Here is a 54,927-nt window from a genome sequence, read left to right as displayed (position 1 = left end):
CTAGTGCGCGGCCCCGACCGGCCGGTCCGCGGCGCGGGCCACGCCGTCGAGGGTGTAGCGGCGTTGCAGCAGCACCGCGACCAGCATCGCGGCGGCGGGCAGCAACCCGAAGCCCCAGCGGATCGCGGCCAGCGCCGAGTCGGGCTGGACGACGCTCTCACCGGCGGCGGACGCGACGAACCCGCCGGCGGCCAGGCACAGCGCGTACGCCCACGGGCCCAGCGCCGCGCCGGTGGCCTCGGTGGCCGTCCACACCCCGGTGTAGGTGCCGGCGGCGCCGGTGCCGGCGCGGATCACGTCCGGGACCATCGCGAACGGCAGCAGTTGCATGCCGGCGAACGCGACGCCGAGCACCGCCACCGCGGCGATGAGCACCGCCAGCCCGGCCGGACGCCCCACCGCGAGGACCAGCGAACCGACGGCGAACGCGCCCTGCGCGGTGAGCAGGGCCCGCTGCTTGCCGACCCGGCGGGCCACGGCCAGCCAGCCGGGGGTGACCAGCAGGGCGGGGGCGACGAACGCGGCCACCAGCACGGTGGTCAGCCCGGGGCGGCCCAGCTCGTACTCGGCGTAGTAGGGCACTCCGGCCAGCACCAGGTGGGTGGTGGTCGACATCGCCAGGTAGGCGGCGACCAGCCAGCGGAACTGCCGGTCGCGCAGGGTCGCCGCCAGCGCCCGCCAGCCACCGGTGTGCCCGGCGGCCGGCGCGGCGGCGCTGCGCCGCAGCCGGGCGATGCCGGCGACGCCGACCAGCATGGCGGCGAGCATGCCGACGGCCAGCAGCATCCCCATCCGCTGGTAGCCGGCGCGGGTGGCGGTGTCACCGCCGGTCAGCAGCGGCGCCAGCAGCCCGGAGACGAGGATGCCGAGGGTCAGCACCACCATCCGGAAGGCCATCAGCCGGGTCCGCTCGTCGTAACCGATCCGCAGGTCGGCGGGGGTGGCGAGGTAGGGGACCTGGTAGGCGGCGAAGAGCAGGTTGCCGGCGACGAAGGCCACCGCCACCCAGGCCGCCGCCGGGGCGCCGGTCAGCCCGCCGGGTACGGCGAACAGCGCGGCGAAGGCGACCGGCAGCACGCAGCCGAGCAGCAGCAGCCGCCGCCGGTCGCCCCGGCGGGCCTGCTCGACGTCGCAGCGGTGCCCGATCCACGGGTGCAGCAGCACGTCGGCGACCTTGGGCAGCAGCAGCGCCAGGCCGGCCAGCCACGGGGTGACGGCCAGCACGTCGGTGAGGAAGTACAGCAGCAGCAGGCCGGGCACGGTGACCCAGACGCCCATGCCGAGCGAGCCGGTGGCGAACCCGAGCAACGGTCCACGGGGCAGGGCGGCCGCCTGCTGGTCGGGCCCGCTCATCGCCGCCTCCTGTCCCGGGCGCGTCGCCCGCCAATCCAACGGATGCTGGATTGTAGGGGCAGAATGGTCGCCATGACCATGCCCCGCCGCCGACCGGGCCGGCCCCGCCGCGACCAGAGCCGCGACACCCGCGAGGCGGTGCTCGCCGCCGCGACCTCTCTGTTCGCGCAGCGGGGCTTCGACGCGGTCGGGCTGCGGGAGGTCGCCGCCGCCGCCGGCGTCGACGTGGCCACCGTCTCGCACCACACCGGTACGAAGGCGCAGCTCTACGACGCCTGCTTCGCCCGGGTCTTCGCCGCCGAGCGGCAGGCCCTGGAGGCGGCGGCCGGCAACGCCCGGGCGGCACTGGACGCCGGGCCGGCCGAGGCGCTGCGGGCCCTGCACGATCTGGTGGACGTGTTCGTGGACTTCCTGGAGGACCGGCCGGAGACCACCGCGTTGTGGCTGCGGCGCTGGTTGGAGCCGCACCGGCACGCCGAGCTGGACCAGCGCTACGCCGCGCCGCTGTACCGTCTGGTCACCGAGCTGCTCACCGCGGCGGCGGCCGGCGGCGCGCTGGTCGAGCCGACCCCGCACGTGACGGTACGCAGCCTGGTGTGGGCGGTGCACGGGCATGTGGTGGCCCTGGCCGCCTCGGACGGTTCGCCGGCGCGGGAGCGGCGGGAGTTCCGCGCCTTCGTGCACCGCTTCCTCGACGGGCTGTACGCACCGGCGGGCTCTTGACGCGCCGCCGCACCCCGGCCATTATCCGACAGTCGTTGGATTACGGGGGAGGGGAGTGGCGATGAACGCACAGCCGGTCGTGGCGGTCATCGGGGCGGGCGCCGCCGGGCTGGCCACCCTCAAGGCGCTCGCCGACGCACGCGTGCCGGCGGTCTGCTTCGAGGCCGGCGACTCCGTCGGAGGGCTGTGGGTCTTCGGGGCGGCCGGCTCGCCGGCCTACCGCACGCTGCACCTGAACACCAGCAAGACCCGCACCCAGTTCGCCGACCACCCGATGCCGGCGCACTGGCCCGACTACCCCGACCACACCCGCGTCGCCGGCTGGCTCGGCGACTACGCCGACCGCTTCGGGCTGCGCGAGGCGATCCGGCTGCGTCACGTCGTCGACCGGGTGGTCCCCGAGGCCGGCGGCCGCTGGCACGTGCACGCCGACACCCCCGACGGCCCGGTACGCGTCACCGTCGACGCCGTCGTCGTCGCCAACGGGCACAACCGGGTCCCGAAGACACCCGGGGTGCCCACCGGCACGGTGCGGCAGATGCACAGCCACGCCTACCGGGGCCCGGAGCAGCTCGCCGGCCGGCGCGTGCTCGTCGTCGGCGGCGGCAACTCCGCCATGGACATCGCCGTGGACGCCTCGTACGCCGCCGCCCGCACCCTGCTGTCGCTGCGCCGGGGCGTCTGGGTGGTGCCGAAGTACCTGCTCGGACGCCCGTCGGACACCCTCAACGGGGCCCTGGCCCGCCGGCTGCCGTGGCGGCTGCGCCAGCGGATCAGCCAGCGGATGCTCGCCGCCACCGTCGGCCCACCGCAGCGCTACGGCCTGCCCGCCCCCACCCACGGGTTCCTGCAGGACCATCCCACCCTCTCCGACGCTCTGCTGTCCCGGCTCACCCACGGCGAGATCGAGGTCCGCCCCGGCGTCACCGGCTTCGACGGCGACACCGTCACCTTCACCGACGGACGCAGCGACGAGATCGACCTGGTGATCTGGTGCACCGGCTACCGGGTGGAGGTGCCGTTCCTCGACCCGGCGCTGCTCGGCGACGGCGCGGACACCCTGCCGCTGTACCGGCACGTCTTCCACCCCGACGTGCCCGGCCTGGCGTTCGTCGGGCTGATGCAGTCCACCGGCGCCGCATTCCCGCTGCTCGAGGCGCAGGCCCGGCTGGTCGCCGCGCACCTGGCCGGCACGTACGCGCTGCCCGACCCGGCTCGCCAGCACGCCGACATCCGCGCCGAACTGCGCGCCGCCGTCGACCGTTGGGGCGAGCGCCGGCCCGCCATGCGGGTCGACTTCGACGCGTACCTGGCGCTGCTGGGCCGGGAACTCACCGAAGGCGTCCGCCGCGCCACCCGGGGCGAGGGCGTGCGCTTCACCGGTGCGCAGGTGCGCCCGTGACCGGCCTGCGGGGCCGCCGGGTGCTCGTCACCGGCGCCCAGGGGACCTTCGGCCGGCACCTGTGCGCCGCGCTGCACACCGCCGGGGCCGAGGTCGTCGGCCTGGACAAGCACCCGGACCCCACCGCCCGGACGCCGGTACTCGGCTGCGACCTGACCGACCCGGCCGCCGTGCCGCCGGCGGTACGCGCCGCCGTCGAGCGCCTCGGCGGACTGGACCTGCTGGTCAACAACGCCGGGGTCGGCGGGCCCGCCCCGGCGGAGCTGCCTCCCGACGAGGCGGTGCGGACGCAACTGGAGGTGAACCTGCTCGCCGCCTGGCGGACCACCGCCGCCGCCCTGCCCGACCTCGTCGCCGGCCGAGGGCGGGTGATCTTCGTGGCCAGCCGGATGGCCGTGCTGCCGCTGCCGCTGGCCGCGGCGTACGGGGTGAGCAAGCGGGCCCTCGTCGCGTACGCCGACGCGCTGCGTCTGGAGGTCGGCACCCACGTCGGCGTCAGCGTGGTCTACCCCAGCATGGTCGCCTCGCCGATCCACGACAGCACCGCCCGGGCCGGACTGTCCCTGAGCGGGGTGTCCCGGCTGGAACCGGTGCAGGGGGTCGTCGCGGCGATCCTGCGGGCGGCCACCGCCCGGCGGGCGCCCCGCGACGTCGCCACCACCCGGCGGGGACGCCTGGAGATGGCCCTGGCCCGGCACGCCCCGGCGCTGGCCGACCGGCTCGTGCGGCGTACCGTCGCTGCCCGGATCGCCGCCGGTGACCTGGACGACGCGTCGCTGGCGGCCGGCATGGTGCGGCGGCACCGCGACCCGGACCGGTAGCCGGCGGCTCACGTGCCGTCCTGGTCGACCCGTACCGGCACACCGGCGGTCATCCGCACCGCCGCCGCGCCGTACGGCGTGTGCACCACGACACTCCGGGTGAGCGCCGACACCAGGTGCGCGGTGAGGCGGCCCGGCTGCCAGGACAGCTCCCGCACGGTGATCCGCCCGGGCAGCGTCACCCCGCGCAGCGTCCCGCGTTCCAGCCCCGGCGGCACCGCCGGCAGCAGCCGCACCACACCCGGCCGGGCGTGCGCCAGCGACTCGATCAGCACCGCCGGCAGGGTGTGCGCGGCGTCGGCGTTGTAGGTGACCAGCCGCGGGTTGTGGGAGCTCATCAACGACCGGAAGAACATGTCGTTGCCGAGGATCTTGCACAGGTTCGCGCCGACCAGGGCGCCGTCGCGCAGCCGGGCAGCGGCCAGGGCCCGGTGCAGGCTGCCGTGCGCGGACAGGTTCTCGTCGCCGCGCAGGGTGAGCGCCCGGTGCGCGGCGACGGCCAGGTCCGGGGTGTCGTCGGGGTCGATCTCGCCCAGCGGCCACACCGGGTAGAGGTGGCTGACGTGGCGGTGCTCCTCGTCGGCGGGCGGGCCCGGCCAGGCCCACTCCGCGAGGGCCCCCCGCTCGTCGATGCGGTACGCCGGCAGCCGGGCGCGCAGCTCGTCCCACCGGTGCGCACCGGTCACCTCGGCGGCGACCCGCAGCGCGTGCCGGGCGGCGGCGACGTCCATGGTGGCGTTGACGGACACCGGGGCGGGCCGCCCGTCGGCGTCCGGCGGCCCCGTCTCCGGCGAGTACGACGGCACGACGACGACCGTGTCGGTGTCGTCGGTGACGGTGAGGACGTCGGTGAAGAAGTCGGCCGCCTCGGCCAGCCAGCCGGCCACCTCGCCGAGCGGTTCCCCGGTCACCAGGTGGTGCTCGTAGAGCGGGAACAGCAGCCAGTCCGCGCCGGCCAGCCACGCCGTGAACGGCCAGTCGGGGTGCACGTGGAACAGGTGCCCGTGCTCACCGTCGGTGCGACTGGGCGCGAGCAGCCCCCGCGCCCCGTACACGGCGCGGGCGTTGCGCCGCCAGTCGTCGACCTGACCCGCCACCAACCGGGCGTGCGCGGCGGTGACCTCCGGCAGCGCGCCGACGTTCGCGCCGGCCAGTTGCAGGTTGACGTTGGCGTCGGTGGTGAAGTCACCCGCCCACGCGGCGTCCCACGAGCCGAGCCACAGCCCGGTCAGCCGGGGCGGCAGCTCCCCGCTGGCGCTGAGCAGCAGGTACCGCCCGGCGTGGAAGAGCCGCTCCACCAGCGCCGGCAGCGGCGTGTGCGGGGTGGCCCGCTGCCGGGCCAGCAGCTCACCGACCGGCAGCTCCCGCTGCGCCGCCGGCACCCCCAGGTCCAGGCTCACCCGCCGGTACGGCGCCGCGTGCCGCGGCAGGTGACGGGCCAGCAGGGTGTCGTAGTCGCCGTCGGCGGCGGCCAGCCGGTCCGCCAGCTCCCCGGTGCGCCAGCGCGGGTCGCCCACGCGGTCGAGCACCGTGGTCAGCAGCGCCGGTCCGCGTACCGCCACCCGGTCGCCGTCGAGGGTCACGTCGCCGCGCAGCAGGGTCACCCCCTCGAAGCCGTACGCGCCGCCGACGGGCGGGTAGTGCCCCCGCACCCGCAGCAGGACCAGATCCCCCCGGCGGTACGCGGCGTACGTGTAGCGCACGTCGGCGGGGCGGCCGGGCAGCTCACCGGTGACCCCGACGGTGCAGTCGCCCATGTCCAGCTCGGTGACGATCATCGCGTCGGCTCGGGAGACGAACGAGCGGCGTCGCCCGCCCGCCCACTCGACCACGACCTGCCCGGTGTCGAACTCGGTCCAGCGCCGGTAGTCGGCCACCGGGGCCGGACGCGCCGCGTCGACCGTCAACGCGAAGCCGGGGTGGTACGACTGCGTCCACTGCAGGTCCCGGCCGCCGGTGAGCAGGCGGGCCGCCTCCGTACGCCGGCCGGCGAGCACCAGCTCCCGGATGCGGGGCAGCTGCCCGGCCAGCTCCGGTGGGCGGGCGTCGTGGGTGCCGTTGGGCAGCACGAAGCGGTGGTGGTTGACGATGATGCGTTCCGCGTGCGGGTCACCGCACACCATGATCCCGTACTCGCCGTTGCCGGCGAGGAACGCGTCCTGCCAGCTCGCGGCGGGCACGGGATCCCAGATGCGGTGGGCCGACGCGGGCAGGCTGTCCGTCATCGACGGTCCTCCCCGAGGATCAGTGGCCGTCGACGGCGTGCGCCGCCGGGGCGGCGGCGGTGCTGTCGCGCACGGTCAGCCGCGGTTGCAGCAGCGTCGCCTCCGGCACCTGCTCGTCGCGCAGCTTGCTCATCAGCAGCGTCACCGCCTGCCGGCCGACCTCCTCGGCGGGCACCGGCACGCTGGTGAGCATCGGGCCGCTCTGCTCGGCGAACTGGTCCGGGCAGATGGCCACCACCGACACGTCGCGCGGCACCTGCCGGCCCAGCGTGGGCAGGGTGGCCAGCACCGGCCCGACCGCGGCCTCGTTCTGCACCACCAGCGCGGAGACGTCCGGGTGCTCGGCCAGCAACGCGGTCAGGGTCCGCCGCACGTCGGCGGCGCCCTCCTCGCAGGGCAGGGTCACCACCCGCACGCCGTGCCGCTCGGCGGCCTCCACCACCCCGGAGCGGGTGCGGTGGGCGAAGCCGGTGCCGCGCTCGTACACCGCCGCGGGCGCGCCCAGCAGGGCGACGCGGCGGTGGCCCAACCCGGCCAGGTGCGCCACGCACGCCGCCCCGGCGCGGTGGAAGTCCAGGTCCACACAGGTCAGCCCGGTGGCCTCGGCGGGGAAACCGATCAGCACGCTGGGCAGGGCCAGGTCCCGCAGCAGCGGCACCCGCGCGTCGTCGAGTTCCACGTCCATCAGCAGCACCCCGTCGACCAGGGCGCTGGCGGCGATGCGGCGCAGCCCGGCCGGGCCCTCGTCGGAGGTGACCAGCAGGACGTCGTGGTCGTAGCGGCGGGCGGTGGTGACCACCGCCGTGGCGAACTGCATCACCACCGGCACCTGCATGCCCGAGCGCAGCGGCAGCACCAGCGCGATCACGTTGGCCCGGCGGCTGGCCAGGGCACGCGCCCCGGCGTTCGGGTGGTAGCCGAGCAGCCGGATGCTGGCCAGCACCCGGGCCCGGGTCACCTCGCTGATGGCCCGTTTGCCGCTGAGCACGTACGACACGGTGCTCGCCGCCACCCCGGCGTGCCTGGCGACGTCGGCGATGGTGACCTGGCCGGGCGACGGACGCCCCGGTGACCCGGTCACGGCCGCCGTCCCGCGACCGCCGGGGCCCGGTGGCCGTCGGCGGGTTCCCCGCCGCGCACGGTCAGCGTGCCGAGCAGCCGCACGTCGCGGGCGGAGCGGCCGACCATCAGGGTGTGCGTGGCGTCCTCCACCACGTACCCGCCGCGGGTCTCGTCCCACCAGCGCAGCTCGTCGGTGCGCAGCCGCAGGGTGACCGTACGCCGCTCGCCGGGGGCGAGGCTGATCCGGGCGAAGTCGCGTAACTGCCGCAGGGGCTGCTTGACCCGGGAGCGGCGTTGCCGGGTGTAGAGCTGCACGACCTCCTCGCCGGCGCGCTCGCCGGCGTTGGTGACCTCGCAGCGCACCTCGACCTCCTCGCCGGCGGTCACCGCCGTCGCGCTCAACCGGAGCCCAGCGTAGTCGAAACGGGTGTAGCCGAGCCCGTGCCCGAACGGGTACAGCGGGTCGCCCCGGTGGTACAGGTAGGTGGCGTCGGCGCCGATGATGTCGTAGTCGAGCAGGTCGGGCAGTTCGGCCGCGTCGGCGTACCAGGTCTGGGTGAGCCGGCCGCCCGGCTCGGCCTCGCCGAGCAGGACCGCGCCGAGCGCCGCGCCGTGCTCCTGTCCGCCGTGCGCCGACCACAGCACCGCCGCCAAGCCCTCCTGCGCCGCGCCGATCGCGTACGGGTAGCTGCTGGTCACCACCAGCACGGTGCGGGGGTTCGCGGCGTGCACGGCGCGCAGCAGCGTCTCCTGGGCGGCCGGCAGGGCCAGGTCGAGGCGGTCCTCGGTCTCGCGTCCGTTGACCATCGGGTGGTTGCCCAGCGTCACCACCGCCACGTCCGCCGCGGCGGCCAGCGTGGCGGCCTCGGCGGCACCGTCGGCGAGCAGTTCGACGGTGAAGCCGGTGGCGGCCTGCGGGCCGGGCGCGTCGGCGCGCAGCCGGCCGTCGGCGTCGACGGTGACGTACCGGTCGGTGGCGAGGTGGTGCAGCAGGGTCGTGCCGTCGGGTCCGGGCCGGAAACGGAAGGTCTCCCGGACCACCCATCCGCCCGGGCCGGGACGGTCGTTGGCGAGCGCGCCGTCGTCGTCGGCGCCGACGTGCCGGCCGTTGCCGGCCGCCCGCAGGGCCAGGATGTCGCGGCCCCAGTCGAACACGTCGAAACCGGTGGCCTCGGCGTCGAGGGTGAGCGGGCCGCCCTCGGGCGTGTCCGGGCAGCGCACGTAGCGGTCCCCGACCCGCAGCGCGATCCGGTCGGCCCCGTCGTGGGTGGTGACCGTCGGCAGCCGCCCGGCCAGCCCCTGGTACGCGCTGACCGCGTACGGCAGGGTGCCGCTGTACCAGTCCTCGTACACGACGTCGGCCAGCGGCCCGAGCACCGCGACGCGCAGCTGCGGGGTGGGGGTCAGGGGCAACAGTCCGTCGTTGCGCAGCAGCACGATCGACTGACGGGCGGCCTCCCGGGCAAGTTCCCGGTGCGCCGGGCAGTCGAGCACGTCGGGGGAGACGCCGGCGAACGGGTCCTCGTGCGGCGGGTCGAGGTCGCCCAGGCGGATCCGGACGCTGAGGATCCGTCGTACCGCGCGGTCCACGTCGGACTCGGTGAGCAGGCCGCGGCGCAGCGCCTCGGTGAGCCGGTCGACGGTGGGCGCCGGGTCGGCGTCGTCCTCGGTGAAGTTGTCGACGCCGGCGCGCAGGGCGGCGGCGAAGCCCTCGACGTGGTCGGGCAGGTACGCCTGCACGCCGGCGATGTTGCCGACCGCCCCGGCGTCGCCGACCACCATCACCTCGTCGTCGGCCCATCCGCGCAGTTCCCCGCAGATCAGTGGGCTCAGGTGCGCCGGCACCCCGTCGACCAGGTTGTACGACGCCATCACGGCCACCGCCGCGCCGGCCTCCAGCGGGGCCCGGTACGCCGGCAGTTCGTACTCGCGCAGCACCCGCGGCGGCAGGTCGCTGGAGGTGGTGGCCCGGTCGGTCTCGTTGTTGTAGCCGAGGAAGTGCTTGACGGTGGGCGCGGTACGCAGCCGCTCGGGGTGCTCGCCGCGCAGCCCCCGGGCGTACGCGGTGGCGAGCCGGCCGGTCAGCCACGGGTCCTCCGACCAGCCCTCCTCGTTGCGTCCCCACCGGGGGTCGCGCAGCGGGTTCACCACCGGCGCCCACACGTTCAGGCCGACCCGCTGCGGGTCGGCCTGGTGCTTGACGCGCACCTCGTCGCCGACGGCCGCGCCGACCGCCCGGACCAGGTCCGGGTTCCAGCTGCTGGCCAGCCCCACCGCCTGGGGGAAGACGGTGGCCTCGCCGAGCCAGGCCACCCCGTGCAGCGCCTCGGTGCCGGTGCGGAACCCGGGCAGGCCGAGGCGGGGGACCGGGGCCTGCCACTGGTGCAGCAGGCCGATCTTCTCCGGCAGGGTCAGCCGGGCCAGCAGGTCGTCGATTCGGGGGGACGGGGCGGGGCTGTCGGTCATGGTGGTCGTACCTTCCGTGGGCTGGCCCCGCGTACGGCGCGACGGTCATCGGTCGAAGCGCTTCGACGAACGTCGTGGCAGCGTGCCGCATCGCGGTGGAGGGTGGTGGCGGTCGCCGGCCCGGAAGCGGCGAAGCGCTTCGACGACTGCGGGAGACATGCCGCCCCGGGGTGCCCGAACGACGAGGCGGCCGTTCGAGGTTGGCACCACGGGACCGGTCCGGTCAAGAGGCCGTCGCGCCTCCGCCCGGGCGATCCGGGGCGCGACGGCCGTTCCGAAGGGACACCCGGCGCGGGCTCAGGGCACGGGCAGGCGTCCCGCCTCGACGGAGGCGAGCGCGGCCGTGGCCCCGCCGAGCGCGGTGGCCGTCGGCCCGAGCGTGCTGGCGTCGAGGTGGCAGCCACCGGCCTCGGGGGCGAGCGTGCGGGCGGCCAGTTCGGCCCGGGCTGCCGGCAGCAGCCATGGCCCCAGGGTCGCGAAGTGCCCGCCCACCACCACCGCCTCGGGGTTGAGCAGGTTGGCCAGCACGGACACCCCGTGCCCGAGGTGTCGGCCGATCTCGGCGAGTCCGCCGAGGACGGCGGGATCGGACTGCCGGGCCAGGGTCAGCACGCGCTCCATCTCCGGCAGCCAGTCGAGCACCGGGCCGTCGTCCTCGGCGTCGGGCAGCAGGCGGCGGATCACCGCGGGCAGGCTGGTCAGCGCCGCCAGGCAGCCGCGTCGCCCGCAGCTGCACTCCGGGCCGGCGGGATCCAGCGGCACGTGCCCGATCTCGCCGGCGAAGCCCCGGCTGCCGCGCAGCAGCCGACCACCGGCGAGCACCCCGGCGCCGACCGCGACGCCGCCGGTGAGGTGGATCAGGTCGGCCGTGCCGGCGTACGCGCCGTGGCGCTGTTCGGCGAGGACGGCGAGGTTGGCGTCGGTGTCGACGGACACGGTGAAGTCGGGGTCGCGCAGCGCGGTGCGCAGCTCGCTGGTGATCGCGACGTCGTGCCAGCCCAGCGCGGCCGCCAGCGGCACCGCTCCGGCGGTGTCGACCAGGCCGGGCACGCCGACGGTGAGGCCGAGCACGGTGCGTCCCTGGCCGGTGATCCGACCGACCGCCCGGCGGGCCAGCCCGGCCAGCGCGCGGATCGTCTCGGTGGGGGAGGCCGACGGTGCGGCGAAGGCGCGCCGCCAGGTCAGCAGGCGGTTGCCGCCGAGGTCGACGGCGACCACCACCAGCTCGTCGGCGCCGATCTCCATGCCCAGCGCGGCGTACGGCTCGCCGTCGAGGACGAGCATGGTCGCCGGCCGGCCCACCCGGTTCTCGGTCAGCCCGGTCTCGCGCAGCAGCCGGCGGTCGATCAGCTCGGTCACCAGGCTGGAGACGGTGGCCTTGTTGAGGCCGGTGTGCGCGGCGATGTCGGCGCGCGAGCAGGGCGCGTGCCGGCGGACGTGCCGCAGGACCACCGCCCGGTTGGTGACCCGCACGTCGCCGAGGTCGCTCGGCTGCGGTTCGGTGTGGATGCTGATCACGATCTGCCCGCTTCCTGCGCCGCCGGTGCGCGGTCCCCGAGGTGCCGCGCGTCCATCATCGCGCATCGCCGCGTCCGGGCCTGTCCACCCGGTCGCGGCATGGTCACCGCTGTCTTGTGGGACGGATCACCGTCGATTAGTTTGTTCGGCTAGAACCCCAACTAACTCTAGCCGAGCCTCCGACGCTCGGAAACCCGACACACACGATGAAGGGAGTGCGCCGTGAAGCCGTCCCTGCCGGGCGCATCCACTGACCGCCGGACCCTGCTGCGGATGATCGGACTCGGCGCCGCCGTCACCGTGGGCGGTTCCACCCTCGCCGGTTGCAGCAAGGAGGCGGGCAGCAAGGGCACCGCCACCAAGGGCGACGCGATCCGTGAGGTCCTGCCGACGCACAAGCCCGCCGAGCTGCTCAAGGCCGACATCCCCGGCGAAGGGCCCATCCCCGAGGGCTACCTGAGCTACCCGCGGCAACTCATCGACGCGGTCACCGAGCAGCCCGGCAAGGGCGGCGGGCCGATCCGCACCATGAGCCCCTGGTGGGGCCCCACCCCGCCGACGCTGGGCAGCAACTCCTACCTCGCGGCGGTCAACACCAAGCTCGGCGTGGAGATCAACCCGAGCCTGCAGGACGGCAACACGTACGCCGACAAGCTCAACGCGATGCTCGGCGCCCGCGACGTGCCCGATCTGCTCATGGTGCCGAACTGGGAGATCGACAAGGTCGCCCGGTTCTCCGACGCGGTCAAGGCGCTCTTCGCCGACCTCACCGAGCACCTCAAGGGCGACGCCGCCGCGAAGTACCCCTACCTCGCCGCGCTGCCCACCGGCGCCTGGGAGTACTCGGTCTGGGGCGGCCGGCTCTACGCGGTGCCGTATCCGACCGACGGGCCGTTCGCCTGGGCCCTGTTCCACCGCAAGGACCTGCTCGACAAGGCCGGCCTGGCCGCCCCGACCTCGCCCGAGCAGCTCTACGAGCTGGGCAAGAAGGTCACCGACCCGGCCAAGGGGGTCTGGGCCTTCGGCAGCATCTTCGACATGGTCCAGCAGTTCTACGGTTGCCAGCAGACCTGGCGCAAGAAGCCCGACGGCGGCCTGGAGCACAAGTTCGAGAACCCGGCCTTCAAGGCCGCCCTGGAGTTCACCGCGAAGCTGTTCGCCGACGGGCTGGTCCACCCCGACACGGTGGCCAGCAAGGGCGCCGACGAGAAGCAGCTGTTCAAGGCCGGCAAGATCCTGATGTTCCAGGACGGGCTCGGCGCCTGGCAGGGCCTGCAGGGCGAGCAGTCCAAGGTGCTGCCCAGCTTCGACATGCAGCCGCTGCCGGTGTTCGGGGTGAACGGCGGCCAGCCGGTCATCTGGGGCAGCGAGAAGCCGGTCTTCTTCACCTTCCTCAAGAAGGGAGCCGACGCGAACCGGGTCGACGAGCTGCTGCGGGTGCTCAACTGGTGCGCCGCCCCGTTCGGCAGCCGCGAGTTCGAGCTGCGCGAGTACGGCGCGGAGGGCAGGCACTTCACCCGCGGCGGCGACGGCAGTCCGGTCCCCAGCGACCTGGGCCGCAAGGAGCTGGGCGGGCAGTACAACTTCTGCCGCCCCGCGGTGAAGGTCGCCAGCGCCGACACCCCGAACTACGTCCAGGACTACCTGGGCTACTACCAGAAGAACATCGCCCTGATGGAGAAGGACCTCTTCGCCGGGATCAAGCTGGAGCTGCCGGCCAACTGGTCGAAGGTGCTGCAGCCGACCGACGACAAGATCCGCGACATCCTGCGGGGCCGCCGCCCGATCAGCGACCTCGACCAGGTGACGAAGGAGTTCCTCGCCACCGGCGGCGAGGAAGGGCGCGCGTTCTTCGCGAAGGCGCTCGCCGACAACGGCCGATGAGCGCCCCGGGCGCCCCCGGCGCGCTCGACGCGCCGGAGGCGGCCGGCCAGGCGTCCCCGGCCGGGCGGGACCCCCGCCCGGCCGGGCGCCGCCGGCCCAGGAGGCAGAGCCTGCGCTCGCGGCTGCGCCGGGACTGGCCGCTGCTGGTGATGACCGCGCCGGCCGCCGCGCTGCTGCTGGTCTTCCACTACCTGCCGACCCTCGGCAACGTCATCGCCTTCCAGGACTACAACCCGTTCGTCGGCGACGATCCGCTCGAGGCGTTCCTCTACAGCGAGTGGATCGGCTTCGGCAACTTCGAGGCACTCTTCTCCGACCCGCTGTTCTGGGACGCGGTCCGCAACACCCTCACCATCACCGCGTTCCAGCTGGTGTTCTTCTTCCCGCTACCGATCATGCTGGCGATCCTGCTCAACAGCCTGGTCTCCGGGCGGGTGCGCGGCTTCGTGCAGAGCGTCGTCTACCTGCCGCACTTCTTCAGCTGGGTGCTGGTGGTCACCTTCTTCGTGCAGATGCTCGGCGGCGCGGGCCTGCTGGCCCAGGAGATGCGCGAGGCCGGCCTGCAACCGTGGAACGTGATGACCAACCCGGACACCTTCATCGTGCTGGTCACGGCCGAGGCGGTGTGGAAGGACCTCGGCTGGGGCGCGATCGTCTTCCTCGCCGCGCTGGCAGCCATCGATCAGAACCTGTACGAGGCGGCGGCTGCCGACGGCGCCGGGCGGTGGCGGCGACTGTGGCACATCACGCTGCCCGGGCTGCGGCCGGTGATCGTCCTGCTGTTGATCATGCGGCTGGGCGACGCGCTGTCGGTCGGCTTCGAGCAGTTCATCCTCCAGCGGGAGGCGGTCGGCCGGGACGCGGCCGAGGTGCTCGACACCTTCGTCTACTACCAGGCCATCGCCACCCAGCAGTGGGGCCTGGGCGCGGCGGCCGGCCTGTTCAAGGCCGTGGTGGGCCTGATCCTCATCGTCGTCGCCAACAGGGTGGCACACCGACTCGGCGAGCAGGGGGTGTACTCCCGGTCATGACCGTGAACCTCAAGGACGCCGCCGTGGCGTCGGCGACGGGCGGCCCGCAGCCGCGAGGGCGGCGCAGCCGGCGGCCACCGTGGGAGGAACCGCCCACGCCGCTCGGGCTGTTCGGCAAGGGCGTCGTGCTCGTCCTGCTGGTGGCAGCGGTGCTCGTACCCCTGTGGGCGGTGCTGGTGACCAGTCTCGCCTCGCGGGAGACCATCGACGCGGCCGGCGGGATGGTGATGGTGCCCCGCGAGGTCGACCCGTCGGCGTACGTCACCATCTTCAACGGCGGGCAGATCACCCGGGCGGTCGGGATCAGCACCCTGGTCACGGTGCTCGGCACCACGCTCAGCCTGACGCTCACGGTGCTGGCCGCGTACGGGCTGACCCGGCCGGGGTCGGTGGCCCACCGCGGCCTGCTCTTCTTCTTCCTGCTGACCTTCCTGATCTTCCCCGGCCTGGTGCCCAGCTACCTGGTGGTGACCGGCCTGGGACTCAAGGACAGCATCTGGTCGCTGATCCTGCCCAGCGCGATCAGCGTGTTCAACCTCGTGGTCATCCGGGCGTTCTTCATGGGCGTCCCCGGTGAGCTGCTCGACAGCGCCCGCATCGACGGCGCCGGCGAGTTCCGCATCCTGACCCGGATCATGCTGCCGCTGTCGAAGGCGGTGATCGCGGTGGTCGGCCTGTTCTACGCCGTCGGCTACTGGAACGCCTACTTCAACTCGGTGCTCTACATCGACGACAACGACAAGTTCCCGATCCAGCGGGTGTTGCAGAGCTACATCCTGGCCGGGCAGTCGCCGAACGTCTCGGGGGCCTCGGTCAGCCTGCCCGGGGTCACCGCGTACCCGCCGACGCTGGCCGTGAAGATGGCCGTGGTGGTGGTGACCGTCGTTCCGGCGGTGATCGTGTACCCGTTCGTGCAGCGGCACTTCACCAAGGGTGTGATCACCGGAGCGGTGAAGGGCTGAGCGACGGCGCCCGACCCGGTGCCCGGGTCGGGCGCCGTCGTCGCTCACGCCGCGAACCACGCCTCGAACGGCGCCGGGGTCACCGCCTCGCCGTCGAGCAGCACCCGGCGCACGCTGTCGTCACCGACCACGCTCACCCGCCCGACCCGCAGCGGGCCGTCGGTGCGTACCCGCAGGGTGTCGCCGTCGCGCGTCGCCTCGATGACGGTGTCGCCGTCGACGTCGTGGATCACCGTCCGCGCGTCCACCCCGCCCCAGCTGAGCAGGGTCACGTCGTGGAACGGCCCGTCCCAGATCCGGTCGGCCGGCGCGACCACGGGGATCAGCGCGCCGTGGCGGACGTACAGCGGCAGCCGGTGCAGCGGCACGGTGACCCGCAGGTGCCGTCCGCCGGGGTGCCGCTCGCCGGTGACCGCGTCCACCCACTCGTCACCGGCCGGCAGGTAGAGCCGGCGCTGCCCGGACGGGTCGGTGACCGGGGCGACGAGCAGGTCGGTGCCGAGGCGGTACTGCAGGTCGCTGGTCCACGCGGTCGGGTCGTCCGGGGTGTCGACCAGCAGCGCGCGCATCATCGGCGCGCCGGTACGGGCCGCCTCCACCGCCGCCGAGTACAGGTACGGCAGCAGCCGGTAGCGCAGCCGCAGTGCGGCCACCGCGTCCCGCTCGGTCTCGGCGGGGAAGTCCCAGGGCAGTCGGCTGGTGGTGCCGTGCAGCCGCACCAGCGGCGAGAGCGCCCCGAACTGGGTCCAGCGGACGTAGAGCTCCGGCTCGGGGGTGCCGTGGAAGCCGCCGGTGTCGTGGCTCCAGAACGGCACCCCGGACAGCCCGTGCGACAGCCCGCCGCGCAGGGTGCTGGCCAGCGCGGGCCAGGTGGCGTTGACGTCCCCGCTCCACTGGGCGCTGTGCCGCTGCCCACCCAGGTACGACGAGCGGGCCCAGACCGTACGGTGGCCGGTGATCTCCTCGGTGACGTCGGCGACCACGTCGTTGAACATCAGCGCGTACACGTTGTGCAGCTCGACCCCGGTCATCCCGTTGTGGGCGACGGCGTCGGCGGGCACCCCCTCGGCGAAGTCGGTCTTGAACACCGCCGCGCCCTGTTCCAGCAGCGGCCGCAGCAGCCCGCTGAACCAGCGCACCGCCGCCGGGTTGGTCAGGTCCACGATGGCGCAGGCCGGATAGCTGCCGTGCCAGACGTCGGCGACGTAGGTGGAGCCGTCGGCGCGGCGCAGGAAGTAGCCGGCCTCGGCCGCCTCGGCGTACAGCGGGCTGCCGGTCATCAGGTACGGGTTCATCCACAGGCACACCCGGAAGCCCTGGTCGGCGAGGGTCTTGAGCATCCCGGTCGGGTCGGGGAACGCCTCGTCGTCCCAGCGCAGCTCCGACCAGCGGCCGGCGACCTGCCAGTAGCAGTCCAGGTGCAGCACGTCGCAGGGGATGCCGCGCTCGCGGATCAGCCGGGCCCGCTCCAGCACCCGCTGCTGGCTGTCGGGGAAGAAGCCCGAGGAGATCCAGGCGCCGAACGCCCACTTCGGCGGCAGGTACGGCCGGCTGGTCAGGGCGTCGAAGCGGTCCAGCACCTCGGCCGGGGTGGGGCCGGCGAGCACGTAGTAGTCGAGCAGGTCGTCGGGGACGAGGATCTGCACACTGCTGTGGGTGGACTGGCAGACGTCGAACTGCACCGGCAGGCCGCTGTCGACGAGCACGCCGTAGCCACGGTCGGAGAGGTAGAGCGGCACGTTCTTGTGCGAGCGGTCGGACTCGCCGCCGAAGGCGTCGAAGTTCCACATCAGGGCCCGCTGGCCGCGCTTGTCCAGCGGGGTGAACTTCTCGCCGAAGCCGACGAAACGTTCGTCGCCGGGAGCGACGAAGCTCTCGTGCCAGGCGACGGGAACGCCGTCGGCGTGGGAGCGGCCGAACGGCAGGGTCCGCCGCCGGCCGCTGATGTCCCGGGTGCCCGCATCCTGTTCGACGAGGAGCCGGCCGTCGGCGCTGCGGAAGCGCAGCCGCCACGGGTCGAGGCGGATCTCGGCGACCACCGCGCCGGCATCGACGGTGACCAGGGTCGATGTGACGGTGACCTCGGCCGGATGGGCGCTCGGGTGGACCAGCGGCAGGGCCCGGGCGGAGCGGCTGCGGGCGGCGAGGTCGTCGGCGAGGCGTACCCGGATCACGCCGTCGCCGGCGGCCTCCACCCGCGCCACCAGCGTGTCCCCGTCGGAGGTGGTGGCGGTGAAGGTGACGCCGTGCGGGTCGGTCCCGCCGACCTCGGCCCGGGTGACGACGGCTGCCCCGTGCTCGCCGGGGGCCCGCACGGGCAGGTCGGGCGGGTCGGCCACGAAGGTCTCGTACGGGACCAGTGGCGGGCGGTAGGGCATGGGGTCTCCTCTGCGGGTGGTGCGTCCGGCGGTCCCGCCAGTTTCTTTGGCTTCCCAACAAACTGTCAACGACCTCTGATCTGGGTTGTCCGCACGCTCGCCATTGACATGCGCAAACGTTGTTCATAATTTGGACGCCTACTCAACAAAGTGGACGGGGCGTGGGTGCATGTGGGGCGACGGCCGGCTCTGCTACGGCGGCGACTGGAACCCGGAGCAGTGGTCGCCGCAGGTGTGGCGCGAGGACGTCGCGCTGATGCGCCAGGCCCGGGTCAACCTGGTCAGCGTCGGCGTGTTCGCCTGGTCCCGGCTGGAACCGGCCCCCGGCCGGTACACCTTCGACTGGCTCGACGAGGTCCTCGACCTGCTGCACGACGGTGGCATCCGGGTCGCGCTGGCCACCCCCACCGCGTCGCCCCCGCCCTGGTTCTCCCTGGCCCACCCCGGCGCGCTGCCGGTCACCGCCGACGGGGTACGGCTGCACCACGGCAGCCGGGACACCTACTGCGCCGCCGCGCCCGCGTACCGCACCGCCGCCCGCCGCATCACCGAGGTGCTGGCCGACCGGTACGCCACGCACCCCGCGCTGGCCATGTGGCACGTGCACAACGAGTACGGCACCACCTGCCACTGCGAGCACGCCGCGACGGCCTTCCGCAGCTGGCTGGCGCAGCGCCACGGTGACCTCGACGCGCTCAACGCCGCCTGGGTGACCAGCTTCTGGAGCCAGCACTACTCCGACTGGGCGCAGATCAGCACCCCGCGCGCCACCCAGTACCTGGCCAACCCCGGCCAACTGCTCGACTTCCGCCGCTTCTGGTCGGACACCCTGCTCGCCGCGTACGTCGAACAGCGCGACCTGCTGCGCGCGGCCAACCCCCGGGTGCCGGTCACCACCAACTACGTCCTGGGCGGCTGGGTGCCGGTCGACCACGCCCGCTGGGCGCGGGAGGTGGACCTCGTCGCCATCGACCACTACCCGTCGGCCGTCGACGGCGGCGCGGAGGAACAGACCGCGCTCGCCGCCGACCTCGCCCGGGGCTGGGCCCGGCACGGCGCCGGCGACGGCACGGCGCCGGCCTGGCTGCTGATGGAGAGCGCCCCGAACCACATCTACACCCCGGGGCGGATGCACACCAAGGAGCCCGGGCGGATGGCCCGGCACAGCCTGTCGCACATCGCCCGCGGCTCCCGCGGGGCGATGTTCTTCCAGTGGCGCGCCCCGGCCGGCGGAGCCGAACGCTTCCACTCCGCCCTGGTCCCGCACGCCGGCCCGGACAGCCGGGTGTTCCGCGAGGCGGTGCGGCTCGGCGGGATCCTCGACCGGATCGCCGAGGTCGACCCCGGTGTGGTCGAGGCGTCCGTCGCGATCGTCTGGGACGCCGCCAGCGGCTGGGCGTTGCAGCATCCCGGCCTGCCCTCGGCGTCGCTCGACCACCACGCCGAGGTGTCCGCCGCGCACCGGGCGCTCTGGCGGGCCGGGTACGCCTGCGACGTCGTCGTCCCCGGCGATGCGGTCGAGGCGTACCGGCTGCTGGTGCTCCCGGCGCTCTACCTCACCTGCGACGCCACCGCCGACTGGGTACGCCGGCACGTGCGCCACGGCGGACACGTGCTGGTCACCTGGCTCAGCGGCGTCGCCGACGAACACGCCCGGGTACGCCTCGGCGGCTACCCCGGCGCCCTGCGCGACCTGCTCGGCCTGCGGGTGGAGGAGTTCCACCCGCTGGCCGAGGGGGAGCAGGTGCTGCTGTCGCGGGGCGGGACCGGGCGGGTGTGGTCCGAGACGGTGCGCCCCGCCGGCGCGGAGACGGTCACCGCGTACGTCGGTGGGGTGCTGGACGGGCTGCCGGCGGTGACCCGGCACCGCTACGGCGCCGGCACCGCCTGGTACGTCTCCACCCGCCCGGACGACGAGACGTACCGTCGGTTGATGGTCGAGGCGGCCCGCGCGGCCGGCGTCGGCCCGGTCTGCCCGGCCGCGCCGCCCGGCGTGGAGGCGGTACGCCGCCGCGCCGGCGAGGCGAGCTGGCTGTTCCTGGTCAACCACACCGACCGGCCGCAGCGGATCCCGGCCGACGGGGTGGACCTGCTCACCGACACGCCGGTCGACGGCGAGGTGGTGGTGCCGGCCGGTGGCGCCGCCGTGGTCCGCGAGGCACCCGACTGACCGCCGCTGCCCGCACCGCCCACGGCTGCGGGACTGCCCGCGCGCGCCGTGCTCCACGATCGGCCCGGCGGGACACCACCCGGGGGCGGTCAGGGCGTCGCGACGGCGGCGCGGGAGCGGTCGGCGGCGATCCGTACCGCCAGGGCGGCCAGCACGGTGCCCATGACGTAGCGCTGCGCCCGCGCCCAGCCCGGCCGGCGGACGAGGAACGTCGACACCGACCCGGCGGTGAGCACGATCAGCGCGTTGACCGTCAGGGCGATCACGATCTGGGTGAGGCCGAGCAGCAGGCTCTGCACGGCCACCTGCCCGCGCGCCGGATCGACGAACTGCGGCAGCAGCGACACGTACAGGATGGCGATCTTCGGGTTGAGCAGGTTGGTGACCAGGCCCATGGTGAACAGCCGCCGGGGCCGGTCCGGCGGCAGCGGCGCGGGGGTGAACGCCGAGCGCCCACCGGGGCGCAGCGTCCGCCAGGCCAGCCATCCCAGGTACGCCGCACCGGCCAGCTTCACCGCCGTGTACAGCGGCGGCACCAGCACGAACACGGTGGCGATGCCGGCCACGGCGGCGGCCAGGTAGACCAGGAATCCGGCGGCGACCCCGAGCAGCGACACCAGCCCGGCGCGCCGCCCCTGGGTCACCGACCGCGACACCAGGTAGACCATGTTCGGCCCGGGCGTGAGCACCAGACCCAACGCCACCAGCCCGATCCCCACCACCGCACCCACCGTGACCATCGGCGCCCCCGCATCCGTCGTTCCCGGCCCGACCCTACGGCCGTGGCCGCCGCCGCCGCAGCGGCCAATTCGGGGCTGCCGGCATCGACGGTGACCGGCCACACTGCACACATGTCCATGACGCTGCGCGCCCCGGCCACCGCGGACGCCCCCGCGCTCGTCCTGCGCCCGTGGCGCGACGACGACGTCGACGCGCTACTGCGGGCGCACCGGGATCCGACCCTGCGGGCACGGGTGCGCGAGCCGCTGACCACGCCGGCGCAGGCCCGCCGGTGGGTGGCCCGCAGCCGGCAGGGCTGGGCCGCCGATCGACGGTTCTGCTTCGCGGTGTGCGAGGTCGCCGGCGACGCCGAGCGGCTGGTCGGCACCATTCTGCTCAAGGAGGTCGTGCCCGGCCGGTCGACGGCGGAGGTGGGCTACTGGACGGTTGCCGAAGCCCGCGGGCGCGGCGTGGCCCCCCGCGCGTTGGAGGCGGTCACCGGGTGGGCCTTCCACCGCTTCGCCGCGGCCGGGCTGACCTGCCTGGAACTGCTGCACCAGGTCGACAACCCGGCCTCCTGCCGGGTGGCGGAGAAGACCGGGTACGACTTCGTCGAGGTGCTGCCGGCCCGGCCGCCGTTCCCACTCGACGGGCACCGGCACGTACGCCGGCACGCCCACTGACCGCCCTCGACCTCACCGTGGCGGCGCGTCGGCCCGCCCGCCCGCCGGGCCGAGCAGGCGCTGCAGCAGCCGGGGCTCGCCGGGCCACGCGGCGAGCAGCACCTCGCGGGGCACCTGCCGGCCGGCGTAGCGCAGGGCCAGGGCCACCACCACGATGTCGTCGAGGGGGCCGATGACCGGCAGGAACTCCGGGATGAGGTCGATCGGGCTGGCCACCCAGAGCCCGGCCAGGACGACGGCCACCTTCGCCCGGCGGGGCACCCGGTCGTCGGCGCGCAGCCGGCGCACCGTGGTGAGGCAGTCGGGGATGAACGCCGCCAGATCCCGCAGGACGCCCGGGGGCAGCCGGCGGGCGAGCAGCACCAGCAGCCCCCAACTGGCGACCAGACAGGCGACCGCCACGCCGAGCCCCACCAGCCAGTCCCGCACCGCTGCCTCCTCCACCGCCTGCCCGGAATGTACGCCGTCGCGGCGGGCCGGGGAATGTCCGCCTGCTCGGCGGCGCTGAACCATGCCGACGTGGTGGCTACCGTGGGGGCGGAGGTGTGGGTGATGGTCGACGGTTGGGAAGCGGCGGTCGAGGCGCAGATCCGCTCCGCGCAGCAGCGCGGCGAGTTCGACAACCTGCCCGGGGCGGGCAGGCCGATCCCCGGCCGGGGCCTGCCGTACGACGAGTCGTGGTGGATCAAGAGCTTCCTGGAGCGCGAGGCGCTCCCCACCGACCTGCTCCTGCCCACGCCCCTGCAACTGCGCCGCAAGGTCGAACAGGTGCCCGACGAGGTCCGCGACCTGCCCACCGAACAGGCGGTGCGGGCCTTCGTCGCCGTGCTCAACGCGGAGATCATCGCCTGGCTGCGTAATCCGTCCGGGCCCCGGGTGGTCGTCCGCCCGGTCGACGCCGACACCGTGGTATGGCGGTGGCGGGAGGACCGGCAGCGCGTGGCGCAGGAGCGGGCCGCCTCGGCGAGTCGTGAGGACGTGGCGCCCAGCGTGCAGGTCCGCCGCCGACGGTGGCTGCCCTGGCGCCGGCGTTGAGCTGACGCCGGCCTCGATCGGCCCGTCGCCGCGGACCGCCTCGGGTGCGCGGTCGTGGCGAACCTGATCGCCTCCGCCGGCCGGGGCAGTTCCGGGGTCGAGGAAGATCGGGACAGCGGTTAGCGGTAGAAACAATCTTGGTGGGAGGCCTGCCGCAGCGGAGTGAATCGACGTACGTCGTTGCGCTGTTCCCGTTGAGCTCCTGTCTGATGGTCAGGTGGCCGCGTACGAGCGGTTCGTCGGTGAGCTGAGCCGTTCAGAGGGCGAAGGCCGGCACATTCACGTGAGCCGCCGCACGCTGGGCCGGCCCGCCGACCGCGACAGCCGGCGGGCCGGATGGTACGGGCCGCCCCACGGCGCAGGTCATCGCGCCGTGGGGTGGCACCTTATGCCCGCTCGGGTGACAGCGGTGCGGCGGTGACGACAAGGAAGGTGAAGTCCTCGCGGGCCTTGGCGTCGATGGGCAGGGGCAGGCGGATGCGCCCGGAGTCGACCATGCCTCGCACGGCGGGACGGCTCAGGCCGAACCCGGCGGTGAGCAGCTTCTCGACCCGGACGGGTGCCGGAAGCTCGAACCTGATGATGACCTCGAGCGGCGCGGCATCCTCGCGCTGGAGGTCGTAGAACGGTACGTCGGTGTCCAACTGCCAGGTGCCGGTCCAGTCGAGCTGGTAGGCGGCCTTGTGGGCGAGCGACGCGTCCATGGTCAGCTGTCGCACCATGGCCGGATCGTTGTTCTCGAACCTCAGTAGCCGCTCGTTGTCCAGCGCCCGCACGTTGACGCGCTCGTGGACGGGGATCTTCGACGTGCGGCCGCACAGGTCGCAGCAGATCAGCAGCCACACGTCGAGCAGCTTGTGGTTCGCGTTGACCCGGATCTTCCCGGTGGGACGGTGACGAGTGGACCTGCACGACACGCAGGCTTTGACGATGGTCGGCAGTCCGACCTCGCTGACCACCCACAGCGCTTTGCGGTCGATGCCGGGTCCGCGACCGTCGGCCGGCACGCGGACATGGCGGGAACTATTCATGGCTTCGGCGATTCCAGGGTCTAGGCAGGAGGCGCCCGGCAGCGCGATGGCGCGCCGGGGTGCCTCCCGGATCCAGTGGCGGGCAGCCGGTGTCTCGGCGCGGAGCACGCCGGCTGGCGCGACGTCGCAGATCACGTCGCGTGAAGGAAGCCCGCACCGGTCACCCGGTGCGGGCTTCGAGCGGCACGGCGGAACGAGACGGGGAGGTGACTCGAACCCGCCTCGATCGCGCACGTGCGCCACTGGTCACTGATCCATGCGCGTCAGCATGGTCAACCCGCGGGCCGCCGGGCAACGGATTTCCGCGTGGCCCCGCCGCCGGGGGGCGGGAAAACCCGCTGTCGGTTGTGGAACCGGGTGGTACAAAGCCGCGGTGGAAGAGACTCTGGAGTTCGCCGACCTGTTGCGGCTGATGGACGAACGATCGGCCGCTTTCCGGGCGGCGGTCGCCGCGGCACCCAGCCTCGACGTGCGGGTGCCGACCTGCCCAGAGTGGACGTTGTTCGACCTGGTGCAGCACCTGGGCGAGGGGCGCCGCAAGTGGGCCGCCATCGTGGCCGCAGGGCCCGCCGACGTTCCTCCGGCGATGTCCGCCCCGGTGGCGCCCCGGGAGCGCGAGGCCCTGCTGGCCTGGTTCGCCGCGTCGACGGGGGAGCTGCTGGACGCGTTGCGGGAGGCCGGCCCGGATCGTGGTTGCTGGACGTGGTGGGGTCCGTCGCAGTCGCCGCAGACCACTGGAGCCGTCGCCCGGCACCAGCTCCAGCAGGTCGCCGTGCACACCTACGACGCCCAGGTCGCCGTGGGCGCCCCGCAGCCGCTGCCGGACGAGGTGGCCCTCGACGGTGTCGACGAGTTCCTGACCACCTGCGTCGCGACGACGGCCGCGTGGCCGCACAAGCCCGCGGTCATCGACTACCACGCCACCGAGGGCCGTTCCTGGCGGCTCTGGCTCTCCGCCGACGGCGCCCGGACCGCCCGCCTCCCCACGCCCGCCGCCGGCGAGGGCCCGGAGGTGGCCGATGTCTGCGCCCGGGGCACGGCCAATGAGCTGGTCATGTTCTGCTACGGCCGCATTCCGATGGACTCGCTGCGGCTCGACGGCGACCGGCGCGTCTTCGACCATCTGATCGCCTGGGAGCCGGAGGACTAGGACGCGACGACGGACCCACCGCCCTGCGCCGGCCTCGGCCTCAGCGCACGGCGGCGGGTCCGCGGCCCGTCACTCGTAGCGGTATTTCAGCGAGTCCGCCTCCACCTGTCAGCGCTAACCGCTGTACCGCCCTTCCTCAACCCCCAGTTCCTTGCGGGTGCCTGCTATCGCCGACGCGTCCGCAGCACGCAGGTCAGCATCGGGAGGGTGAAGTCGCCGGCCGCCGTCTCCGGCCGGTCGGCGAGGAAGGCGCGGATGCGCCCGAGCGTGACCTGCCGTTCCTGCTCGGGCATGACCAGCGTTCCCGCCCTGGTGGCGAGGGTCGCCACCAGCGAATCGGCGGTGCGGCGCTGCCCGTGCGGGAATTCGGTCTGCTCCGGTGAGCCGAACCGGGCCGCCCCGCCGGCCTCCGGTAGGTGCAGCCGTGCCGTCTCGACGCGCCAGCTGGCGGGCGTGTCACGAGGACCGATGACCGCGCTCCCGCTGACCCGCACCAGTCCGGCGACCCAGTCGACCCGGTCGTCCATGACGTTCCACAGGCCGGCCAGGACGCCGCCGGGTGCCAGGACCCTGGCGATCTCGGGTCCCGCGACGGCCATGTCGAACCAGTGCATGGCGTTGCCCGCCAGCACGGCATCGACGGACGCGTCCGGCAGCGGCATGGCCTCGGCGCTACCCGGCAGTGCACGGACCTCGGGCAGTGCCCGGCGCAGCTCGGTCAGCATCGCCGGGTCAGGCTCGACCGCGGTGACCTCGGCGCCCACCGCGACCAGCGTGGCGGTGAGCTTGCCGGTTCCGGCGCCGAGATCGAGCACCCGCAGGCCGGGTGCGGGTTCGAGCGCCCAGCGCACCGCGGCGGGCGCGTAGTCCGGGCGGTGCTCGGCGTACGCGGTCGCCGCCGCACCGAACGACGAGGCGTGGCGGAGCCGCTCGGTCTGTTCCACGCGCTCACCCTATTGCGGCCACGCAACCTTGCGCCGAGGCGTGGGGCGATCTCCCAGTCCGACCAACCGAGCCGATTATCAGATTGCCGGTAATGATATTCCGGTAATTCCTGCGGACATAACGGGCGAATCGAGAGCGCACCATAATGTCTGTTCTGTTGTTCCCCTGAGTCGACGCGGTTCCGAGGAGCGGACCGCTGCCCTGCCGGTACGCCGTGGCGCTTGACCTTGACCCTCGGGCAGACCCCAGCCTGGGTCGTGCCGGTCGAGGTGGCCGGCACGAGGAGGATGTCGACGTGGGGTTGTTGACCATCGGGGCGTTCGCCAGGGCGGCGCGGCTGACGCCGAAGGCGTTGCGGCTCTACGACGAGTCGGGCCTGCTGGCGCCGGCTGCGGTCGATCCCGAGTCCGGGTACCGGTTCTACGACCCGGAGCAGCTGCCGAAGGCCCGGCTGATCGCCCAGCTGCGCCGCATCGGCATGCCGCTGGCCGAGATCGGGGCGGTCTGCCGTCTCGATCCGCCGGCGGCCGCCGCGGCGATCGAGGCGTACTGGGTGCGGGTCGCCGCCGACACGGCTGCCCGCCGACGCATCGCCACCTTCCTCGTCGATCACCTCTCAGGAAGGGGCACCACGATGTCCGACCCGAACCAGACGCTGACCTTCCGTCACGCGGTCCACTGTGTGGCCGGAGCCGTCCGGGACAGCAACGAGGACGCCGCATACGCCGGTGAGCGACTGCTGGCGGTCGCCGACGGGCTGCGCGGCCCGGGTGGCGCGGCGGCCAGCGCCGCCGCGATCGACGCGCTGCGGGCACTGGAACCGACCGAGGCGCCGGTGGGGGACCTGCTCGCGTCGATGGCCGGCGCGCTCGCCGACGCCGACCGCACCGTGCGCGAGGCGGCGGTCGACGACCACCAGCCCGTCACCACCCTGACGGCGATGCTGCGCTCCGGGTCCCAGCTGGCCCTGGCGCACATCGGTGACACCAGGGCCTACCTGCTGCGCGCCGGCGAACTGTCCCTGCTCACCCGGGACCACACCTACGTCCAGTCGCTGGTCGACCAGGGCCGACTCGACCGTGCCCAGGCCGCGACGCATCCGCAGCGCGCCCTGCTGGTACGGGCCCTGGGCGCGGGCGGACACCAGGTCGAGGTGGATCTCGCGCTGCGTACCGTCATGGCCGGCGACCGTTACCTGCTCTGCTCGGACGGGCTGTCCGCCGTCGTCGACCATGCCACGCTCCGGGCCGTCCTCGCCGCCGAGGTCGACCCGGAGCGCCTCGTGCGACGCCTGGTCGAGGCCGCGTACGAGCAGGGGGCGCCGGACAACATCGCCTGCGTCGTCGCCGAGGCCGTCGCGGCGTAGGGCGGCCGGTCGTCGCTGTCCGTGCCGGGCGCCACGGCGACGGACAGCGACGACCCGGCGCCGTCGTGGCCTCGCCTCACCGCCACGCCCCGGCTGCCGCCGCCCGGGTGACGTAGGACTCGAAGTCGCGCGGCGGGCGGCCCAGCACCCGGTGCACCGCGTCGGTGACCTCGGCGGTCGCGCCGGCGCGCATCAGGTCGAACATCTCCCGCAGGTATTCGGCGTCCTCGACCGGGAAGCCCTGCGCCACGAGCGCTGCGCCTGATGCACGACGAGCCGGCCCGCCCGTGGACGGTGGCGCAACTGGCGTCCCGGGTCGGCGTCTCGCGGGCCGCCTTCGCCCGCCGGTTCACCACGGTCGTGGGGCAGCCGCCGCTGGCGTACCTCACCCGGTGGCGGAGGGCGTGAGCCCCAGCGTCCACCGGTCCCGTCGGTAGCCGCCCGGCCGGCGTGAATCGCCTCGCCGGCTCCGACGCGGCCCGTTACGGTGCGGTGGTGCATGACGCGGAGTTCACCGACCCCCGCCTCGTCGCCGTCTACGACGCCGAGTGCGGCTGGTCCGCCGACGACGACTTCTTCCTCGCCGAGGTCGGCGCCGTGCCGCTGCGGGTGCTGGACTTCGGCTGCGGCACCGGTCGGCTGGCCCTGGCCCTGGCCGCGGCCGGGCACACCGTCACCGGCGTGGATCCGGCGAGCGGGTCGTTGACCGCAGCGCGGGCCAAGCCGGGCGCGGAGCGGGTCGACTGGGTCGAGGGCAGCCGGGAGGTGCTGCCGGTCGGGGCGTACGACGTGGCGCTCATGACCAGCCACGTGGCGCAGTTCCTGACCGACGACGGGCAGTGGCGGGCGACCCTGGCGGCGCTGCGGGCCGCGCTGGTCGACGGTGGGCGGCTGCTGTTCGACTCCCGTGATCCGGCCGACCGACGCTGGCAGCGGTGGAACCCGGTCGACTCGCGTCGCCACGTACCCCTGTCGGACGGCCGCACGGTGCGGGTCTGGACGGAGGTGACCGCCGTACGCGACGGCGGCCTGGTCGAGTTCTGCCGGCACTACCGGTTCCCCGGCGGCGAGCGGCTGCGCAGCCGGTCGGTGCTGCGCTTCCGGGACGAGACGCGGCTGCGTACGGACCTGGTCGCCGCCGGGTTCCGGGTGGACCGCGTCCACGGCGGCTGGCACGGCGAGGCGGTCGGCACGGGCGGGGACGGCGAGTTGGTGGTGGTCGCCACCGCCGGGTAATTCGGTGGGGTCGTGGGGTGCCGGCCACTAGCCTGCCCGGAATGATCGTCAGGGACTTCGTGGAGACCGACTGGCCGGCCGTCGAGGCGATCGTCGCGCAGGTCGTCGCCGCCGGCGACACGTTCCCGTACGACCCGGCCTGGCCGGCCGAGGTGCTGCGCGAGGTGTGGGTGGAGGCCCCGCCGGGGCGGACCGTGGTCGCGGTGGACGGCGATCAGGTGCTGGGCACGGCGAAGATGGGCCCCAACCGGCCCGGTCCGGGTCGGCACGTGAGCACGGCCAGTTTCATGGTCGCCGCCGACGCGCGCGGCCGTGGGGTCGGGCGCGCGTTGGCCGAGCACGCCCTGGCCTGGGCCCGCGCCGAGGGGTACGCGGCGATGCAGTTCAACGCCGTGGTGGAGTCCAACGAGGTCGCGGTGCAGCTCTACCGGCGGCTCGGGTTCGCCGTGATCGGCACCGTGCCGGAGTCCTTCACGCATCCGCAGCGGGGCCGGGTCGGCCTGCACGTCATGCACCGCTTCCTCTAGACCGGCGGGGTCACCGCGCGGGCGCGGCCGGTGCCAGGATGGGCCGATGAGCGAGGAGCCGATCGACCTGGCGAGCGCGCTGGCCGCGTTCGACCAGCTGTGGAGCCCGCGGATCGTCACCCGGGTCAACGACTACGACGTCCGCGTCGCCAAGGTGGCCGGCGAGCACGTCTGGCACGCCCACGACCACACCGACGAGTTCTTCCTGGTCCTCGATGGTGAGTTGCGCATCGCGCTGCGCGAGCCGGCCGGGGAGCGGACGGTGGTACTGCCCCGGGGCGCGGTGTTCGTGGTGCCGCGTGGCGTGCAGCACCGCCCGTCGTCGGCGCGGGGCGCGTCGATCCTGATGTTCGAGCCGGCGGGCACCTCCAGCGTGGGGGACCGGCACGAGGATGTCCCCGACCACGTGGACGCCACGACCGGGCACACCCTCTGAGCCTCACCACGCGGGCACGGCCTGCGAAGCCGTGCCCGCCGCCTCGGCGCCCGGCCAGGTGAGCCGGCGTACGCCGGCACGGCGGCGGTGCCGCCGCGACGAGCACCGCCGCCACGACCAGCGGCGCGGCAGGTCCCCGGGCCGGCCTCGCTGCACGCCGAGCGCGGGGCCGACGGAAAACACGTGGCGGTGCCCGTACCCCGCTGGCAGGGTGGCGGGCATGACGGCGCAGGCTCTGGCGGGTGCGCTCGCCGACGACGGACGCCGGCGGGTCTTCGCGGCGATCGTGCTCGACGGCGGCGACATGGCGGCGGTGGCCGCGCGCACCGGGCTGCCCGCGCGGCAGGTGGCGACGGCGGTACGGCGTCTCGCCGACGCCGGCGTGGTCATCGACACCGGCGGTGAGCTGCGGGTCGACGTCGACCTGCTGCGCGAGGCGGCACGCACCGCCGGGCCGCCGGGCCGGAGCGAGGATCCCGCGCAGCGGGTGCTGCGCATCTTCCTGCGCGACGGGGTGCTGGTCGGCCTGCCGGCGCAGCGGGGCCGGCGGCGGGTGCTGCTCGCGCACGTGGCCGGGTCGTTCGAGCCGGGCGTCCGTTACCCGGAGCGGCGGGTCGACGAGATGCTGCGGCGCTGGTGCGACGGGGGCGGCACGGACCATGTCACGCTGCGCCGTCACCTCGTCGACGAGTGCCTGCTAGCCCGGGAGCAGGGCGTCTACTGGCGGATCGGCCCCTGATCGTCCGTCGGCGAGACGATCCGGATCCGGACGGTCTTGTTAGCCTCGGGGCATGACCTCGAGCTCGCCCGGTGGCACCCCCGACCTGATGTTCCTGCTCGCGTGGGCCAGCAACGCACTCCTGATGGAGCACGGCGCGGGTGTGGCCGAGCTGGGCATCTCGCCGCGGGGGCACTGCGTGTTGCTCAAGGCGCGCCCCGGCGGTCTGACCCAGCGCCAGATCGGTGAGCTGTGCGGCATCGACAAGACCACCATGGTGGTCACCCTCGACCATCTCGAAGCCGCCGGCCTGGTCCGCCGTCGGCCGTCGCCGACCGACCGTCGGGCCCGCCTGGTGGAGGTGACCGTCGAGGGGGAGAAGGTGCTCGACCGGGCGCAGGAGATCGCCGCCGCGCTCCAGCAGGACGTGCTGTCGACACTGCCCGAGGCGGACCGTGCGGTGTTCCTGCGCTCGATCAACAGCCTGGTGGCCGGCCGGCTGGCCGGTGGTGGGTGTGGCCCGGGCAGTCGCCCGGGCTGCTAGTTCAAGTCGAGATAGTTCGGGTCAAGACTATCTGGTACGGTCGTATACGTTCGTCCGCCCGACCGAGGAGCCGGCATGACCGTGACCGCACATCCCGCCACCGCGACCCCGTCCCTGCGCCGCCGCGCCCTCGGTGTCGCCGCCGCCGTCCTTGCCCCCGCCGTGATCTGGGCGATCGGCGCCATGGCCGGGGTCGACTACACCGTCGAGAACCCCGGACAACCGGCCTTCGTGGTCGGCCTCGTCCCCGTGCTGATCTTCGCGTTGGGGTCGGCGCTGGTCGGCTGGCTCGGGCTGGTCGTCCTCGAGCGCCTGACCCGCCGCCGGGCCGCCGTCATCTGGACCACCCTGGCCGTGGCGCTGACCCTGCTCTCGTTCGTCCCGGTCCTCGCCACCGAGGCGAGCACGGGCGCGAAGGTCGCCCTGAGCGTCATCCACCTGGCCGTGGCGGCCCCGCTGATCGCGCTCCTGCCGACGCGTGCCCGCTGAGCCCACCGCCGCCCCGGGCGCCGTCGGCCACGTCCGTCGCGGTGCCCGGGAATCCCGTTGACCGGGCGGTGACGATCAACGGGGTGAGCATGCGGAACGGCACCGGAGGACCGTGAGCCTGGTTCGAAAAGCTCCTGCCGTCGAGTTGACGTCCGGCCCGGCGCACGCTAAATATCGAATAGGAAGTTGAGTCACCCGGACTCAACCCGAATGGACCTTCGGCCCAGGGAACCGAGGAGGCACGACGATGTTGATGCGTACCGACCCCTTCCGTGAGATCGACCGGCTCGCCGAGCAGTTCTTCGGCACCACCGCCCGACCGGCGCTCATGCACATGGACGCCTACCGCGACGGCGAGCACTTCTACGCCGCGTTCGACCTGCCCGGCGTGGACCCGGACAGCATCGACTGCACGGTGGAGCGCAACGTGCTGACCGTCCGTGCCGAGCGGCGCCGGCCCACCGGCGACAAGGTCGAACTGGTCGCCGCCGAGCGCCCGATGGGCACCTTCAGCCGGCAGCTCTTCCTCGGCGACACCCTCGACACCGACCGCCTCGAGGCCGGGTACGACAACGGGGTGCTGACGCTGCGCATCCCGATCGCCGAGCGCGCCAAGCCGCGCCGGGTCACCGTCACCGCCAACGGCAACGGGCACCGGCAGCTCACCGCGTGACGTGCGGACCGGCGGCGGGAGCCCACGGCGCTCCCGCCGCCGGCGGATACAGGACGGCCATCGCGTGGGCGGTGGCCGCCACCATCTCCCGCAGCTCTGTCGGGGCGAGCACCTCCACCTGCGCGCCGAGCTTGAGCAGCTCGGTGTGCCCGTGCCGCACCGACTCGATCGGCACCGTGGTGCGTACCCAGCCGTCGGCGTCCGGCTCGCCGGCCGCCGCCCGCGCCGCCCGGCTCATCGCGGGCGGGAAGACGTACGCCATGAACTCCAACGCGGCCACGGTGACCCGGATGCGCGCCTCGTCGCGGTAGACGCCGCGCTCGTACCGGTCGGCCCAGTCCTGCCAGAAGGCGGCCAGGTCGAAGTCGGCGGGGCGGGTGAAGCTCTCGTCGAGAACGGTCAGCGCCAGCACCGCCGCCACCCGGTAGGTGCGGATCCCGCCGTCGGCCCGCGCCACCAGGTACCACCGTCCGGCCTTGAGCACCACGCCCAGCGGGGCCAGCACCCGGGTCACCTCCCGGGGCCGCTTCCACCGCTGGTAGCGCACCTCGACCAGGCGTTCGGACCAGACCGCGTCGGCCAGCGCGCTCAGATGCGGGGTCGGCTCCGGGTCGCGGAACCAGCCCGGCGCGTCGAGGTGGAACCGCTGCCGGATCCGGTCGCCCTCTGCGGCGAGGTCCGCCGGCAGCGCGGCGCGCAGCTTCAGCTCGGCCGCGGTGAGCACCGCGCCGAGTCCCAGCTCGGCCGCGGGGCCGGGCATCCCGGCCAGGAACAGCGCGGCAGCCTCCCCGGAGGTCATCCCGGTCAGCCGGGTCCGGTACCCGCCGAGCAGCCGGTAGCCGCCGGCCGGACCCCGGTCGGCGTACACCGGGACGCCGGCGGCGCCGAGCGACTCGACGTCCCGGTAGACGGTACGGACCGAGACCTCCAGTTCGTCGGCGAGTTCCTGGGCGGTCATCCGCCCCCTGGCCTGCAGGAGCAGCAGCAGGGATACCAGCCGGCCGGCGCGCACCGCACGACGGTAACCCGGGGTGCCGAATCCTGTCCCGCGCGCCTCGTGGTGATTCCCCGCCAGGGCTGAGAGCCTTTTTCACATGCTGCGTCCCGACGTCCCGGTCCTGCCCCGCACCTCGGCCCGGCCCGCCCTGCGGACAGCGCCGGCCGACTTCACCGAGGCGTGGCTGCGCAACCGGCGGCTGTCGGAGCACACCCGCGACGCCTACCGGCGCGACATCGCCGGCTGGCTGGCCTGGTGCGCCGGCCGGGAGCTGGACCCGTTGCGGGCCAACTTCCTCGACGTCAACGCCTACGCCCGGCAGTTGGAAGCCACGCTGGGCGCACGGTCGGGGCGCCCGTTGACCCCGGCCACCGTCGCCCGCAAGCTCTCCGCCCTGTCCAGCTGGTACGAGTTCCTCGTCAAGCTGCGGGCGGTCGAGGCCAATCCGGTCGCCGGGGCGGACCGGCCGCGCGTCGACCGGGACCACTCGGCCACCGTCGGGCTCACGCCGGAGGAGGTGGACGCCCTGCTGGCCGCCGCCGAGGCGGACACCGGCCCGACCGCCGCGCGCAACCGCGCCGCGATCGCCCTGCTGGCCGACCTCGGCCTGCGCGTCGGGGAACTGGTCTCGCTGGACCTCGCCGACCTGGGCGCGGAACGGGGGCACCGCAGCGTGCGGTTCGTCGGCAAGGGCGGCAAGCCGCGCCGCCGGGCGCTCACCCCCGGCACCGCGCACGCGCTGGACGCGTACCTGTCGGCGCGGGCCGCCGCGCAGGGCGTGCCCGTCGCGCAGCTCAGCGGTCCGCTGCTGGTCACGACGACCGGGGCGCGCCTGGACCGGCACTCGGTGTTCCGGCTGGTCCGCCGCCTGGCCCGCACGGCCGGCATCCCGGCGGCGGCGAAGCTGTCGCCGCACTCGCTGCGGCACGCCTTCGCCACCACCGCCCGCGCGGAGGGGGTGCCGTTGGAGGACGTGCAGGACGCGATGGGGCACGCCGACCCGCGTACCACCCGCCGCTACGACCGGGACCGGCACAACCTCGACCGTGACCCGGCGTACGTCATCTGGGCGGCCCGGGCGCGGCGGCGCGGCTGAAAAGCCGTTGACGGAGTAAGCACTCACTTCGATTCTTGCGGGCATGACCACACACGGGGAACCACGCCGGCGCGCGCCGGGCATGAGCGCCGACCGGCGCCGCGCCATGATCGTCCACACCGCACTGCCGCTGCTGGCCGCGCACGGCCCGAGGCTGACCACCGCCCAGGTCGCCCGGGCCGCCGGCATCGGCGAGGCGACGGTCTTTCGCGCCTTCGCCGACAAGCAGGCCCTGCTGGACGCCTGCGCGAGCGAGGTGCTGCACCCCGGGCCGTTGCTGGAGCAGTTGGCGGCCATCTGCCCGCAGCAGCGCCTCGCCGACCGGCTCACCGACGCCGCCACCGCGGTGCGGGCGCACCTGGACCGGGTCGGCACGGTGCTGGGCGCCCTGTACACGCCCGGCCGCCCGGGCACACCGTCCACCGACGACCGCCCCAGGGACACCGCCCCGGCCATGCCGGCGCAGCAGGGCCGCGACAGGGGTCACGCCGAGCCGGCGCAGGCCGTACGGTCGGCCGTCGTGGCGCTGCTGGCCCCCGACGCCGACCGGTTCCGCCTGCCCGTCGAGCGGGTCGCGGAGCTGTTCCTGGCCCTGCTGCCGCCACGCGGACCGCTCGGCGCCGAGCCACCCTCGCCGGCCGAACTGGTCCAGGTGTTCCTGCACGGCGTCCTCGCCCCGCAGGCCACCCGATGAGCGTGGACACCATCGTCCCCGCCCTCGCCCCACGGGCCGCTGGGCGTTCGCCGGTCACCCGCCCGGGCCTCGGGCGCTGACCGGCCGCGACGGCACGCAGGGACCGAGGTCGTCGCGTCGATGTGCGGCAGCCCCGCCCGGGCGGTCATCCACCGGATGTCGACCGCCCGGGCGGGCCCCGGTCAGCCGCGAGGGCGGGGGCAGATGCAGAACGGCTGCCCGATCGGGTCGCGCAGCACCACCCAGCGCCCGTCGCCGGGTTGGAAGTCCGGCCGGGTCGCGCCGGCGGCCACGAACTCCTTCTCGGCCGCGTCGAGGTCGTCGACGTACAGGTCGAGGTGGTAGCGCTTGGCGTCGTCGGGCCAGGTCGGCGGCGCGTACCCGTCGATGAGACCGAACCCGACCGACATCCCGGCCGGGCTGGTGATCATGGCGTACTGGGATTCGCTGTGGGTGATCTCCCAGCCGAGCACCCGGTGGTAGAACGCGGCGTGCGCGGCCGGGTCGGAGCTGTCCAGGTTGACCATGGCGAGGTCGGCGGTGACTGTCATGACCGGCAGCCTGCCGGACGTACCTGACATCTCCTGGCAGGTACGGGCCGGACGTCAGCAGAGCAGGTCCAGGTGCTGGTGGGCGTCGGCGCTGACGTCCTCGTGGCGCAGCCACCGCCGCGCCCACAGCCGGGCGGCCAACTCGGCCTGCTCGTCACCCCAGGCGGCGTGCTCCACCAGCAGCGCCGTGGCCAGCGCGTACGCCATCCGCAGCGCCAGGCCCCGGGCGCCGGCCACCACGGCGACGGCCCGCGGGTCGGCGACGACCCCGGCGAGGGCGTCGCGCAGCCCGGCGGTGACCGTGGCGAGGGTGTCGGCCAGCGCCGGTGACAGCGGGCGGGCCAGGTCGGTGGCGGCGTCGAGGCGGCGCAGCAGCGGGTCGCCGGCGTCCTCGCGGGCCACCGCGCGCAGCACGTCCACGGCCAGCACGTTGGTGGTGCCCTCCCAGATCGGCAGCACCTGCGCGTCGCGCAGCAGCCGGGGCACCCCGGTGTCCTCCACGTAGCCGGCGCCGCCGAAGGCCTCCACGTACTCGGCGGCGGAGGAGACGGCGAGCCGGCCGGTGGCGAGCTTGGCCAGCGGCGCGACCACCCGCAGTTCGGCCGCGGCGTCCGGGTCGGCGCCGACCTCCACCCGTCCGAGCAGCGCGAACGCGTGTCCGGCCAGGGCGAACGCGCCGGCCGCGTCGACGGCGAGCGTGCCCAGGGTGGCCCGGTGCAGCGGGTTGTCCACCAGCGGCCCACCGGCGACGTGCCGGGCCTGCGCGTACGCCCGGGCGTAGGCCAGACCACGCCGCATGCCGCTGGCGGCGGCCGAGGCGTTGTGCACCCGGGTCACCACGACCAGGGTCATCGCCCGGGCCAGGCCGGGCACCGCCGGGTCGCCCAGCGGCAGCGCGTACGCGTCGCGCAACCCGATCTCGGCGGTGGGCAGGGCCCGGGTGCCGAGCTTGTCCTTGAGACGGTGCACGGTGACGCCCGGCGCGGGCGCGTCCGGCGGGGTACTGGCGCCGGCCAGGGGTGAGTCGGCGGCGTAGCGGGGCACCAGGTACGGCGCGAGCACCCGGCTGCCCCGGCCGGCGCCCTCGGGTCGTGCCAGCGCCACGGCGATCGGCGCGTCGGCTGCCGAGCAGAACCACTTCTCGCCGGTCAACCGCCACGACCCGTCGGCGGCGGGCCGGCCGGTGGTGGTGGAGCGGGACAGGTCCGAGCCGCCCTGCGACTCGGTCATCCACTGCCCGCTGACCACGGCGGTGTCCGGGTCGGTGGAGAGCAGCCGGGGCAGCCAGTCCCCGCGTACCCCCGGATCGACCCCGGGCAGGCTCAGCAGCGCCGCCGCGCCGTCGGCCATGGCCACCGGGCAGGAGAAGGTCGCCGACTCCGGGGCGTACAGGTGCAGCAGGGCGTGCTGGACGATCCGGGCGGCGGCGCCGAACGTGCCGCGCGCGGACTCCAGGTACGGCAGCGCGACCACGGCGTGCCGGGCGGCGGCGGCCCGCTGCGTCTGCCAGCCGGCGGAGGTGTCGATCCGGTCGACCCGGGCGCCCCACCCGTCGTAGCGGACCAGGGTGGGTGGGTGTGCCTCGGCGTCGGCGTGCGCGGCGCGCAGCGGGCCGGTCACGTCGGCGGCCAGGTCGGCCAGGCGGCCCTTGGCGGCGGCGTGCCCGGCCGGGCCGAGGTGCCGCTCCAGCCAGGACCGCAGCAGCGCGTCGCCGGTGTACGGGTCGTCGGGGGTCGGTACCGGCTGCACGTAGCGGCTCATCCGTCGCTCCTCATCCAGGTGTGCGCCGACGGTAGACGATCGGCGCGCCGGCGCGACAGGGGGCGATGTTCCTGCGCGGGCCCCGCCGGGGCGCATACGGTCGATGGTGATGGGCGGTGAGCAGGGGTGGACCCGGCCGGCGCGGCCCCGCCGGCCGGTGCGCACCGGTCTGGTGCTGGGCGCCTCGGCGATGCTGCTGTGCGTGGCCGGCGTGGCCGGGTTGGGCCTGTGGAACGTACAGGTGGTCACCGGGGCCAGCGGCCCGGTCCGGGAGACCGTCGACGGGTTCTTCCAGGAGGTCTCCGCCGGTGAGGTGGAGCGGGCCTACGACCGGCTCTGCGCGCCGGCGCGGGGCAAGTGGAGCGAGGTCGGTTTCACCGGCTGGGTGCGGACCCCGCCGATGGTCGGCGGACACGAGATCCTCGACGTGTCGGTGCGCACCAAGGGCGGCCGTCCGGTGGGGGAGGTGACCGTGCGGCTGACCCGGGACGGCGGGGCCGCCGAGCAGCGGACGGTGCCGGTGGTGAAGGAGGACGGCGGCTGGCGGGTGTGCGGGGACCCGTACTGAGCTCGCACCTGTCGCAGGGCCGCGCCCTGCGTCGGACGGCCGGTGGTGAGTCGGCGCACCAGCAGGTAGCTGGCACCCAGGACACTCCTCTACAAACAGCTACTTGTAAAAACGCGCGTTTGGATTAGGGTGGAGGTCATGTCTGCCTCACTCGCAGCTCCAGGCACAGACCTCGACGCCGCCTTCGCCGCTCTCGGCGATCCGGTCCGCCGCGCCTTGGTGAATCGCCTCGCCCGTAGCGATGCGACGGTCGGAGAACTCGCCGAACCGTTCGACCTGACCCAACAGGCGATCTCTCACCACATCGGTGTCTTGCGACGCTGTGGCCTGGTCGAGCAGCGGCGTGAGGGCACCAGACGGCCCTGCCGGCTGAAGATCGACCAGCTCTCGGTGTTGAGCACGTGGATCGAAGACCAGCGCCGGGCGTGGGATGACCGGCTCAACGCCCTCGAACAGCACCTGACTGACGGGAGGGCACGATGAGCCAGGCCGAACTCGACGGCGACGAACTGATCGCCCGACGCCGCCTTTCGGTCGACCCCGAACGGGTCTGGACCGCTTTCACGACGCCGGCGAGCATCGCGGCGTTCTGGGGCGGCTCCCACGCCACGGTACCGCCCGAGTCAGTGACCGTCGACTTGAGACCCGGAGGAGAGTTCGCCCTCGACACCCGTGCGTCGAGCGGTACTACCCGGCGGCTGCGCTTCGTGTACGTGAGCGTCACCGCTCCGCACGAGCTCGTGTTCGACGAACCTGGCACCGGACTCCGTACGACCGTGACCATTCATCCCGACGCCGAGGGCACGAACCTGACGATCCACCAACGCAAACTTCCCCCTGAACTCCAGACGATCCAAGCAGCCGACGGGCTCGCGTCGATCCTCGACGCCCTCGCCGCGCACCTGCAGCACTGACACACGAGGACGGAGAACACCATGGCAGCAACCACTCAACGCGCCCTGGTCGAGGAGTACTTCGCCGGGTTCCGGACCAGTGATCACCCACGAATCCTCGCGACTCTCACCGACGACGTGGAATGGGTCATCCACGGCCACCGGAGCACCCACGGCAAGACGGAGTTCAACGAAGAGATCGAGAATCCGGCCTTCACCGGCAGCCCCGACCTCGATGTCCATCGGGTCCATGAGGACGGCCCGGTCGTCGTCACAACCGGGGAGGGCCGCGGCGTCAGCGTCGAGCACGGCCCCTTCCGCTTCGCCTTCAACGATCTCTTCACATTCCGCGACGGGCTCATCGCCCGCGTCGACTCCTACGTCGTCCCCCTGCCTTGATCCGACAGGCCCGTTCCTCGGTCGCGGCGACGGATCATGCAGCAGCCGTCGGACCGCGCCGAGATCAGGTGCGGTGAAGGTGTGGTGTCCGGGTACGCCGATGTGGGCATACCCACGTGATACGCCTCCGGCAGGACCCGGCATCGACGCATGACAGGACGCGCAGCGTCTTGAGGATCCGGCCGAAGTGCGCGAGGGCGTCCCGATGACCGTTCAGGCGCGCGGGCCGAGGTCCCCGGAGCGGTAGTGCCGCCGGCACAGCACCTGGTAGCGGACCTCCGCGGTCTGCACGGTGTCGCCGATGACGACCTGCGCGCCCTCGCGGACCACCCGCCCGCCGACGACCCGGGCGTTGAGCAGCCCTTCCCGGCCGCACCAGCAGAGCACCTCGATCTGGATGCGGGCCACCTCGTCGGCCAGCTCGAACAGCCGCTGGGCGGCGGGGAAGAGGCAGGAGCGGAAGTCGGTGGCCAGGCCGAAGGCGTACACGTCGACGTCGTAGCTGTCGACCAGTTCGGCCATCTGCTCGACGTGCTCGACGTTGTAGAAGGACGCCTCGTCGCAGATCAGGTAGTCGACGCGTACCCCCTCGGCCCAGGTGTCGCGGACCAGGGTGCGCAGGTCCAGGGCGTCGGTGACCTCGACGGCGGAGTGGGCCAGGCCGATGCGGCTGGTCACCTGGGGGCCCAGGGACCGGTCGATGCGGGTGGTGACCAGGCCGCGCCGGCCCTGCCGGGCGTGGTTGTAGTTCATCTGCAGCGCCATCGTGGACTTGCCGCAGTCCATCGGCCCCCAGAAGAACTTCAGCGCGGCGGCGTGCAGCGGTCGTCCGTCGACGCCGCGGGCGGCGGCGCAGCCGGTGAAGCTCTCGTCCGGGCCCGGGAGCGGGCGGGCCAGGCAGTTCGGGGTGGCAGCGGCGTCGTCGGTCACGTCGGGGCAGCCTAGTCGATCGAGGCGCCCCGATCGGGCCGGCGCACGCCGCCGCCCTACAGCACGCGCGGCGGGGTGTTGCCGGCAGCGACGATGGCACGCCGGATCGGCACGGCGGCGAGCAACGCGAAGCCGACCACGAAGAAGATCAGCAGTGAGACCAGGCCCACCCGGTAGGAGGAGGTGAGCTGGAACACCAGACCGAAGGCGAGTGGCCCGAGCCAGCTGGTGCCCTTGTCGCTGATCTCGTAGAAGCCGTAGTACTCGCCCTCCTTGCCGGCGGGGATGAGCTGGCTGAACAGCGACCGGCTCAGCGCCTGGCTGCCGCCGAGGACCAGGCCGATCGCGCCGCCGAGCAGCATGAACGGCAGGGGCGCCTCGGCGGGCAGCCGGAACGCGCCGACGATCACCGCGGTCCACAGCACCAGGGACAGCAGCACCGTCTTCCAGGCGCCGATGCGCCGGGCGAGCGCGCCGAGGGTGAGCGCGCCGCCGAAGGCGAGGAACTGCACCAGCAGGATCGTCACGATCAGGGTGTCCTGCTCGAGCCGCAGCTCCTCGGTGCCGTACTGGCTGGCCAGGGTGATGACGGTCTGGATGCCGTCGTTGTAGACCAGGAAGGCGAGCAGGAAGAACAGCGTCAGCGGGTACGCCTTGATCTCGCGCAGGGTGCGGCCGAGTTGGCGGAACCCGTCGGTGAGCACGTTGCCGCCGCCGCCGCGCAGCGCCTCGGCGGTGGGGTGCTCGCGCAGCCAGCGCAGCGGCACCAGGGTGAACGCCGCCCACCACACGCCGGCCGACACGATGGACCAGCGGGCCAGGTCCAGGGTGCGTTGCGGGTTGCCGTCCTCGCTGAGCACCGTGACGGCGACCAGGTTCAACGCCAGCAGCAGGCCGCCGCCGAGGTAGCCGATGGCCCAGCCGCGGCTGGAGATCGCGTCGCGTTCGTCGGGGCCGCCGAGCTGCGGCAGGAACGAGTTGTAGACGACCACCGCCGCGCCGAAGGCGATGTTGGCCACCAGGAACAGCGCGCCGCCGAGCAGGTACCGCTCGCCGGTGACGAAGAGGAAGCCGATGGTCGCGCCGGCGCCGGTGAACGCGGCGGCGGCCAGCAGCCGCTTCTTGTGCAGCGACCGGTCGGCGACGGCTCCGACGACGGGCAGCACGAAGACGGTGAGGAACACCGACAAGGAGATCAGGTACGGGTAGTAGGAGCCGGCGGCGACCTTGATGCCGAGCGGGTACACGTGCCCGTCGCAGCTGTCGGCGTCGATCGCGCAGCCGGCGGCCAGTTCGGCGACGGTGGTGAGGAAGGGGCCGAGGAAGACGGTGATGACGGTGGTCTGGAAGGCCGAGTTGGCCCAGTCGTAGACGTACCAGCCGGTGCGTTCGCGGCGGGTGCTCGCCGGTGGCGGGTTGTCCACCGCAGGGGTGACGGTCTCGGCCATCGTGGTCCTTTGCCGGGGGTTCAGGCGGCCCAGTGGCCGCGGCTGCGGTAGACGTCGCGCAGCACGCCGACGTGATCGGTCATGATGCCATCCACCCCAAGATCAAGTAAGTCGTGCATCTGGGCGGGTTCGTCGATCGTCCAGACGTGCACCTGCAACCCGAGTCGGTGGCAGTAGGCGAGGAACCGGCGGTCCACCACCGGCACCCGGCCGTAGCGGGGCGGGACCTGGGCGGCGACCACCGACTCCGGCAGCCGCAGCCGCCATCCGTGCAGCGAGGCCAGCCGCAGCCGGGCCACCCCGCGCATGCCCAGGCTGGTCGCCACCCGGCCCTGGGTCAGCGCCCGCAACCGGACCAGCCGGGCGTCGCTGAACGACGCCAGCAGCACCCGTTCGCCCGCGCCGGCCCGGGTCACCGTGGCCACCGTGGGCGCGACGCCGTCGTCGGCCTTGACGTCGATGTTGAACCGGACCTGCGGCCAGGCGGTCAGGACCTCGTCGAGCCGGGGTACGACCGCCGCGCCGCCGACACGCACCGAGGCCAGGTCGGCCCAGCGCAGCTCGGCGATGCGCCCCGGCGTGCCGGTGACCCGGTGCAGCGTGGCGTCGTGGAAGACGACGGCCACCCCGTCGGCGGTGGCGTGCACGTCGGTCTCGACGTACCGGTAGCCGAGCCCGACCGCCCGGGCGAACGCCTCGGCGGTGTTCTCGTCACCGTCGGCGGCGCCGCCGCGGTGGGCGAAGGCCAGCGGCCCGGGGGCGTCGAGGTAACCGGAGCGGGTCGGCACGCGAGGCAGTATGCCTGCCGCGGGTGGCCGCCGGGTGACGGGCCGGTACGCACCGAACGGCCCTACAATCAACTTCCCTATCGCTCCCTGTTGTGGCTCAATAGAAGCCCTATGGGTAATGATATGTATTCGGTCGAGCAGGTGGCCGACCTGCTCGACCTGCACGTGCGCACGGTGCGCGGCTACATCCGCTCGGGTCGGCTGCGCGCGGTGCGCATCGGCAAGCAGTACCGGATCGCTCCGGCCGACCTCGACGCGCTGCTCGGCCGGGAGCAGCCGACGCCGGGCCCGCGCACCACGCTGGAGGTCTCCAGCATCGCGCAGCTCGACGGCGTCGACCGGGCGGCGGCCGACCGGCTGGCCACCCTCGTGCTGGCCGGCGTCAACACCCACCGCGACGGATCGAGGCCGCTGCGGGTCCAGACCGTCTACGACGAGGAGCGACAGCGCATGAAGATCGTGTTGATCGGTGACGCGTACGCCACCGCGGAGGTGCTGCACCTGCTCGACGCCGTGCTCACCGACGGCAACGGCCTGCTCGCGGGGGAGACCCACGGTGGCTGACGTCGTGCAGGAGCGGGCCGGGGTCGCGGTGCTGGTGTGCGACCCGGCCGGCCCGAAGGTGGCCACCACGGCCGACGCGCTGGACCTGATCGGCGCGGCCTTCCTCGGCGCGCAGGTGGTGGCCCTGCCCGCGAGCCGGTTGGACGCCGACTTCTTCTCCCTCGGCACCCGCTTCGCCGGTGAGGTCATGCAGAAGTTCGTCAACTACCGGCTGCGTCTGGCCGTGGTCGGGGACATCTCCGCCCACCTCGCGGCCAGTGCGGCGCTGCGGGCGCTGGTGCACGAGTCGAACCGGGCCGACCACGTGTGGTTCGTGGCGGACCTCGACGCGCTCGACGCCCGGCTGGCCGCCGTGCCCCGCTGAGCGCGGCGGTCGCCGACGTGTCGGCCCGGGCCGGTGCCGACTGCCCGACCGAGGCGGGGTCACCTCCGCCGGATGCCGGCCGGGTCGGTGCGACGGCGGTGGCTCCAGTACAGCTGCCGGTGCGCGCCCATCGGGAAGCTGGGCTGCCAGGGCTTGACCGGACCGGCGAAGTGGAGGATGGCCGCGTCCGTGAGGTTCCCGCCGATACCCGGGTCGAGCCGCCACGCCATCATGTGGTTCCAGCGTTTGGACAGCCGGGTCCAGTTGCCGTACACGGCGTAGTTGAGGGCGTCCTGGTCCGGGAAGCGCGACTCGTGGGCGTGGCGGGCGACGTAGTCGAGGGCCTTGCCGGTGATGTCGAGTTCCTTCCACCGCGGCACGTCGATGAGCAGCACGCCGGAGTTGAAGTACGGGGCCTGGGCGTCGAGGTCACGGGAATGGTAGATGCCGGGTAGGCCGCCGGCGTCGATGAGCCGGCGGGTGAACGCGTCGCGTACCGCGCCGACCGGGGTGCCGGCCAGGTCGACGTCGCGCAGTTGCGCCAGCGAGCCGGTGCAGAGCACGTCGGAGTCGAGGTAGAGCAGTCGGTCCACCTCGGGTGGCAGCGCCGGGGGGATCAGCAGCCGCAGGTACATCGCGGGGGAGAGGTAGCTCAGACTGGGGTTGCGGGAGACGGGCAGGCGGATCCGTGGCGGGTCCACCGTCAGGAAGCAGACCGTGGCCTCCGGTCCGGCCGCCCGGGCCAGGCCGACGCGGGTCCGCTCGGCGACATCGCCACCGGCGACCAGCCAGAAGCGCAGCGGCCCCGGCGTCTGCGCGGCCACGGTGGACATCACGACTGCCGCGTGGGGGGCGTAGGTGGCGTCGAAGGCCAGCGCGAAGTCCAGGACTACCACCTCGACTCGGAGCACGATGAAAGTCAATTTACGGCGTTGCGCCCCGGGACGACAACGCGGCGCCGACCGGATAGGGGTCGCTCCCATCGGGCGTGGCGGTCGCCCGGGGTGGTTGATCCCAGCCGTCGCGCCGCCACCCGTTCGCTCATGGGCGGCGCCCGGCCCTGCCAAGGGGCGCCTACCCGGGGGCGTGCTGCACCACTGCGGTGACGCGGGATCACGCACCGCAGCGGCCAGGCTCACCCAGGGCCGACCGGAATACGCGGAAACGTGCCGTAGGGCGGCGGATCCGCTGGTCAGCGGTCGGTGAGGATGCTGTTGATAGCGGCTTCACGGTCGGTGTCGAAGAGCCGGCCGCCGCGCTGGTTGAGCAGCAGCGCTGGGCGGCCTGCCCAGGCGCGGGGGCACCCACCGTGGTGACCAAGGCCGGCGCCCAGCACTACCATGGCCCCCCACGCGGCGTACGAGCAGCAGCCGGTGCCGGCGCGGCACGCGGCACCTCGCCACGCACGTGGCCGGCTTCAGCCGCCCGGTCGGCGGCGGTGCGAGCGGCTGGTGTCCACCGGACGGCCGGGGTCGACGTGCCGGGGCCGCTCGGGCTCGTCGGGGCGCAGCGGCGCGAGCGTGTCGGTGATCGCGTCGATGATCCGGTCGGTGCCCTGCCGGGCGGCCCCGGGCGTGCCGTGGGCCAGGTCGTACAGGTCGATCGGGTCGCCGAAGCGCACCCGGATCACGGGCCGGCGCAGCAGCGACCGGGCGACGCCGCGCAGCAGCCCCTGGGGCGCCCGGTAGGGGAGCACCTCGTGCGAGCCCCACTGGGCGACCGGGATGATCGGGGCGCCGCAGGCCAGGGCGAGTCGGGCGGCGCCGGTCTTGCCGCGTTCGGGCCACATGCCCGGGTCCAGCCCGATGCGCCCCTCCGGGTAGACGAGCACGACCGAGCCGGCGGCGACGGCCGCGGCGGCGTCGTCGAGGGCCCGGTGCACGGCGGCGGTGCCCCGGTCGACGCGCAGGTGCCCGGCGTGGCGCATCAGCGCGCCGAGGACGGGGGCGCGGAACAGTCCGCCGGTGGCCATGAAGCGGGGCGCGACGCCCCGGGCGCGGCAGGCGGCGCCGAGGACGATCGGGTCGAACGGGCTGATGTGGTTGGCGGCCAGGATCAGCGGCCCGTCACGCAGGTGCGCCGGCACGTCGCCGGTGACCTCCAGCCGGGCGAGCAGGGCGACGGCGGCGCGGGCGAGGGCCTGGGCGGCCCGCCAGAGCAGCGGCGGTCGCCACGGGGCGGTCAGGGTCTCCATCAGGGGTGGATGGTCGCATGCCGGGGCAAGCCGGTGGGGCCGACACCGGGTCCAGCGGCAGAGGTGATCAGGGTCATTGGTCCCGGGTCGGCTCGGGCCCCCCGACCCTGCCCATCTTTCTACGACGCGCAGTAGTATCTACTACGTCTCGTAGTATGAACATCTGGGGGGTTACCGGTGGACGCGTTGGACGTCGCCCGCTGGCAGTTCGGTGTCACCACCGTCTACCACTTCCTTTTCGTGCCACTGACCATCGGCCTGTCGGTCCTGGTGGCGATCCTGCAGACCCTGTGGCACCGCACCGGCAACGAGCGGTACCTCAAACTCACCAAGTTCTACGGCAAACTCTTCCTGATCAACTTCGCGATGGGCGTGGTCACCGGCATCGTGCAGGAGTTCCAGTTCGGCATGAACTGGAGCGACTACTCCCGCTTCGTCGGCGACATCTTCGGCGCCCCCCTGGCCATCGAGGCCCTGGTCGCGTTCTTCCTGGAGTCGACCTTCATCGGCCTGTGGATCTTCGGCTGGGACCGGCTGCCCAAACGGCTGCACCTGGCCAGCATCTGGGCCGCCGCGATCGGCACCAACCTCAGCGCCTACTTCATCCTCGCCGCGAACTCCTTCATGCAGAACCCCGTCGGCTACACCATCAACCCGGAGACCGGGCGGGCCGAACTGACCGACTTCGTCGCCGTGCTCACCAACAAGGTCGCGCTGATCACCTTCCCGCACACCCTGGCCGGCTCGTTCCTGGTCGCCGGCTCACTGGTCGTCACCGTCGGCCTCTGGCACGTCATGCGCAACCGCGACAGCGCCGACACGAGCGCCTACCGCTTCGCCACCACGTTCGGCGCCTGGGTGGTCATGGTCTCCACCGCGCTGGTGCTCATCACCGGCGACATCCAAGGCAAGATCATGACCCAGGTGCAGCCGATGAAGATGGCCGCCGCCGAAGGCCTCTACACCACCGAGAGCCCCGCCTCGTTCTCCGTGCTCACCATCGGCAGCCTCGACGGCAGCCGCGAGATCTTCGCCCTCAAGATCCCGTACCTGCTGTCGTACCTGGGCACCGGCGACCCCGACGGCACCGTCCAGGGCATCAACGACCTGCAGGCCCAGTACGCCAGCCAGTACGGCGCCGGCAGCTACACCCCGATCATCCCGGTCACCTACTGGAGCTTCCGCTTCATGATCGGCTTCGGGCTCGCCGCCGCCGCGATCGCCCTGCTCGTCCTCTGGGCCCAGCGCAAGGGCCGCACCCCCACCAGCCGCTGGCTGCTGCGCGCCGGCCTGATCCTGCCCGTACTGCCACTGCTGGCCAACTCCTTCGGCTGGATCTTCACCGAGATGGGCCGCCAGCCCTGGATCGTCTTCGGCGAGATGCTCACCCGCGACGGCGTGTCCCGCAGCGTCTCCCTGGCCGAGGTCCTCACCTCCTTCACCGCCTTCACCCTCATCTACGCCGCCCTCGCCGTCATCGAGTTCAAACTGCTGGTCCGCTACGCCAAGGCCGGCGTACCCGACCTCACCCCCGCCCCCGAACCCGACGACACCGACGACGACGCCGAGCGCCCGCTCGCCTTCGCCTACTGATCCCGGAGCCCATCGTGGAACTGACCACCATCTGGTTTCTCCTCGTCGCCGTGCTCTTCACCGGCTACTTCATCCTCGAAGGCTTCGACTTCGGCGTCGGCATGCTGCTGCCCGTCCTCGGCCGCGACGACCGGGAACGCCGCGTCCTGATCAACACCATCGGACCGGTCTGGGACGGCAACGAGGTCTGGCTCATCACCGCCGGCGGCGCCATGTTCGCCGCCTTCCCCGAGTGGTACGCCACCCTCTTCTCCGGCTTCTACCTGCCGCTGCTGCTGATCCTGCTCGCCCTGATCGCCCGCGGCGTCGCCTTCGAATACCGGCACAAGCGCCCCGAGGCGTCCTGGAAACGCCGCTGGGACGCGGCCATCTTCTGGGGCTCGCTGCTGCCGGCGATCCTGTGGGGCGTCGCCTTCGCCAACATCCTGCGCGGTGTACCCCTGGACGCCGACCACGAGTACGTCGGCGGCCTGCTCGACCTGCTGCACCCGTACGCCCTGCTCGGCGGCGTGACCACCGCGGCGCTGTTCCTCACCCACGGCGCGGTGTTCATCGCCCTGAAGACCACCGGCGAGGTCCGCGACCGCGCCGGCGCCCTCGCCGTCAAACTCGGCCTGGGCACCGCGGTCGCCGCGGTGGCGTTCCTGACCTGGACGCTGAACATCCGCTCCAGCGCCGCCGCCGTGGTCCTCGCCGTCGGCGCGGCGCTGGCCCTGCTCGGCGGCCTCGCCGCCGCCCGGGCCCGCCGCGAGGGCTGGGCGTTCACCGGCACCGCCGTGGCCATCGCCCTGGCCGTGGCGACCCTGTTCGCGGCGCTGTTCCCCAACGTGCTGCCCTCGACCCTCGACCCGGCCGGCACACTGACCGCCACCAACGCCGCCTCCACCCCCTACACCCTGAAGATCATGACCTGGGTGGCGGTGGTGTTCACCCCGATCGTGCTGGCCTACCAGGGCTGGACCTACTGGGTGTTCCGCAAGCGGATCGGGGTAGGAAACATCCCAAAACATTGAAGACTGGTGGGGGTGGGGGGCGGGGGGCGGGGGCGGGGGGGTCGCACCGGCCCCGCGGCACGTCCCCACCCGGAACAAAACCCGCCGCGCCCGCCCCGGCCGGCGCACTATCGTGGCCCGATGCCCGTCACCGTCCGCGAACTCACCGACGCCGAACTCACCGACGCCTGGCAACTCGGCCGGCTCGCCTTCGGCTCCGACCCGCAACCCCCACCGGCCGCCACCGCCACCCGAGCCGGCCTGACCCGCTACGGCGCCTTCGACGACACCGGACGGCTGCTCGGCAAAGCCGTCGACCTGCACCACGACCAGTGGTGGAACGGCCGCCCGGTCGCCGCCGCCGACGTCGCCGGGGTCGCCGTCGCCCCCGAGGCCCGCGGCCGGGGCGTCGCCCGCGCCCTGCTGCACACCCTGCTGCGCGAAGCCCACGACCGCGGCGCCGCCGTCAGCGCGCTGTTCCCCACCGTCAGCGCCCCCTACCGCGCCTGCGGCTGGGAGATCGCCGGTACCCTGCGCACCGTCGCCCTACCCACCTCCACGCTGCCCCGACACCGGCCCGCCGCCCACCTGAGCGTCCGCGCCGGCGGCCCCGCCGACCTCACCGCCGTCGCCGACCTCTACGAACAGGCCGCCCGGCACCGCTGCGGCATGCTCACCCGACGCGGCCCCCTCCACGACACCGACCAACTGCCCTACGACGGGCTCACCCTCGTCGAGGACAACGGACGCCTCGTCGGCTACGCCGGCTGGAACCGCGGCCGCGGCTACGGCCACGACAGCGTCCTCACCGTCGACGACATCATGGCCACCACCGCCGACGCCGCCCGGGAACTCGTCGCAGTCCTCGCCAGCTGGCACAGCGTCGCCCCCACCCTGCGCCTGACCCTGCTGCCCGGCGACGCACTCGCCGCCGCGCTGCCCCTGGAGAGCACCCGCGAACACGACCAGGACACCTGGATGCACCGCCCCGTCGACGTCACCCGCGCCATCCGCGACCGCGGCTGGCCACCACACGTACGCGGCACCGTCACCTTCACCCTCGACGACCCGCTCGCCGACTGGAACACCGGCACCTGGCGACTCGACATCGCCGACGGCGCCGCCGACCTGCGCCGCACCGACACCGACGCCGACCTGCACCTGAGCGTGCGCGGCTTCGCCCTGCTCTACACCGGCGCCACCACCGCGTCCGCTGCCGCCCAGGCCGGCCTGCTGCACCACCGCGCCGGCGTCGCACCACACGCCCTGGACCTGCTCACCGCCGGGGGACCGGCCCACCTGCACGACTACTTCTGACCGGCCCGCGTGCCGTGGCGGCCCCACGCCACGGCACGCGCCGACGATCAGCGGGCGTCGCGCAACTCCGCCAGCCGCGCCTCGATCTCGGCCAGCTCCGCGCGCAGCTTCTCCGCCTGCTGCTCCGCCTCCGCCCGCTCCGCGGCCAGGATCTGCTCCACCGCCTCCTGCACCCCCGGCACGTCCACCAGCGCCACCATCCGCAACGCCTCCGCCGGCTTCACCACGTACGGCTTCGCCAGCGCCTTCGCGCCCTGCTGCGCCGCCACCGTCCACTCACCCTCGGCGTAGGCCAGCGTCACCGTCAGACCCGCCGGGCTCTTCGGCCGGGCCGCCTTCACCGCCCGCCGGGCCGCCGGCTTCGCCTCCACCTGCTGCTCCACCCTCGGCTCCTCCCGCCTCGGCGCCGGCACCCGCGGCGTGTCCAACACGAACTCCGGCTCCGCCACCGGCTGCTCGACCGGCGGCTCCGGCTTCGGCTCCGCCACCCGGCGCCCGGCGCCCTTCGGCGCCATCGCCACGTCACCGGGGGAGAACGGCAACTCGTCGCGACCGAACCGCACCACCACGAACTCGTCGGACACCGCCGGATCGGTCAGCTCCACCACCTGACCCACCTGCCCGGCGACCTGCCCCGCCGCCGCCGTGAACACCACCTTGGGCCTGCGACCCGCCGCCAACGCCTCCCGGATGCCTCGCACCTCGTCATCGGACAAACCCTGGCCCGCCATCACAGCCCTCTTCCGTACACGTGTTTGATTCCGACCTTGATACCAGCCGGCACCGACAGAGAAAAGATCAACCCCCGAGCGCCCGCAACGCCTGATCCGCGTGACCGTTCATGTCCAGCTCACTGTGGATCACCGCGAGCACCCGCCGATCCCGACCGATCACGAACGTCATCCGCCGCGTGCTCAACGGCCCCAACGGCAACCGCCGCCGCACCCCGAACGCCCCCGCCACCCGCCCGTCGACATCCGACAACAGCGGATAGTCGAACCCGTGCCGCCGCGAGAACTCCGCCTGCCGCTGCACCGCATCCCGGCTGATCCCCACCCGCTGCGCACCCACCGCCGCGAACTCCGCCGCCAGATCCCGAAAATGACAGCTCTCCGCCGTGCATCCACGCGTCATCGCCGCCGGATAGAAGAACAACACCACCGGACCGGCCGCCAGGAACTCCGACAACCGTCGCGGCGTACCCGTCTCGTCCGGCAACTCGAAATCATCGACCACGTCACCGACGCCGACACCACCCACCACACACCTCCACCTCGCCACCCACCGACGCCGAGAGCCTAGGTCACCCCCACACCGCCGCCACCTCATCGGCCACCACCGCCGCCTGCGCCAACCCCGCCCGCGCCGCCGCCGCCCGCCGCGCCGGATCCAGCACATCACGCCCGATCGCCGCCCGCGCCGCCCGGTCCGGCGACACCACCACCACCCGCGCCCCCGCCGCCCGCAACGCCGCCACCTGCGCCGACAACCGCGGCATCGGCCCGAACCCCGCCCTCGTCGGCGCCAACACCACCACCCGCCGCGCCCCCACCGCCAGGTCCGCGTTCACCACCGAACGCACCCCACCGTCGACGAACCGGCGACCCCCGATCGTCACCGGCGGCCACACCCCCGGCACCGCGCAACTCGCCCCCACCGCATCCACCAACGACACCCCACTGGCCGCGTCGAACACCACGAACTCACCCGACACCGCGTCCACCGCCGTCACCAGCAACCGCCGCCGCGGCCACTGCCGCACCGGCAACCGCGCCTCGATCACCGCCCGCCGCGCCGCCTCCGACCCGGTACGCGCCGCCAACGCCATCGCCCCGATCCGCGCCCGCGCCCGCACCGCGTCCCGGGTACGCCCACCCGCCCACACCAGACGCGCCACCGCCGCCACCGAAAACCGCGCCGGCACCTCACCGTCCGGCGGCGCCAACTGCGCCTCGTACGCCTGCGCCACCGGCCGCCCCGCACACCACTGCGCCCCCACCACCGACCCCGCCGAGGTCCCCACCACCACATCCGCCCCGGCCAACTCCACACCGCGGCGCGCCAACCCCGCCAGCAACCCCCACTCCCAGGCCACCCCGGTCACCCCGCCACCACCGAGCACCAGAGCCCGCTCCACCCGCCACCTCCACCACGACGACGGCGGGGACGCCGACACCGACGCCCCCGCCTCACCTCAACGACCCCGCCGGCTCTGACACGGTACGCAGAACCGCGCGTGCGGCAGGACCTCCAACCGCTCCCGCGGCATCGGCGCGGCACACCCCTCACACACCCCGTACCGCCCCTCGGCCAGCCGCGTCAACGCCCCGGTGACCTGCTCCAGACCACGCCGGGTCGCCGCCACCAGCGCCGCGTGCGTGTCCACCTCACCCGGGTCCCCGGTGTCCGCGGTCAACTGCGTCAACCGCGCCGTCTGCTCCTCGAACTGCGCCGTCAGCGCCGCCCGCACACCACGCAACCAACGGTCGTCGGCGACATCGACATCAGTGCCCATCATCGTCTCCTGAAAAAGAAAAAGGGCCGAAGCTCGTAAGCTCCGCCCTGGGTGGCTGATCGTGGAAGACGAACGCCACCGGCGGGCCCCGACCCGCCGGCACCGGACGGGGCTGCCCACCCCACACCCGCACCGCGCCCCGGCCACCGGCCACCCGCGCACCCGACCGCCCGGCCACCCGGCCACGCACGGCAGAGCCCGCCGCCACCGAGGTGACGACGGCGCACACCACCGCCTGGCCGACCGGACCCATGCCGGACACCATAGGCCCGAGCCCACCGGAAACCAACCACGATCCTGCGCCGGCCCGCCACGGTAAGGTCACCCGCGTCCACCGGGGCAGGGGAGAGGTCCATTGAATCCGGTCACCGTCATCACCGGCGGCAGCCGCGGCATCGGCGCCGCCACCGCCCGCCGCCTCGCCACCGAAGGCCACCACGTCGCCATCGGCTACCGCCGTGACCACCACGCCGCCGCACAGGTCGTGGCCGACATCCGCGCCCACGGCCGACACGCCCTCGCCGTACCCGCCGACACCACCGACCCCGACCAGATCACCAACCTCTTCGACGCCGCCGCCGACCTCGGCCCCGTCACCGCGCTGGTCAACAACGCCGGCGTCACCAGCCCCATCGGCCCCTTCACCGACCTGCGCGCCGACGACCTGCGCCACGTCGTCGACGTCAACCTCATCGGCTACGTCCTCTGCGCCCAACAGGCCGCCCGCCGCCTCACCCGCGGCAGCGCCATCGTCAACATCTCCTCCGCCGCCGCCACCCTCGGCAGCCCGGGCGAGTACATCCACTACGCCGCCGTCAAAGCCGCCACCGACACCCTCACCGTCGGCCTGGCCAAGGAACTCGCCCCACACGGCATCCGCGTCAACGCCGTCGCCCCCGGCATCATCCGCACCGACATCCACACCCTCTCCGGCGTGCCGGACCGCGCCGAATCCGCCGCCGGCCGCGTCCCCCTCGGCCGCGCCGGCGAACCCGACGAGGTCGCCGCAGCCGTCGCCTGGCTGCTCAGCCCCGACGCCTCCTACACCACCGGCGCGGTCCTGCGCGTCGCCGGCGGCCTCTGACCCACCACCCTCACCCCGTCAACACCGACCCCCGACCCACCCGACCCGCGCCACCGTCCGGCAACACGAACCGCCAGCGCCGGGCCCGCAACAGCGGCACCACCCGCGCCACCGCCTCGACCGTCTGACCCCGATCACCACCCCCGTCGTGCAGCAGCACCACCGCACCCGGCCTCACCCCGTCGCACAACCGCCGCACCAGCTCGTCCACCCCGGGCGGCTCCCAGTCGGTCACCGCCAGACGCCAACCCACCGACGTCATGCCCAGCCCCGCCGCCACCACCGGCGTACCACCCCACGCGCCGTAGGGGGCACGGAACCAGGGGACCGCGGCATCCGGCACGGCCCGCACGATCGCCGCGTGCGTCTCGCGCAGATCCGCCTCGACCCGCTCGGGCGGCCACCGCGCCATGTCGTCGTGACGCGTCGAGTGGTTGCCCAGCACGTGCCCGGCCCCGACGATGCGCCGCACCACCTCGGGATGCCGATCGACCTGCTCACCGTTGACGAAGAACACCGCCGGCACCGCGTGGGCGCCCAGCACGTCGAGCAGCCGGGGCGTGTGCACCGGGTCCGGACCGTCGTCGAAGGTCAGACTGACCCGCTTGCCCCGCCCGGGCACCGTGTCGACGACCCGGACCTTCGCCGTCGCCGTGCCGGCACGGCGACGCGGACCACGCGGTGGAGCGGTGGAGGACATCGGCGGACCTTCCGAACGGGGGACGGGCCCGATCCCGCCCCGGGATGACAGGACACCGGCCGCACGACCGGGTGGCACCCCCGGGCCGGGCTGCCACCCGGCCCGGGGCGATCACCTAGCGGCGCGGACGGTGCGTGGCGCGGGGGAGGACGTACGGCGGACCGGCGAAGATCAGATCCGCCTTCACCTCCTGGTACGCCCGCTTCGGCTGGTACTGCTCGTCGTAGAGGGTGGCCAGACCCTCCGGCGGGTCGTCGAACCAGCCCGGCACCCAGGAATGCCGGTCGCTGAAACCCCACACCGTGTACGACAGGCAGTGCCGATCGGCCAGACACGCCTTGAGCAGCACACTGAAGTTCGACGCGGACGCCTGCAACCGCGGGTTGATCTCCTCGGAGTCACCGGCCTGCACGCCCTCGGTGAGCCGGCTGCGCACGTCGACCTCCGTGAAGGCCGTGGCCAGGCCGAGCGCCGAGAACCGCTTCAACGCGGCGGCGACCTGGAAGGTGTCGAAGTTGCCGTACTGGGTGCCGAGATGCCCCTGACTGCCGACGCCGTCGATCGGCACGCCCTCGGCCAGCAGCCGCTTGGCCATGTCGTACACGAACTGCGTCTTGTCGTTGGCCGGATCGCCCGAGCCGAACGCCTCGATGTTGTAGTCGTTGTAGAACAGCAGGGCCTTCGGGTCGGCGGCGCGGGCCCAGCGGAACGCGTCGGCGATGTACCCGGGCCCGAGGTGCTGGGCCCAGAAACCCTTGTAGTGCAACGTGGACGGAGTGTCCCAGGGGTCACTCACAGCCTCGTTGACCACGTCCCACTGCCAGATCCTGCCCCGGTACCGGCTCACCACGGCGGTGATGTGGTTGCGCAGCAGCTCGCGCAACTGCTCACGGCTGATCGAGCCGTCGGCCACGCCACTGGTCAACCAGCCGGGCAACTGGTTGTGCCAGACCAGGACGTGCCCACGGACCCGCTGGTCGTTGCGCCGGGCGAAGTCGACGAACGCGTCGGCCGGACCCCAGTCGTAGCTGCCCCGGGTGGGCTCCAGGCTCTCCCACTTCATCACGTTCTCGGCGGTCACCGACGAGAACTCTGAGGCGGCGAGCTCGCGGTAGCGCGGGTCGGCCGTATCGGCGAGGGCGTCCATGTCGACCGCGGTGCCGATGTGCAGGCCGTGGCGCTGCCCGAGCGCGCCGAGGCTCTGCGCGGTCGGGTCGTACGGGCGGCCGGCCGTGGCCGGCAACGTGTTCAGCATCGCGGCGGTCGCGACGGCGACCGCGGCGACGGCTGTCCACCGTCTCAGCTTCATCTCGTGTCCTTCCGGAGTGGACCGCCGCGCGACGTCCGGGAGAGGTAGGGGACTCCACGACGCCGCGGGCGGTGCCGTGCGCGGGGAATGTCAGGCGTACGTCCACGGCGGGTGCGGCCGCGAACGCCGCCGATAGTTCCGGATCGACTTCCGTAACTTGACCGAAACGTTAGGAGCGGAGATCCCGGCCGGTCAACCACAAAGATTTCCGGAAGTTCCTGGGTGCCACTGATCAGCACCCCACCTGGGCGGCGGTCGCCAGGTTCTGCGGAGTCCGGAAGTTTCGGAACGGCATCCGGGGCGGGTGAGGGTGCTCGGATGCCGTTGTGCCGCGCACCGGGGGGTCCGTCGACGCGACGCCGTGAAGAGCGCGGGGCTGCCAGCGGCGCTCGGACCGTGGGCCCGGGGTCGCATGGACCGCCGGGCGGCAGGTCACTGACGTGACGACACCCGTAGCCCGTGGCATGGAGTTCCGGTAGGGCGTCCACACTCGGAGCGCCCCCTTCCCGCCGAACCCGCCGTGGTTCGATAATGCACATTATGTCAAGTAAGCTGTTGAGGGCCTCTCCCCGGAAGTGGCGGGCCGGCCCCGCGGCGAGCGGACACGCCTGACTGCGCGCAG

The 54,927-nt window shown here is 73.6% G+C and carries 55 protein-coding genes and 1 pseudogene; 31 read left to right on the top strand and 25 right to left on the bottom strand.

Annotated features, from left to right (window positions below):
* On the bottom strand, nucleotides 1–1,353 hold the full coding sequence (locus tag ACPFP2_RS16970) for an MFS transporter (protein ID WP_424090140.1): 1,353 nt from the start codon (nucleotides 1,351–1,353) through the stop codon (nucleotides 1–3).
* Between the two features lie 78 nt (nucleotides 1,354–1,431).
* Here ACPFP2_RS16970 and ACPFP2_RS16965 point away from each other — a divergent pair, with 78 nt between their 5' ends.
* The 3 genes from ACPFP2_RS16965 to ACPFP2_RS16955 all read left to right on the top strand — a co-directional run bounded on the left by ACPFP2_RS16965 (nucleotide 1,432) and on the right by ACPFP2_RS16955 (nucleotide 4,299).
* On the top strand, nucleotides 1,432–2,076 hold the full coding sequence (locus tag ACPFP2_RS16965; protein ID WP_424090183.1) for a TetR/AcrR family transcriptional regulator: 645 nt from the start codon (nucleotides 1,432–1,434) through the stop codon (nucleotides 2,074–2,076).
* A gap of 61 nt (nucleotides 2,077–2,137) precedes the next feature.
* A complete protein-coding gene (locus ACPFP2_RS16960) occupies nucleotides 2,138–3,478 on the top strand; it encodes a flavin-containing monooxygenase (protein ID WP_424090139.1) in 1,341 nt (446 codons plus the stop codon).
* Nucleotides 3,475–4,299, top strand: coding sequence for an SDR family NAD(P)-dependent oxidoreductase (locus tag ACPFP2_RS16955; protein WP_424090138.1), 825 nt, complete (start codon nucleotides 3,475–3,477; stop codon nucleotides 4,297–4,299). Before ACPFP2_RS16960 ends, ACPFP2_RS16955 begins: the two co-directional genes overlap by 4 nt.
* Before the next feature lie 8 nt (nucleotides 4,300–4,307).
* Here ACPFP2_RS16955 and ACPFP2_RS16950 read toward each other — a convergent pair whose 3' ends face one another.
* The 4 genes from ACPFP2_RS16950 to ACPFP2_RS16935 form a co-directional block, all read right to left on the bottom strand.
* The gene (locus ACPFP2_RS16950; protein WP_424090137.1) at nucleotides 4,308–6,524 is read right to left on the bottom strand and encodes a glycosyl hydrolase family 95 catalytic domain-containing protein; all 2,217 of its coding nucleotides are present in this window, start codon (nucleotides 6,522–6,524) and stop codon (nucleotides 4,308–4,310) included.
* Between the two features lie 19 nt (nucleotides 6,525–6,543).
* Nucleotides 6,544–7,605 carry a LacI family DNA-binding transcriptional regulator gene (locus ACPFP2_RS16945; RefSeq protein ID WP_424090136.1) on the bottom strand — a complete coding sequence of 354 codons (1,062 nt, stop codon included), beginning with the start codon at nucleotides 7,603–7,605 and terminating at the stop codon, nucleotides 6,544–6,546.
* Nucleotides 7,602–10,052 carry a glycoside hydrolase family 3 C-terminal domain-containing protein gene (locus ACPFP2_RS16940; protein WP_424090135.1) on the bottom strand — a complete coding sequence of 817 codons (2,451 nt, stop codon included), beginning with the start codon at nucleotides 10,050–10,052 and terminating at the stop codon, nucleotides 7,602–7,604. Before ACPFP2_RS16940 ends, ACPFP2_RS16945 begins: the two co-directional genes overlap by 4 nt.
* A 297-nt stretch (nucleotides 10,053–10,349) precedes the next feature.
* Nucleotides 10,350–11,570 carry an ROK family protein gene (locus ACPFP2_RS16935; protein ID WP_424090134.1) on the bottom strand — a complete coding sequence of 407 codons (1,221 nt, stop codon included), beginning with the start codon at nucleotides 11,568–11,570 and terminating at the stop codon, nucleotides 10,350–10,352.
* Between the two features lie 273 nt (nucleotides 11,571–11,843).
* Between ACPFP2_RS16935 and ACPFP2_RS16930 the strand changes: the two genes are divergently transcribed.
* From ACPFP2_RS16930 to ACPFP2_RS16920, 3 genes are read left to right on the top strand one after another with little or no spacing between them, the layout of a single operon-like run.
* On the top strand, nucleotides 11,844–13,454 hold the full coding sequence (locus ACPFP2_RS16930) for an extracellular solute-binding protein (protein WP_424090133.1): 1,611 nt from the start codon (nucleotides 11,844–11,846) through the stop codon (nucleotides 13,452–13,454).
* Entirely contained in the window at nucleotides 13,451–14,485 is a 1,035-nt protein-coding gene (locus tag ACPFP2_RS16925) for an ABC transporter permease (protein WP_424090132.1), read from the top strand. Before ACPFP2_RS16930 ends, ACPFP2_RS16925 begins: the two co-directional genes overlap by 4 nt.
* Entirely contained in the window at nucleotides 14,482–15,447 is a 966-nt protein-coding gene (locus ACPFP2_RS16920) for a carbohydrate ABC transporter permease (RefSeq protein WP_424090131.1), read from the top strand. The genes ACPFP2_RS16925 and ACPFP2_RS16920 overlap by 4 nt, the downstream gene beginning before the upstream one ends.
* 44 nt (nucleotides 15,448–15,491) lie before the next feature.
* On the opposite strand, the gene ACPFP2_RS16915 is transcribed toward ACPFP2_RS16920, so the two are convergent.
* Nucleotides 15,492–17,825 (bottom strand): TIM-barrel domain-containing protein, encoded by a 2,334-nt coding sequence (locus tag ACPFP2_RS16915; protein WP_424090130.1) that lies wholly within the window; start codon nucleotides 17,823–17,825, stop codon nucleotides 15,492–15,494.
* A 169-nt stretch (nucleotides 17,826–17,994) separates the two neighbouring features.
* Between ACPFP2_RS16915 and ACPFP2_RS16910 the strand changes: the two genes are divergently transcribed.
* Nucleotides 17,995–19,995, top strand: coding sequence for a beta-galactosidase (locus ACPFP2_RS16910; protein ID WP_424090129.1), 2,001 nt, complete (start codon nucleotides 17,995–17,997; stop codon nucleotides 19,993–19,995).
* Nucleotides 19,996–20,084: 89 nt separating this feature from the next.
* Here ACPFP2_RS16910 and ACPFP2_RS16905 read toward each other — a convergent pair whose 3' ends face one another.
* Nucleotides 20,085–20,735 (bottom strand): LysE family translocator, encoded by a 651-nt coding sequence (locus tag ACPFP2_RS16905; RefSeq protein WP_424090128.1) that lies wholly within the window; start codon nucleotides 20,733–20,735, stop codon nucleotides 20,085–20,087.
* Between the two features lie 111 nt (nucleotides 20,736–20,846).
* Between ACPFP2_RS16905 and ACPFP2_RS16900 the strand changes: the two genes are divergently transcribed.
* The gene (locus ACPFP2_RS16900; protein WP_424090127.1) at nucleotides 20,847–21,398 is read left to right on the top strand and encodes a GNAT family N-acetyltransferase; all 552 of its coding nucleotides are present in this window, start codon (nucleotides 20,847–20,849) and stop codon (nucleotides 21,396–21,398) included.
* Nucleotides 21,399–21,410: 12 nt separating this feature from the next.
* On the opposite strand, the gene ACPFP2_RS16895 is transcribed toward ACPFP2_RS16900, so the two are convergent.
* Nucleotides 21,411–21,827, bottom strand: a complete 417-nt coding sequence (locus ACPFP2_RS16895; RefSeq protein ID WP_424090126.1) for a YkvA family protein — start codon at nucleotides 21,825–21,827, stop codon at nucleotides 21,411–21,413.
* Nucleotides 21,828–21,917: 90 nt separating this feature from the next.
* Here ACPFP2_RS16895 and ACPFP2_RS16890 point away from each other — a divergent pair, with 90 nt between their 5' ends.
* Entirely contained in the window at nucleotides 21,918–22,433 is a 516-nt protein-coding gene (locus tag ACPFP2_RS16890) for a DUF1992 domain-containing protein (protein ID WP_424090125.1), read from the top strand.
* A gap of 386 nt (nucleotides 22,434–22,819) precedes the next feature.
* On the opposite strand, the gene ACPFP2_RS16885 is transcribed toward ACPFP2_RS16890, so the two are convergent.
* Entirely contained in the window at nucleotides 22,820–23,599 is a 780-nt protein-coding gene (locus tag ACPFP2_RS16885) for a DUF1062 domain-containing protein (RefSeq protein ID WP_424090124.1), read from the bottom strand.
* Between the two features lie 238 nt (nucleotides 23,600–23,837).
* Between ACPFP2_RS16885 and ACPFP2_RS16880 the strand changes: the two genes are divergently transcribed.
* Complete coding sequence (locus ACPFP2_RS16880) at nucleotides 23,838–24,614, top strand: maleylpyruvate isomerase family mycothiol-dependent enzyme (RefSeq protein ID WP_424090123.1); 777 nt, start codon at nucleotides 23,838–23,840, stop codon at nucleotides 24,612–24,614.
* A gap of 164 nt (nucleotides 24,615–24,778) precedes the next feature.
* Here the strand turns inward: ACPFP2_RS16880 and ACPFP2_RS16875 are convergent, their stop codons facing one another.
* A complete protein-coding gene (locus tag ACPFP2_RS16875; RefSeq protein ID WP_424090122.1) occupies nucleotides 24,779–25,558 on the bottom strand; it encodes a class I SAM-dependent methyltransferase in 780 nt (259 codons plus the stop codon).
* A gap of 296 nt (nucleotides 25,559–25,854) precedes the next feature.
* Between ACPFP2_RS16875 and ACPFP2_RS16870 the strand changes: the two genes are divergently transcribed.
* A complete protein-coding gene (locus ACPFP2_RS16870) occupies nucleotides 25,855–26,925 on the top strand; it encodes a MerR family transcriptional regulator (RefSeq protein ID WP_424090121.1) in 1,071 nt (356 codons plus the stop codon).
* A 76-nt stretch (nucleotides 26,926–27,001) separates the two neighbouring features.
* Here ACPFP2_RS16870 and ACPFP2_RS16865 read toward each other — a convergent pair whose 3' ends face one another.
* Nucleotides 27,002–27,175 carry a hypothetical protein gene (locus tag ACPFP2_RS16865; RefSeq protein ID WP_424090120.1) on the bottom strand — a complete coding sequence of 58 codons (174 nt, stop codon included), beginning with the start codon at nucleotides 27,173–27,175 and terminating at the stop codon, nucleotides 27,002–27,004.
* On the opposite strand from ACPFP2_RS16865, the pseudogene ACPFP2_RS16860 reads away from it, so the two are divergent.
* From ACPFP2_RS16860 to ACPFP2_RS16825, 8 genes and pseudogenes are all read left to right on the top strand, one after another.
* Nucleotides 27,175–27,324: pseudogene (locus ACPFP2_RS16860) on the top strand (AraC family transcriptional regulator); the annotation flags it as partial. The gene ACPFP2_RS16865 and the pseudogene ACPFP2_RS16860 overlap by 1 nt on opposite strands.
* Before the next feature lie 96 nt (nucleotides 27,325–27,420).
* Nucleotides 27,421–28,161, top strand: coding sequence for a class I SAM-dependent methyltransferase (locus ACPFP2_RS16855; RefSeq protein ID WP_424090119.1), 741 nt, complete (start codon nucleotides 27,421–27,423; stop codon nucleotides 28,159–28,161).
* A gap of 41 nt (nucleotides 28,162–28,202) precedes the next feature.
* Complete coding sequence (locus ACPFP2_RS16850) at nucleotides 28,203–28,688, top strand: N-acetyltransferase family protein (RefSeq protein WP_424090118.1); 486 nt, start codon at nucleotides 28,203–28,205, stop codon at nucleotides 28,686–28,688.
* 46 nt (nucleotides 28,689–28,734) lie between these two features.
* The gene (locus ACPFP2_RS16845) at nucleotides 28,735–29,124 is read left to right on the top strand and encodes a cupin domain-containing protein (RefSeq protein ID WP_424090117.1); all 390 of its coding nucleotides are present in this window, start codon (nucleotides 28,735–28,737) and stop codon (nucleotides 29,122–29,124) included.
* 220 nt (nucleotides 29,125–29,344) lie between these two features.
* Nucleotides 29,345–29,863 carry a DUF2087 domain-containing protein gene (locus tag ACPFP2_RS16840; RefSeq protein WP_424090116.1) on the top strand — a complete coding sequence of 173 codons (519 nt, stop codon included), beginning with the start codon at nucleotides 29,345–29,347 and terminating at the stop codon, nucleotides 29,861–29,863.
* 52 nt (nucleotides 29,864–29,915) lie between these two features.
* Entirely contained in the window at nucleotides 29,916–30,386 is a 471-nt protein-coding gene (locus ACPFP2_RS16835) for a MarR family winged helix-turn-helix transcriptional regulator (protein ID WP_424090115.1), read from the top strand.
* Between the two features lie 75 nt (nucleotides 30,387–30,461).
* Entirely contained in the window at nucleotides 30,462–30,875 is a 414-nt protein-coding gene (locus tag ACPFP2_RS16830; protein WP_424090114.1) for a DUF6069 family protein, read from the top strand.
* A gap of 247 nt (nucleotides 30,876–31,122) precedes the next feature.
* The gene (locus tag ACPFP2_RS16825) at nucleotides 31,123–31,548 is read left to right on the top strand and encodes an Hsp20/alpha crystallin family protein (RefSeq protein WP_424090113.1); all 426 of its coding nucleotides are present in this window, start codon (nucleotides 31,123–31,125) and stop codon (nucleotides 31,546–31,548) included.
* Here ACPFP2_RS16825 and ACPFP2_RS16820 read toward each other — a convergent pair.
* Complete coding sequence (locus ACPFP2_RS16820; RefSeq protein ID WP_424090112.1) at nucleotides 31,538–32,560, bottom strand: helix-turn-helix transcriptional regulator; 1,023 nt, start codon at nucleotides 32,558–32,560, stop codon at nucleotides 31,538–31,540. The two genes, ACPFP2_RS16825 and ACPFP2_RS16820, sit on opposite strands and share 11 nt — an antisense overlap.
* A gap of 82 nt (nucleotides 32,561–32,642) precedes the next feature.
* Between ACPFP2_RS16820 and ACPFP2_RS16815 the strand changes: the two genes are divergently transcribed.
* Nucleotides 32,643–33,641, top strand: a complete 999-nt coding sequence (locus ACPFP2_RS16815; RefSeq protein ID WP_424090111.1) for a tyrosine-type recombinase/integrase — start codon at nucleotides 32,643–32,645, stop codon at nucleotides 33,639–33,641.
* Between the two features lie 43 nt (nucleotides 33,642–33,684).
* Nucleotides 33,685–34,335 (top strand): TetR/AcrR family transcriptional regulator, encoded by a 651-nt coding sequence (locus ACPFP2_RS16810; protein WP_424090110.1) that lies wholly within the window; start codon nucleotides 33,685–33,687, stop codon nucleotides 34,333–34,335.
* 182 nt (nucleotides 34,336–34,517) lie between these two features.
* On the opposite strand, the gene ACPFP2_RS16805 is transcribed toward ACPFP2_RS16810, so the two are convergent.
* Both ACPFP2_RS16805 and ACPFP2_RS16800 read right to left on the bottom strand, forming a co-directional pair.
* Complete coding sequence (locus tag ACPFP2_RS16805) at nucleotides 34,518–34,886, bottom strand: VOC family protein (RefSeq protein ID WP_424090109.1); 369 nt, start codon at nucleotides 34,884–34,886, stop codon at nucleotides 34,518–34,520.
* A 54-nt stretch (nucleotides 34,887–34,940) separates the two neighbouring features.
* Nucleotides 34,941–36,647, bottom strand: coding sequence for an acyl-CoA dehydrogenase family protein (locus ACPFP2_RS16800; RefSeq protein WP_424090108.1), 1,707 nt, complete (start codon nucleotides 36,645–36,647; stop codon nucleotides 34,941–34,943).
* A 109-nt stretch (nucleotides 36,648–36,756) separates the two neighbouring features.
* On the opposite strand from ACPFP2_RS16800, the gene ACPFP2_RS16795 reads away from it, so the two are divergent.
* From ACPFP2_RS16795 to ACPFP2_RS16780, 4 genes are all read left to right on the top strand, one after another.
* The gene (locus ACPFP2_RS16795) at nucleotides 36,757–37,215 is read left to right on the top strand and encodes a hypothetical protein (protein WP_424090107.1); all 459 of its coding nucleotides are present in this window, start codon (nucleotides 36,757–36,759) and stop codon (nucleotides 37,213–37,215) included.
* A 138-nt stretch (nucleotides 37,216–37,353) separates the two neighbouring features.
* On the top strand, nucleotides 37,354–37,698 hold the full coding sequence (locus tag ACPFP2_RS16790; RefSeq protein WP_424090106.1) for an ArsR/SmtB family transcription factor: 345 nt from the start codon (nucleotides 37,354–37,356) through the stop codon (nucleotides 37,696–37,698).
* The gene (locus tag ACPFP2_RS16785) at nucleotides 37,695–38,129 is read left to right on the top strand and encodes an SRPBCC family protein (RefSeq protein ID WP_424090105.1); all 435 of its coding nucleotides are present in this window, start codon (nucleotides 37,695–37,697) and stop codon (nucleotides 38,127–38,129) included. Before ACPFP2_RS16790 ends, ACPFP2_RS16785 begins: the two co-directional genes overlap by 4 nt.
* Before the next feature lie 21 nt (nucleotides 38,130–38,150).
* Nucleotides 38,151–38,507, top strand: coding sequence for a nuclear transport factor 2 family protein (locus ACPFP2_RS16780; RefSeq protein WP_424090104.1), 357 nt, complete (start codon nucleotides 38,151–38,153; stop codon nucleotides 38,505–38,507).
* A gap of 213 nt (nucleotides 38,508–38,720) precedes the next feature.
* On the opposite strand, the gene ACPFP2_RS16775 is transcribed toward ACPFP2_RS16780, so the two are convergent.
* The 3 genes from ACPFP2_RS16775 to ACPFP2_RS16765 are packed head-to-tail and all read right to left on the bottom strand — an operon-like array spanning nucleotide 38,721 to nucleotide 41,673.
* Nucleotides 38,721–39,437 (bottom strand): thymidine kinase, encoded by a 717-nt coding sequence (locus ACPFP2_RS16775; protein ID WP_424090103.1) that lies wholly within the window; start codon nucleotides 39,435–39,437, stop codon nucleotides 38,721–38,723.
* A gap of 56 nt (nucleotides 39,438–39,493) precedes the next feature.
* Nucleotides 39,494–40,885 carry an MFS transporter gene (locus tag ACPFP2_RS16770; RefSeq protein ID WP_424090102.1) on the bottom strand — a complete coding sequence of 464 codons (1,392 nt, stop codon included), beginning with the start codon at nucleotides 40,883–40,885 and terminating at the stop codon, nucleotides 39,494–39,496.
* A 20-nt stretch (nucleotides 40,886–40,905) separates the two neighbouring features.
* Nucleotides 40,906–41,673 carry a glycerophosphodiester phosphodiesterase gene (locus tag ACPFP2_RS16765; RefSeq protein WP_424090101.1) on the bottom strand — a complete coding sequence of 256 codons (768 nt, stop codon included), beginning with the start codon at nucleotides 41,671–41,673 and terminating at the stop codon, nucleotides 40,906–40,908.
* Nucleotides 41,674–41,784: 111 nt separating this feature from the next.
* On the opposite strand from ACPFP2_RS16765, the gene ACPFP2_RS16760 reads away from it, so the two are divergent.
* Entirely contained in the window at nucleotides 41,785–42,237 is a 453-nt protein-coding gene (locus ACPFP2_RS16760) for a helix-turn-helix domain-containing protein (RefSeq protein ID WP_424090100.1), read from the top strand.
* The gene (locus ACPFP2_RS16755; protein WP_424090099.1) at nucleotides 42,230–42,601 is read left to right on the top strand and encodes a DUF4180 domain-containing protein; all 372 of its coding nucleotides are present in this window, start codon (nucleotides 42,230–42,232) and stop codon (nucleotides 42,599–42,601) included. The genes ACPFP2_RS16760 and ACPFP2_RS16755 overlap by 8 nt, the downstream gene beginning before the upstream one ends.
* Nucleotides 42,602–42,660: 59 nt before the next feature.
* Here the strand turns inward: ACPFP2_RS16755 and ACPFP2_RS16750 are convergent, their stop codons facing one another.
* Together ACPFP2_RS16750 and ACPFP2_RS16745 are read right to left on the bottom strand one after the other, a co-directional pair.
* On the bottom strand, nucleotides 42,661–43,512 hold the full coding sequence (locus ACPFP2_RS16750) for a glycosyltransferase family 8 protein (protein ID WP_424090098.1): 852 nt from the start codon (nucleotides 43,510–43,512) through the stop codon (nucleotides 42,661–42,663).
* Between the two features lie 506 nt (nucleotides 43,513–44,018).
* Nucleotides 44,019–44,795 (bottom strand): lysophospholipid acyltransferase family protein, encoded by a 777-nt coding sequence (locus ACPFP2_RS16745; protein WP_424090097.1) that lies wholly within the window; start codon nucleotides 44,793–44,795, stop codon nucleotides 44,019–44,021.
* 177 nt (nucleotides 44,796–44,972) lie between these two features.
* Here ACPFP2_RS16745 and ACPFP2_RS16740 point away from each other — a divergent pair, with 177 nt between their 5' ends.
* The 3 genes from ACPFP2_RS16740 to ACPFP2_RS16730 all read left to right on the top strand — a co-directional run bounded on the left by ACPFP2_RS16740 (nucleotide 44,973) and on the right by ACPFP2_RS16730 (nucleotide 48,697).
* Nucleotides 44,973–46,388 carry a cytochrome ubiquinol oxidase subunit I gene (locus ACPFP2_RS16740; RefSeq protein ID WP_424090096.1) on the top strand — a complete coding sequence of 472 codons (1,416 nt, stop codon included), beginning with the start codon at nucleotides 44,973–44,975 and terminating at the stop codon, nucleotides 46,386–46,388.
* A gap of 14 nt (nucleotides 46,389–46,402) precedes the next feature.
* On the top strand, nucleotides 46,403–47,401 hold the full coding sequence (gene cydB / locus ACPFP2_RS16735; protein WP_424090095.1) for a cytochrome d ubiquinol oxidase subunit II: 999 nt from the start codon (nucleotides 46,403–46,405) through the stop codon (nucleotides 47,399–47,401).
* 120 nt (nucleotides 47,402–47,521) lie between these two features.
* Nucleotides 47,522–48,697 carry a GNAT family N-acetyltransferase gene (locus tag ACPFP2_RS16730; protein WP_424090094.1) on the top strand — a complete coding sequence of 392 codons (1,176 nt, stop codon included), beginning with the start codon at nucleotides 47,522–47,524 and terminating at the stop codon, nucleotides 48,695–48,697.
* A 47-nt stretch (nucleotides 48,698–48,744) separates the two neighbouring features.
* Here ACPFP2_RS16730 and ACPFP2_RS16725 read toward each other — a convergent pair whose 3' ends face one another.
* From ACPFP2_RS16725 to ACPFP2_RS16710, 4 genes are all read right to left on the bottom strand, one after another.
* Nucleotides 48,745–49,428 (bottom strand): hypothetical protein, encoded by a 684-nt coding sequence (locus ACPFP2_RS16725; protein ID WP_424090093.1) that lies wholly within the window; start codon nucleotides 49,426–49,428, stop codon nucleotides 48,745–48,747.
* 67 nt (nucleotides 49,429–49,495) lie between these two features.
* The gene (locus ACPFP2_RS16720) at nucleotides 49,496–49,960 is read right to left on the bottom strand and encodes a peroxiredoxin (protein ID WP_424090092.1); all 465 of its coding nucleotides are present in this window, start codon (nucleotides 49,958–49,960) and stop codon (nucleotides 49,496–49,498) included.
* A gap of 40 nt (nucleotides 49,961–50,000) precedes the next feature.
* A complete protein-coding gene (locus tag ACPFP2_RS16715) occupies nucleotides 50,001–50,834 on the bottom strand; it encodes a patatin-like phospholipase family protein (protein WP_424090091.1) in 834 nt (277 codons plus the stop codon).
* Nucleotides 50,835–50,891: 57 nt separating this feature from the next.
* Nucleotides 50,892–51,212, bottom strand: a complete 321-nt coding sequence (locus ACPFP2_RS16710) for a TraR/DksA family transcriptional regulator (RefSeq protein WP_424090090.1) — start codon at nucleotides 51,210–51,212, stop codon at nucleotides 50,892–50,894.
* Between the two features lie 355 nt (nucleotides 51,213–51,567).
* Between ACPFP2_RS16710 and ACPFP2_RS16705 the strand changes: the two genes are divergently transcribed.
* Entirely contained in the window at nucleotides 51,568–52,296 is a 729-nt protein-coding gene (locus tag ACPFP2_RS16705) for an SDR family NAD(P)-dependent oxidoreductase (RefSeq protein WP_424090089.1), read from the top strand.
* Between the two features lie 10 nt (nucleotides 52,297–52,306).
* On the opposite strand, the gene ACPFP2_RS16700 is transcribed toward ACPFP2_RS16705, so the two are convergent.
* Nucleotides 52,307–52,996 carry a polysaccharide deacetylase family protein gene (locus tag ACPFP2_RS16700; RefSeq protein WP_424090088.1) on the bottom strand — a complete coding sequence of 230 codons (690 nt, stop codon included), beginning with the start codon at nucleotides 52,994–52,996 and terminating at the stop codon, nucleotides 52,307–52,309.
* Nucleotides 52,997–53,111: 115 nt separating this feature from the next.
* Nucleotides 53,112–54,305 (bottom strand): endo-1,4-beta-xylanase, encoded by a 1,194-nt coding sequence (locus ACPFP2_RS16695; protein ID WP_424090087.1) that lies wholly within the window; start codon nucleotides 54,303–54,305, stop codon nucleotides 53,112–53,114.
* Nucleotides 54,306–54,927 lie beyond the last annotated feature (622 nt).

It is taken from the genome of Micromonospora citrea (assembly GCF_049629545.1).
In the GTDB taxonomy this organism is placed as follows: domain Bacteria; phylum Actinomycetota; class Actinomycetes; order Mycobacteriales; family Micromonosporaceae; genus Micromonospora; species Micromonospora citrea_A.
The sequence above is the reverse complement of the archived record's forward strand: the minus strand, read 5'-3'. Positions and strand labels throughout refer to the sequence as shown.

Bases quoted from the DNA above. Each gene is read 5' to 3' on its own strand.
- ACPFP2_RS16700 (WP_424090088.1), bottom strand. From the start codon at position 52,996: ATGTCCTCCACCGCTCCACCGCGTGGTCCGCGTCGCCGTGCCGGCACG.
- ACPFP2_RS16915 (WP_424090130.1), bottom strand. From the start codon at position 17,825: ATGCCCTACCGCCCGCCACTGGTCCCGTACGAGACCTTCGTGGCCGAC.
- ACPFP2_RS16850 (WP_424090118.1), top strand. From the start codon at position 28,203: ATGATCGTCAGGGACTTCGTGGAGACCGACTGGCCGGCCGTCGAGGCG.
- ACPFP2_RS16845 (WP_424090117.1), top strand. From the start codon at position 28,735: ATGAGCGAGGAGCCGATCGACCTGGCGAGCGCGCTGGCCGCGTTCGAC.
- ACPFP2_RS16730 (WP_424090094.1), top strand. From the start codon at position 47,522: ATGCCCGTCACCGTCCGCGAACTCACCGACGCCGAACTCACCGACGCC.
- ACPFP2_RS16795 (WP_424090107.1), top strand. From the start codon at position 36,757: ATGGGCGGTGAGCAGGGGTGGACCCGGCCGGCGCGGCCCCGCCGGCCG.
- ACPFP2_RS16785 (WP_424090105.1), top strand. From the start codon at position 37,695: ATGAGCCAGGCCGAACTCGACGGCGACGAACTGATCGCCCGACGCCGC.
- ACPFP2_RS16960 (WP_424090139.1), top strand. From the start codon at position 2,138: ATGAACGCACAGCCGGTCGTGGCGGTCATCGGGGCGGGCGCCGCCGGG.
- ACPFP2_RS16930 (WP_424090133.1), top strand. From the start codon at position 11,844: ATGATCGGACTCGGCGCCGCCGTCACCGTGGGCGGTTCCACCCTCGCC.
- ACPFP2_RS16900 (WP_424090127.1), top strand. From the start codon at position 20,847: ATGTCCATGACGCTGCGCGCCCCGGCCACCGCGGACGCCCCCGCGCTC.
- ACPFP2_RS16825 (WP_424090113.1), top strand. From the start codon at position 31,123: ATGTTGATGCGTACCGACCCCTTCCGTGAGATCGACCGGCTCGCCGAG.
- ACPFP2_RS16710 (WP_424090090.1), bottom strand. From the start codon at position 51,212: ATGGGCACTGATGTCGATGTCGCCGACGACCGTTGGTTGCGTGGTGTG.
- ACPFP2_RS16770 (WP_424090102.1), bottom strand. From the start codon at position 40,885: ATGGCCGAGACCGTCACCCCTGCGGTGGACAACCCGCCACCGGCGAGC.
- ACPFP2_RS16760 (WP_424090100.1), top strand. From the start codon at position 41,785: ATGGGTAATGATATGTATTCGGTCGAGCAGGTGGCCGACCTGCTCGAC.
- ACPFP2_RS16925 (WP_424090132.1), top strand. From the start codon at position 13,451: ATGAGCGCCCCGGGCGCCCCCGGCGCGCTCGACGCGCCGGAGGCGGCC.
- ACPFP2_RS16965 (WP_424090183.1), top strand. From the start codon at position 1,432: ATGCCCCGCCGCCGACCGGGCCGGCCCCGCCGCGACCAGAGCCGCGAC.
- ACPFP2_RS16970 (WP_424090140.1), bottom strand. From the start codon at position 1,353: ATGAGCGGGCCCGACCAGCAGGCGGCCGCCCTGCCCCGTGGACCGTTG.
- ACPFP2_RS16810 (WP_424090110.1), top strand. From the start codon at position 33,685: ATGACCACACACGGGGAACCACGCCGGCGCGCGCCGGGCATGAGCGCC.
- ACPFP2_RS16745 (WP_424090097.1), bottom strand. From the start codon at position 44,795: ATGGAGACCCTGACCGCCCCGTGGCGACCGCCGCTGCTCTGGCGGGCC.
- ACPFP2_RS16905 (WP_424090128.1), bottom strand. From the start codon at position 20,735: ATGGTCACGGTGGGTGCGGTGGTGGGGATCGGGCTGGTGGCGTTGGGT.
- ACPFP2_RS16835 (WP_424090115.1), top strand. From the start codon at position 29,916: ATGACCTCGAGCTCGCCCGGTGGCACCCCCGACCTGATGTTCCTGCTC.
- ACPFP2_RS16790 (WP_424090106.1), top strand. From the start codon at position 37,354: ATGTCTGCCTCACTCGCAGCTCCAGGCACAGACCTCGACGCCGCCTTC.
- ACPFP2_RS16940 (WP_424090135.1), bottom strand. From the start codon at position 10,052: ATGACCGACAGCCCCGCCCCGTCCCCCCGAATCGACGACCTGCTGGCC.
- ACPFP2_RS16920 (WP_424090131.1), top strand. From the start codon at position 14,482: ATGACCGTGAACCTCAAGGACGCCGCCGTGGCGTCGGCGACGGGCGGC.
- ACPFP2_RS16800 (WP_424090108.1), bottom strand. From the start codon at position 36,647: ATGAGCCGCTACGTGCAGCCGGTACCGACCCCCGACGACCCGTACACC.
- ACPFP2_RS16695 (WP_424090087.1), bottom strand. From the start codon at position 54,305: ATGAAGCTGAGACGGTGGACAGCCGTCGCCGCGGTCGCCGTCGCGACC.
- ACPFP2_RS16830 (WP_424090114.1), top strand. From the start codon at position 30,462: ATGACCGTGACCGCACATCCCGCCACCGCGACCCCGTCCCTGCGCCGC.
- ACPFP2_RS16805 (WP_424090109.1), bottom strand. From the start codon at position 34,886: ATGACAGTCACCGCCGACCTCGCCATGGTCAACCTGGACAGCTCCGAC.
- ACPFP2_RS16725 (WP_424090093.1), bottom strand. From the start codon at position 49,428: ATGGCGGGCCAGGGTTTGTCCGATGACGAGGTGCGAGGCATCCGGGAG.
- ACPFP2_RS16950 (WP_424090137.1), bottom strand. From the start codon at position 6,524: ATGACGGACAGCCTGCCCGCGTCGGCCCACCGCATCTGGGATCCCGTG.
- ACPFP2_RS16910 (WP_424090129.1), top strand. From the start codon at position 17,995: ATGTGGGGCGACGGCCGGCTCTGCTACGGCGGCGACTGGAACCCGGAG.
- ACPFP2_RS16780 (WP_424090104.1), top strand. From the start codon at position 38,151: ATGGCAGCAACCACTCAACGCGCCCTGGTCGAGGAGTACTTCGCCGGG.
- ACPFP2_RS16815 (WP_424090111.1), top strand. From the start codon at position 32,643: ATGCTGCGTCCCGACGTCCCGGTCCTGCCCCGCACCTCGGCCCGGCCC.
- ACPFP2_RS16840 (WP_424090116.1), top strand. From the start codon at position 29,345: ATGACGGCGCAGGCTCTGGCGGGTGCGCTCGCCGACGACGGACGCCGG.